The organism is Nonomuraea sp. NPDC003201, from assembly GCF_053590415.1.
Genome location: NZ_JBSFTC010000002.1, coordinates 112,336 through 167,138 on the forward strand (window position 1 = coordinate 112,336; position 54,803 = coordinate 167,138).

Annotated in this window: 52 protein-coding genes, 1 tRNA gene, 1 other RNA gene and 1 pseudogene (2 of these 55 only partly in view); 29 read left to right on the forward strand and 26 right to left on the reverse strand. The window is 70.7% G+C overall.

What is annotated here, in order from left to right:
* Nucleotides 1–85 carry the 5' portion of a hypothetical protein gene (locus tag ACWDX9_RS02155; RefSeq protein WP_449947950.1) on the reverse strand. It extends 482 nt beyond the left edge of the window, so only the first 85 of its 567 coding nucleotides appear in the window; it begins with the start codon at nt 83–85; its stop codon lies off the left edge, out of view.
* A 318-nt stretch (nt 86–403) separates the two neighbouring features.
* Nucleotides 404–488: transfer RNA gene (locus ACWDX9_RS02160), tRNA-Ser, on the reverse strand.
* 86 nt (nt 489–574) lie between these two features.
* Between ACWDX9_RS02160 and ffs the strand changes: the two genes are divergently transcribed.
* Both ffs and ACWDX9_RS02170 read left to right on the forward strand, forming a co-directional pair.
* Nucleotides 575–670: signal recognition particle sRNA small type (gene ffs / locus ACWDX9_RS02165), an RNA gene on the forward strand.
* A gap of 31 nt (nt 671–701) precedes the next feature.
* Nucleotides 702–3,167 (forward strand): DNA polymerase III subunit gamma and tau, encoded by a 2,466-nt coding sequence (locus ACWDX9_RS02170; protein WP_449947953.1) that lies wholly within the window; start codon nt 702–704, stop codon nt 3,165–3,167.
* 124 nt (nt 3,168–3,291) lie between these two features.
* Here the strand turns inward: ACWDX9_RS02170 and ACWDX9_RS02175 are convergent, their stop codons facing one another.
* Nucleotides 3,292–4,701 carry a GAF domain-containing protein gene (locus tag ACWDX9_RS02175; protein WP_449947955.1) on the reverse strand — a complete coding sequence of 470 codons (1,410 nt, stop codon included), beginning with the start codon at nt 4,699–4,701 and terminating at the stop codon, nt 3,292–3,294.
* 308 nt (nt 4,702–5,009) lie between these two features.
* Here ACWDX9_RS02175 and ACWDX9_RS02180 point away from each other — a divergent pair, with 308 nt between their 5' ends.
* From ACWDX9_RS02180 to ACWDX9_RS02200, 5 genes are all read left to right on the forward strand, one after another.
* The gene (locus ACWDX9_RS02180) at nt 5,010–5,360 is read left to right on the forward strand and encodes a YbaB/EbfC family nucleoid-associated protein (protein WP_350724084.1); all 351 of its coding nucleotides are present in this window, start codon (nt 5,010–5,012) and stop codon (nt 5,358–5,360) included.
* 2 nt (nt 5,361–5,362) lie between these two features.
* The gene (recR, locus tag ACWDX9_RS02185; protein ID WP_103957155.1) at nt 5,363–5,962 is read left to right on the forward strand and encodes a recombination mediator RecR; all 600 of its coding nucleotides are present in this window, start codon (nt 5,363–5,365) and stop codon (nt 5,960–5,962) included.
* A complete protein-coding gene (locus ACWDX9_RS02190; protein ID WP_350724082.1) occupies nt 5,955–6,482 on the forward strand; it encodes a DUF5063 domain-containing protein in 528 nt (175 codons plus the stop codon). The genes recR and ACWDX9_RS02190 overlap by 8 nt, the downstream gene beginning before the upstream one ends.
* Nucleotides 6,483–6,566: 84 nt before the next feature.
* The gene (locus ACWDX9_RS02195) at nt 6,567–7,841 is read left to right on the forward strand and encodes an aspartate kinase (protein WP_364251814.1); all 1,275 of its coding nucleotides are present in this window, start codon (nt 6,567–6,569) and stop codon (nt 7,839–7,841) included.
* A complete protein-coding gene (locus ACWDX9_RS02200; protein ID WP_449947960.1) occupies nt 7,838–8,896 on the forward strand; it encodes an aspartate-semialdehyde dehydrogenase in 1,059 nt (352 codons plus the stop codon). The genes ACWDX9_RS02195 and ACWDX9_RS02200 overlap by 4 nt, the downstream gene beginning before the upstream one ends.
* A gap of 113 nt (nt 8,897–9,009) precedes the next feature.
* Here the strand turns inward: ACWDX9_RS02200 and ACWDX9_RS02205 are convergent, their stop codons facing one another.
* Complete coding sequence (locus tag ACWDX9_RS02205; protein ID WP_449947963.1) at nt 9,010–9,684, reverse strand: hypothetical protein; 675 nt, start codon at nt 9,682–9,684, stop codon at nt 9,010–9,012.
* A gap of 451 nt (nt 9,685–10,135) precedes the next feature.
* On the opposite strand from ACWDX9_RS02205, the gene ACWDX9_RS02210 reads away from it, so the two are divergent.
* From ACWDX9_RS02210 to ACWDX9_RS02225, 4 genes are all read left to right on the forward strand, one after another.
* Nucleotides 10,136–10,804, forward strand: a complete 669-nt coding sequence (locus ACWDX9_RS02210; RefSeq protein WP_350724074.1) for a TetR/AcrR family transcriptional regulator — start codon at nt 10,136–10,138, stop codon at nt 10,802–10,804.
* Nucleotides 10,805–10,866: 62 nt separating this feature from the next.
* The gene (locus tag ACWDX9_RS02215; RefSeq protein ID WP_357746663.1) at nt 10,867–11,826 is read left to right on the forward strand and encodes an LLM class F420-dependent oxidoreductase; all 960 of its coding nucleotides are present in this window, start codon (nt 10,867–10,869) and stop codon (nt 11,824–11,826) included.
* Nucleotides 11,827–11,891: 65 nt separating this feature from the next.
* Nucleotides 11,892–12,110: a hypothetical protein gene (locus ACWDX9_RS02220; protein WP_449947968.1), complete on the forward strand. Its 219-nt coding sequence runs from the start codon at nt 11,892–11,894 to the stop codon at nt 12,108–12,110.
* Nucleotides 12,111–12,189: 79 nt separating this feature from the next.
* Nucleotides 12,190–12,543 (forward strand): YkvA family protein, encoded by a 354-nt coding sequence (locus tag ACWDX9_RS02225; protein WP_350724070.1) that lies wholly within the window; start codon nt 12,190–12,192, stop codon nt 12,541–12,543.
* Here the strand turns inward: ACWDX9_RS02225 and ACWDX9_RS02230 are convergent.
* From ACWDX9_RS02230 to ACWDX9_RS02245, 4 genes are all read right to left on the reverse strand, one after another.
* Nucleotides 12,540–13,736, reverse strand: coding sequence for an amidohydrolase family protein (locus tag ACWDX9_RS02230; RefSeq protein WP_449947970.1), 1,197 nt, complete (start codon nt 13,734–13,736; stop codon nt 12,540–12,542). The two genes, ACWDX9_RS02225 and ACWDX9_RS02230, sit on opposite strands and share 4 nt — an antisense overlap.
* A gap of 163 nt (nt 13,737–13,899) precedes the next feature.
* Entirely contained in the window at nt 13,900–14,643 is a 744-nt protein-coding gene (locus tag ACWDX9_RS02235) for a tyrosine-protein phosphatase (protein ID WP_449947973.1), read from the reverse strand.
* A gap of 10 nt (nt 14,644–14,653) precedes the next feature.
* Nucleotides 14,654–15,439, reverse strand: coding sequence for an SURF1 family cytochrome oxidase biogenesis protein (locus ACWDX9_RS02240; RefSeq protein ID WP_449947974.1), 786 nt, complete (start codon nt 15,437–15,439; stop codon nt 14,654–14,656).
* Between the two features lie 41 nt (nt 15,440–15,480).
* Entirely contained in the window at nt 15,481–15,948 is a 468-nt protein-coding gene (locus ACWDX9_RS02245) for a winged helix-turn-helix transcriptional regulator (RefSeq protein ID WP_364251793.1), read from the reverse strand.
* A 58-nt stretch (nt 15,949–16,006) separates the two neighbouring features.
* Between ACWDX9_RS02245 and ACWDX9_RS02250 the strand changes: the two genes are divergently transcribed.
* The 3 genes from ACWDX9_RS02250 to ACWDX9_RS02260 all read left to right on the forward strand — a co-directional run bounded on the left by ACWDX9_RS02250 (nt 16,007) and on the right by ACWDX9_RS02260 (nt 18,143).
* A complete protein-coding gene (locus ACWDX9_RS02250) occupies nt 16,007–16,522 on the forward strand; it encodes an N-acetyltransferase family protein (RefSeq protein ID WP_449947977.1) in 516 nt (171 codons plus the stop codon).
* On the forward strand, nt 16,519–17,109 hold the full coding sequence (locus ACWDX9_RS02255; protein ID WP_363978970.1) for a TetR/AcrR family transcriptional regulator: 591 nt from the start codon (nt 16,519–16,521) through the stop codon (nt 17,107–17,109). Before ACWDX9_RS02250 ends, ACWDX9_RS02255 begins: the two co-directional genes overlap by 4 nt.
* A gap of 74 nt (nt 17,110–17,183) precedes the next feature.
* Nucleotides 17,184–18,143, forward strand: coding sequence for an NAD(P)-dependent oxidoreductase (locus tag ACWDX9_RS02260; protein ID WP_449947981.1), 960 nt, complete (start codon nt 17,184–17,186; stop codon nt 18,141–18,143).
* Nucleotides 18,144–18,156: 13 nt separating this feature from the next.
* Here ACWDX9_RS02260 and ACWDX9_RS02265 read toward each other — a convergent pair whose 3' ends face one another.
* The gene (locus ACWDX9_RS02265) at nt 18,157–18,459 is read right to left on the reverse strand and encodes a hypothetical protein (RefSeq protein WP_192788942.1); all 303 of its coding nucleotides are present in this window, start codon (nt 18,457–18,459) and stop codon (nt 18,157–18,159) included.
* 179 nt (nt 18,460–18,638) lie between these two features.
* Here ACWDX9_RS02265 and ACWDX9_RS02270 point away from each other — a divergent pair, with 179 nt between their 5' ends.
* Nucleotides 18,639–20,030, forward strand: coding sequence for a DUF7059 domain-containing protein (locus tag ACWDX9_RS02270; RefSeq protein ID WP_449947985.1), 1,392 nt, complete (start codon nt 18,639–18,641; stop codon nt 20,028–20,030).
* 267 nt (nt 20,031–20,297) lie between these two features.
* On the opposite strand, the gene ACWDX9_RS02275 is transcribed toward ACWDX9_RS02270, so the two are convergent.
* From ACWDX9_RS02275 to ACWDX9_RS02285, 3 genes are all read right to left on the reverse strand, one after another.
* On the reverse strand, nt 20,298–23,297 hold the full coding sequence (locus tag ACWDX9_RS02275; protein WP_449947988.1) for an AfsR/SARP family transcriptional regulator: 3,000 nt from the start codon (nt 23,295–23,297) through the stop codon (nt 20,298–20,300).
* Nucleotides 23,298–23,553: 256 nt separating this feature from the next.
* Nucleotides 23,554–24,198, reverse strand: a complete 645-nt coding sequence (locus ACWDX9_RS02280; protein WP_350724051.1) for a GNAT family N-acetyltransferase — start codon at nt 24,196–24,198, stop codon at nt 23,554–23,556.
* A 141-nt stretch (nt 24,199–24,339) separates the two neighbouring features.
* Nucleotides 24,340–25,626, reverse strand: coding sequence for a pyridoxal phosphate-dependent aminotransferase (locus ACWDX9_RS02285; RefSeq protein WP_449947991.1), 1,287 nt, complete (start codon nt 25,624–25,626; stop codon nt 24,340–24,342).
* Nucleotides 25,627–25,705: 79 nt separating this feature from the next.
* Between ACWDX9_RS02285 and ACWDX9_RS02290 the strand changes: the two genes are divergently transcribed.
* The 3 genes and pseudogenes from ACWDX9_RS02290 to ACWDX9_RS02300 all read left to right on the forward strand — a co-directional run bounded on the left by ACWDX9_RS02290 (nt 25,706) and on the right by ACWDX9_RS02300 (nt 28,420).
* The gene (locus tag ACWDX9_RS02290) at nt 25,706–26,683 is read left to right on the forward strand and encodes a LysR family transcriptional regulator (protein WP_350724049.1); all 978 of its coding nucleotides are present in this window, start codon (nt 25,706–25,708) and stop codon (nt 26,681–26,683) included.
* A 54-nt stretch (nt 26,684–26,737) separates the two neighbouring features.
* Nucleotides 26,738–27,408 (forward strand): annotated as a pseudogene (locus ACWDX9_RS02295) (ribonuclease HII).
* A gap of 28 nt (nt 27,409–27,436) precedes the next feature.
* Nucleotides 27,437–28,420 (forward strand): LLM class flavin-dependent oxidoreductase, encoded by a 984-nt coding sequence (locus ACWDX9_RS02300; RefSeq protein WP_449947993.1) that lies wholly within the window; start codon nt 27,437–27,439, stop codon nt 28,418–28,420.
* A gap of 96 nt (nt 28,421–28,516) precedes the next feature.
* On the opposite strand, the gene ACWDX9_RS02305 is transcribed toward ACWDX9_RS02300, so the two are convergent.
* The 3 genes from ACWDX9_RS02305 to ACWDX9_RS02315 form a co-directional block, all read right to left on the reverse strand.
* On the reverse strand, nt 28,517–28,903 hold the full coding sequence (locus tag ACWDX9_RS02305; protein WP_449947996.1) for an SCO5389 family protein: 387 nt from the start codon (nt 28,901–28,903) through the stop codon (nt 28,517–28,519).
* Nucleotides 28,904–28,980: 77 nt separating this feature from the next.
* Nucleotides 28,981–29,910 carry an ATP-binding protein gene (locus tag ACWDX9_RS02310; RefSeq protein ID WP_449947999.1) on the reverse strand — a complete coding sequence of 310 codons (930 nt, stop codon included), beginning with the start codon at nt 29,908–29,910 and terminating at the stop codon, nt 28,981–28,983.
* A gap of 127 nt (nt 29,911–30,037) precedes the next feature.
* Nucleotides 30,038–31,405 carry an LCP family protein gene (locus ACWDX9_RS02315; protein WP_449948001.1) on the reverse strand — a complete coding sequence of 456 codons (1,368 nt, stop codon included), beginning with the start codon at nt 31,403–31,405 and terminating at the stop codon, nt 30,038–30,040.
* Nucleotides 31,406–31,532: 127 nt separating this feature from the next.
* On the opposite strand from ACWDX9_RS02315, the gene ACWDX9_RS02320 reads away from it, so the two are divergent.
* From ACWDX9_RS02320 to ACWDX9_RS02335, 4 genes are all read left to right on the forward strand, one after another.
* Nucleotides 31,533–32,261 (forward strand): class I SAM-dependent methyltransferase, encoded by a 729-nt coding sequence (locus tag ACWDX9_RS02320; RefSeq protein WP_449948004.1) that lies wholly within the window; start codon nt 31,533–31,535, stop codon nt 32,259–32,261.
* A 78-nt stretch (nt 32,262–32,339) separates the two neighbouring features.
* A complete protein-coding gene (argG, locus tag ACWDX9_RS02325) occupies nt 32,340–33,797 on the forward strand; it encodes an argininosuccinate synthase (protein WP_350724035.1) in 1,458 nt (485 codons plus the stop codon).
* A gap of 61 nt (nt 33,798–33,858) precedes the next feature.
* Nucleotides 33,859–34,386: a flavoprotein gene (locus ACWDX9_RS02330; RefSeq protein WP_350724033.1), complete on the forward strand. Its 528-nt coding sequence runs from the start codon at nt 33,859–33,861 to the stop codon at nt 34,384–34,386.
* Nucleotides 34,387–34,456: 70 nt separating this feature from the next.
* Complete coding sequence (locus tag ACWDX9_RS02335; RefSeq protein ID WP_449948006.1) at nt 34,457–35,401, forward strand: serine hydrolase domain-containing protein; 945 nt, start codon at nt 34,457–34,459, stop codon at nt 35,399–35,401.
* A gap of 7 nt (nt 35,402–35,408) precedes the next feature.
* Here ACWDX9_RS02335 and ACWDX9_RS02340 read toward each other — a convergent pair whose 3' ends face one another.
* A complete protein-coding gene (locus ACWDX9_RS02340) occupies nt 35,409–36,362 on the reverse strand; it encodes a quinone oxidoreductase family protein (RefSeq protein WP_449948009.1) in 954 nt (317 codons plus the stop codon).
* Between the two features lie 82 nt (nt 36,363–36,444).
* On the opposite strand from ACWDX9_RS02340, the gene ACWDX9_RS02345 reads away from it, so the two are divergent.
* On the forward strand, nt 36,445–37,029 hold the full coding sequence (locus ACWDX9_RS02345; RefSeq protein WP_449948012.1) for a TetR/AcrR family transcriptional regulator: 585 nt from the start codon (nt 36,445–36,447) through the stop codon (nt 37,027–37,029).
* Here the strand turns inward: ACWDX9_RS02345 and ACWDX9_RS02350 are convergent.
* Nucleotides 37,026–37,895 carry a LysR family transcriptional regulator gene (locus ACWDX9_RS02350; RefSeq protein WP_449948015.1) on the reverse strand — a complete coding sequence of 290 codons (870 nt, stop codon included), beginning with the start codon at nt 37,893–37,895 and terminating at the stop codon, nt 37,026–37,028. The two genes, ACWDX9_RS02345 and ACWDX9_RS02350, sit on opposite strands and share 4 nt — an antisense overlap.
* A 71-nt stretch (nt 37,896–37,966) precedes the next feature.
* Here ACWDX9_RS02350 and ACWDX9_RS02355 point away from each other — a divergent pair, with 71 nt between their 5' ends.
* Nucleotides 37,967–38,845 (forward strand): 4-hydroxy-tetrahydrodipicolinate synthase family protein, encoded by an 879-nt coding sequence (locus ACWDX9_RS02355; RefSeq protein ID WP_449948018.1) that lies wholly within the window; start codon nt 37,967–37,969, stop codon nt 38,843–38,845.
* Here the strand turns inward: ACWDX9_RS02355 and ACWDX9_RS02360 are convergent.
* Nucleotides 38,807–40,102, reverse strand: a complete 1,296-nt coding sequence (locus tag ACWDX9_RS02360) for an FAD-dependent oxidoreductase (RefSeq protein WP_449948020.1) — start codon at nt 40,100–40,102, stop codon at nt 38,807–38,809. The two genes, ACWDX9_RS02355 and ACWDX9_RS02360, sit on opposite strands and share 39 nt — an antisense overlap.
* Before the next feature lie 50 nt (nt 40,103–40,152).
* Here ACWDX9_RS02360 and ACWDX9_RS02365 point away from each other — a divergent pair, with 50 nt between their 5' ends.
* Entirely contained in the window at nt 40,153–40,623 is a 471-nt protein-coding gene (locus tag ACWDX9_RS02365) for a MarR family transcriptional regulator (protein WP_350724022.1), read from the forward strand.
* 142 nt (nt 40,624–40,765) lie between these two features.
* Here ACWDX9_RS02365 and ACWDX9_RS02370 read toward each other — a convergent pair whose 3' ends face one another.
* Genes ACWDX9_RS02370 through ACWDX9_RS02380 form a run of 3 tightly spaced genes read right to left on the reverse strand, consistent with a single transcriptional unit; the run spans nt 40,766 to nt 48,419 of the window.
* Entirely contained in the window at nt 40,766–45,712 is a 4,947-nt protein-coding gene (locus ACWDX9_RS02370; protein WP_449948023.1) for a DNA repair ATPase, read from the reverse strand.
* 59 nt (nt 45,713–45,771) lie between these two features.
* On the reverse strand, nt 45,772–47,868 hold the full coding sequence (locus tag ACWDX9_RS02375) for a flotillin family protein (protein ID WP_449948025.1): 2,097 nt from the start codon (nt 47,866–47,868) through the stop codon (nt 45,772–45,774).
* Nucleotides 47,868–48,419, reverse strand: a complete 552-nt coding sequence (locus ACWDX9_RS02380) for a hypothetical protein (RefSeq protein ID WP_350724016.1) — start codon at nt 48,417–48,419, stop codon at nt 47,868–47,870. The genes ACWDX9_RS02375 and ACWDX9_RS02380 overlap by 1 nt, the downstream gene beginning before the upstream one ends.
* Before the next feature lie 153 nt (nt 48,420–48,572).
* Between ACWDX9_RS02380 and ACWDX9_RS02385 the strand changes: the two genes are divergently transcribed.
* Entirely contained in the window at nt 48,573–49,487 is a 915-nt protein-coding gene (locus ACWDX9_RS02385) for an NADP-dependent oxidoreductase (RefSeq protein ID WP_449948063.1), read from the forward strand.
* Here ACWDX9_RS02385 and ACWDX9_RS02390 read toward each other — a convergent pair.
* Genes ACWDX9_RS02390 through ACWDX9_RS02400 form a run of 3 tightly spaced genes read right to left on the reverse strand, consistent with a single transcriptional unit; the run spans nt 49,475 to nt 51,818 of the window.
* On the reverse strand, nt 49,475–50,389 hold the full coding sequence (locus tag ACWDX9_RS02390; protein WP_449948027.1) for an aminoglycoside phosphotransferase family protein: 915 nt from the start codon (nt 50,387–50,389) through the stop codon (nt 49,475–49,477). The two genes, ACWDX9_RS02385 and ACWDX9_RS02390, sit on opposite strands and share 13 nt — an antisense overlap.
* Before the next feature lie 27 nt (nt 50,390–50,416).
* Nucleotides 50,417–51,295, reverse strand: a complete 879-nt coding sequence (locus ACWDX9_RS02395) for a 1,4-dihydroxy-2-naphthoyl-CoA synthase (protein WP_449948030.1) — start codon at nt 51,293–51,295, stop codon at nt 50,417–50,419.
* A 10-nt stretch (nt 51,296–51,305) separates the two neighbouring features.
* The gene (locus ACWDX9_RS02400) at nt 51,306–51,818 is read right to left on the reverse strand and encodes a PadR family transcriptional regulator (RefSeq protein WP_449948033.1); all 513 of its coding nucleotides are present in this window, start codon (nt 51,816–51,818) and stop codon (nt 51,306–51,308) included.
* A gap of 77 nt (nt 51,819–51,895) precedes the next feature.
* Between ACWDX9_RS02400 and ACWDX9_RS02405 the strand changes: the two genes are divergently transcribed.
* The gene (locus ACWDX9_RS02405) at nt 51,896–52,450 is read left to right on the forward strand and encodes a hypothetical protein (RefSeq protein WP_449948036.1); all 555 of its coding nucleotides are present in this window, start codon (nt 51,896–51,898) and stop codon (nt 52,448–52,450) included.
* Here the strand turns inward: ACWDX9_RS02405 and ACWDX9_RS02410 are convergent.
* Nucleotides 52,443–52,775: an ArsR/SmtB family transcription factor gene (locus tag ACWDX9_RS02410; RefSeq protein ID WP_090938046.1), complete on the reverse strand. Its 333-nt coding sequence runs from the start codon at nt 52,773–52,775 to the stop codon at nt 52,443–52,445. The two genes, ACWDX9_RS02405 and ACWDX9_RS02410, sit on opposite strands and share 8 nt — an antisense overlap.
* Before the next feature lie 87 nt (nt 52,776–52,862).
* Here ACWDX9_RS02410 and ACWDX9_RS02415 point away from each other — a divergent pair, with 87 nt between their 5' ends.
* Complete coding sequence (locus ACWDX9_RS02415) at nt 52,863–53,033, forward strand: DUF3073 domain-containing protein (protein ID WP_363979036.1); 171 nt, start codon at nt 52,863–52,865, stop codon at nt 53,031–53,033.
* On the opposite strand, the gene ACWDX9_RS02420 is transcribed toward ACWDX9_RS02415, so the two are convergent.
* Nucleotides 52,996–54,264: a cytochrome P450 gene (locus ACWDX9_RS02420; protein WP_449948039.1), complete on the reverse strand. Its 1,269-nt coding sequence runs from the start codon at nt 54,262–54,264 to the stop codon at nt 52,996–52,998. The genes ACWDX9_RS02415 and ACWDX9_RS02420 overlap by 38 nt on opposite strands.
* 66 nt (nt 54,265–54,330) lie before the next feature.
* Between ACWDX9_RS02420 and ACWDX9_RS02425 the strand changes: the two genes are divergently transcribed.
* Nucleotides 54,331–54,803 carry the 5' portion of a TetR family transcriptional regulator C-terminal domain-containing protein gene (locus ACWDX9_RS02425; protein ID WP_350724003.1) on the forward strand. The gene runs 124 nt beyond the window's last position, so 473 of the gene's 597 nt are visible here — the first part of the coding sequence; its start codon is at nt 54,331–54,333; the stop codon falls past the right edge of the window.

Genomic DNA, 54,803 nt, shown 5'->3' on the forward strand with positions numbered 1-54,803 from the left:
GGTCGGAGTCCTGGACGAGCACCAGAAACGCGAGGCAGCCCGTGAGGAGCGAGGCGGCCAGCAGCACGAGCGAGCGAGTAGGCATCGCGGATCCCATCGGTGAGGCGCCCTTCCGAGATCATGACAGCGCCGCCATGTCGTCAACCGCTCAGTGCACAGAATCTCGACAAAATCGCCTCCAACGTCACACCTGATGACGACCGGCCGGCCTGTGAGTCCGTACACCGACCAGCACGAGTGGAAGGCCCTGCTCACGACACCCGTCACACCGCGGCCGACCAAGTCGGGGGTCTCAGCTGGGAGGCGGAAAGAGGCCCTGGCCAGGCCAACTGAGGCCCGGAATAGCGAAAGGGGCCGACTTGGATGGGGTCGGCCCCTTCGCGTTTACTGCCTCAACCAGGCGCGGAGGATAGGGGATTTGAACCCCTGATAGGTTGCCCTATACACGCTTTCCAAGCGTGCGCCCTCGGCCACTAGGCGAATCCTCCGCCGACGAGCTTACCGGACTTCTGGGCGTGTGCAGACCACCTTTTCCGGTGTGGAGCGAGCACTGCGTCATCCGGCTAGACTGTGCAGGGACCCCTCGCGCGGCGTCATCCTGTGAACCTCCCCAGGGCCGGAAGGCAGCAAGGATAAGCGGGCTCTGGCGGGTGTGCGAGGGGTCTCTTCGTTGAGAGCCCCCTCGCAGGCGGGATGGTCGCATGAGCCTTGCGCTTTACCGCAAGTACCGGCCCGGGACGTTCGCCGAGGTCAAGGGTCAGGAGCACGTCACAGACCCGCTGCGGCAGGCGTTGCGTACGGGGCGGATCAACCACGCCTACCTGTTCAGCGGCCCTCGCGGGTGTGGCAAGACCTCCAGCGCGCGCATCCTGGCGCGCTCTCTCAACTGCGAGCAGGGGCCGACGCCTGACCCGTGCGGTGTCTGCGAGTCGTGTGTCGCGCTCGCCCCCACCGGTCCTGGCCATCTCGACGTCATCGAGATCGACGCCGCCTCGCACGGTGGCGTGGACGACGCGCGCGACCTGCGTGAGCGGGCGTTCTTCGCCCCCGTCTCCGCGCGCTACAAGATCTACATCATCGACGAGGCGCACATGGTGACCCGGGAGGGTTTCAACGCGCTGCTCAAGCTCGTCGAGGAGCCCCCGCCGCACCTGAAGTTCATCTTCGCGACGACCGAGCCGGAAAAGGTCATCGGCACGATCAAGTCGCGTACCCACCACTACCCGTTCAGGCTGATGCCGCCCGCGACGCTCCGCGGGCTGCTGGAGGAGATCCTCACCTCCGAGAGCGTGCCCTTCGAGCCCACCGCGCTGCCCCTCGTCGTACGGGCGGGCGCGGGCTCGGCGCGTGACTCGCTGTCGATCCTCGACCAGCTCCTCGCCGGGGCCGAGGAGGACGGCATCACCTATGCCAAGGCCGTCTCCCTGCTCGGCTACACCGACGGCGACCTGCTCGACGAGGTCGTCAACGCGTTCGCGGCGCGTGCCGGCGGGCAGGTGTTCCACGCGGTCAACCGGGTGATCGAGGGCGGCCACGACCCCCGTCGCTTCGCCTCCGACCTGCTCGAACGCTTCCGTGACCTGGTCATCCTGGCGAACGTCCCCGAGGCGGCGTCGAGCGGGCTGCTCGACCGGCCCGCCGACGAGTTGGAGCGCCTGGTTCAGCAGGCCGCTTCGATGGGCCCGGCGGAGCTCACGCGCGCGGCCGAGGTCTTCAACGCCGGTCTCACCGAGATGCGCGGGGCCACCTCGCCTCGGCTGCTGCTGGAGCTGATGTGCGCGCGCGTCCTGCTTCCGGGGGCCGCGCAGGGTGAGGAGGCGTTGCTCGCCCGTATCGAGCGGCTGGAGCGTGGTGGGGCTGTCGCTCAGATGGCCGCCGCCAGGGTCGCCGCCCCACCCGTCCCTTCCGTGACTTCTGTCCCGCCTGTCTCCGCCGTTTCTGGCCCAGCCGGCACGGCCGATCCCGGTTCGGTGTCCATCCCCCGACCGGGTGTCTCGTCCGGGCAGGGCGGCGCGCCGGCCCCGGCGAGTGCTGGGAGCGCGGGTGAAGCGGCGGTGGGTGGCCAGGGTCCGGCTGCCGCCGGTTCCGGTACGGCAGGGGGTGACGACTGGCCTGAGCCGGCTCGTCCCGGTTCGCCTTCCGTGCCACAGGCGGCCCCAGCGGCAGGCGGCGCGCCCCAGGCGGCAAGCGGCGGACAGCCCAGTGGCGGCGCTCCCACCGGGAGCGGGGCGGGGGCCCTACAGGCGCAGTGGGCCGCCGTGCTGGCCTCGCTCAAGCAGCGCAGCATCGTCGTCTGGGCGAACGTGAGCACCAACGCCCAGGTGGTGGGCGTGGAAGGCAACCTCGTCACACTGGGCTTCACCCAGGTCGGCGCGATGAAGAACTTCACGGGCGGTGGCAAGGACGCCGTCGTGGCCGGTGCGCTCGGCGACGTGCTCGGCGGCACGTGGCGCGTCGAGGCGGTCGTCGGCGGCTCCCCGGCCCCCGGCGGCGGCTCCGCGTCCCGGGGCGCTCCCCGCCCGCCCGCGCACGGCGGCCCGGCGGGCGGCCATGGCGCGGCGGGAGGTTCGGCCGGCTCGCACGCCGCCGCCTCCGGCTCGACCGGTCCGCACGCCGCCTCTGGCTCGGCCGGTCCGCCTTCCGCCCCCTCCGGCGTGCCCGGACCCGCCGGCGCCTCCGGTGCCCAGCCGGGGGCTCACGTTTCCCAGGGGCGTACGGCCTCCCACGGCGGGTCCCACGAGGACGGGGACGCCCAGGAGGCCGGCCCAGGCCACCCCGCGGCCGGGTCCACCGGACGTCAGACCACGGACGAGTCCTGGCCCGACGCCCCCGACGACCTCAGCCCCGGCTCACCGCCGGCCCCCGACCCCACGAACACCGTCTCCGTCGTCGCGGTCGGCAGCGGGATGGCCGCCGCGAAGTCGGCGGCGCGGGCCGCGGCCCAGGCGGGTCCGCGCGTTCCGGCCGCCCGTGGCAGCGCCGCGGCCTGGCCGGAGAGCGTCCCCAGCCGCAACCCGGAGAGCGTCCCCAGCCGCAACAAGGGCCCGGAGTCGGACGACGTCGACCCCCTGAACGACGTCGACGCCGACGTGGACGCGGTCTCCGGCATGGCTTTGCTGGAGCGCGAGCTCGGCGCCCGGGTGATCGGCGAGATCGACCACAGCTGAGACCGCACCGAAGGCCGCGCCTGAGACCACACTGAAGACCGCGCCGGAGACCGTGCCTGAGATCGCACCTGAGACCACGCCGAAGGCCGCGCTGGAAGACCGCGCCGGAGACCGTGCCTGAGCGTCAGGGGCAGAGTCGGGAGCGGGCGGCCGCGGAGCGGGGGTCGGTGGAGGGAAGGGCGGCCAGGCGCTCCAGGACCTCGTAGTCGTCCCGGCCGCTGCAGGTCTGCGCGTACGTCCACAGCTCGTCCGGCGACCCGTGCCGCAGCAGGCACACGCGTACCTGCGCCTCCAGCTCGTCCCGCTCGCGGCGGATCTCCGGCGACTCCGATCGGAGCAGCAGCGGGCCCCGGTACGCGGGGGCCAGCGCGCGGGAGTCGTTGGCCGACAGGTGGCGGCGTACCTCCAGGAAGTCGGCCTCCAGCGGGCAGGTCAGCCGGTACGGCTTGGCCGCGATGGCCTCCCCGAGCTGGGCCCGCAGCCGGTGGATCTCCGCCCTGATGGTCACCGGGTTGCCGTCGTCGCCGTAGAGGTGGAACGAGAGCTGCTCGGCCGTCAGCCCGTGCGGATGCAGCGCGAGCAGGGCCAGGATCTCGGCGTGCCGGAGCGAGAGCGGCCGGTCGAGCTCGCCGAACGTGGCCACCGGCTGCCCCTCGCCGAGGAAGGACAGGACGAGCGTGGGAGGCGCCGCGGACGGCGTGAGACGCAGGAGGAAGCCGCCGGAGAACGACTCCAGCACGGCGGCGGAACCGTCCTGGAGTATCACCCGCCGGCCGGACAGGCGGATGCGCTCGCCCAGCGAGCCGGCCGGGTCGCCGGAGAGCACGCGGCCGGTGGCCGACAGCAGGACCCCGGGCCGCCCGCGCAGGGACTCGAAGCGGCGGCGCAGGCGCTCGTCGCGTTCGTGCATGCGCAGCGCGAGCTGGGTCTCGGTGAGCTTGGCCGTGGCCGCGACCAGCGCGACGGTCGCGGGGTGCAGGCTGCGCGAGGTGCCGCTGACATCGACGCAGCCGACGATCTGGCCCGAGTCCGGGTCGGTGATCGGGGCGGCGCTGCACGACCAGATGTGCAGCACCCGCATGAGGTGCTCCTCCGAGTAGACGTGCACGGGCCGGCCCGCTTCGAGCGCGGTGCCGATGCCGTTGGTGCCGACCGTGCCCTCGGCCCACTGGTGCCCGTCGGCCAGACCGATCTGGTCTGCCCGGCGCATGATCGCGTGGTTGCCCTCGCGCCACAGCACCCGTCCGCCGCCGTCGGTGACGATCAGGACCTCGTCGGCCAGGCTGGACAGCGTCTGGGCGATGAGGGGCAGCAACGGCCGCAACGGGTGCGCCTGGCGGACGTCCTTGATGTGGGAAAGGTCGTAGACCAGGGGCGCGCTCTTGCCCTCCGGGTCGATCCCGGCCTCCAGCGACCGCTCCCAGGAGGCGGTGATCAGGCGGCGGGGCAGCTCCGGGGGAACGCGGCCGGCCGCCGCCGCTTCGTGCGCTCCGCGTAGCAGGCGCGAGTACGCGTCGAGGTCTGCGTAACTCATCGGTCACTCCAAGTAGTCAACAAAGAGCATCCGTCCTGCGGGCGGTCGGCGCAACCCCTAAGGGGGGATTGCACAGGGTGATTGAATGAACGCAACGTGTGTGCAACGTCAGGGTCGCTAACTTCTTGTGGCAACGCGTCGGCGTGGTGCGGCCGCTCCGCCGACGTGGTGGCCGGGTCTCGGACGCTGGAGGGGGGCCGAGATCCGGCCAAAAAACATCCCAGGTAGGGCTGCACCAGTACAGGACGACGCCCAAACCCCGTAGGCTCGTGGCAGTCAAGAACCGGAGCCACGAGGAGCGCACGACGGTGAACCCAGGGGATGTCAACCTGCAGCAGCTGCTGGAGCAGGCCCAGCTCATGCAGCAGCAGCTTGTGAGCGCCCAGCAGGAGCTCAACGACGCGCAGATCGAGGGCTCATCGGGCGGTGGCCTTGTCACGGCCGTGGTCAACGGCTCAGGGGAGCTGCTGGAGCTCAGGATCGACCCGAGCGTGATCGACGCCGGGGACGCGCAGGACACCGCGGACACGATCGCCGACCTGGTGATCGCGGCCGTCCGCGACGCCGTCCGCGCCGCGGCCGATCTGCAGCAGGAGAAGCTCGGCCCGCTGGCCCAGGGTCTGGGTGGCGGCGGTCTCGGACAGTTGCCAGGGTTCTAGGCATGTACGAGGGGGTCGTCCAGAACCTGATCGACGAGCTGGGCCTGCTGCCCGGCGTCGGTCCCAAGAGCGCGCAGCGGATCGCGTTCCACCTGCTGGCGGCCGATCCGGCCGACGTCAAGCGGCTCGCGCACGCGCTGCTGGAGGTCAAGGAGAAGGTCCGTTTCTGCCGCGTCTGCGGAAACGTGGCCTCCGAAGAGGAGTGTCGGATCTGTCGTGACCCGCGCCGCGACACCCACGTGATATGTGTGGTGGAGGAGTCGAAGGACGTCGTCGCGATCGAGAAGACGCGCGAGTTCCGTGGCACGTACCACGTGCTCGGCGGCGCGATCAGCCCGATCGACGGCGTCGGCCCCGACGACCTGCGCATCCGCGAGCTCATGACACGTCTGGCGGATGGTCGGGTCACCGAGCTCATCCTCGCCACCGATCCCAACCTCGAGGGCGAGGCGACGGCTACCTACCTCGCCCGTCTGGTCAAGCCGATGGGCATCAAAGTGACACGACTGGCCAGCGGTCTGCCTGTGGGCGGTGACCTCGAATACGCCGACGAGGTGACCTTGGGCCGCGCTTTCGAAGGACGGAGGCTGCTGGATGTCTGACCAGTGGAACGCGCTGGCCGAAGAGATCTCCGGGCACGCGCAGGACTACGTCGACGGCCTGACCAGGGTCGCCGGCGGCGAGGGCGGCGACGCCATCTGGTCGCTGCTGCTGGTGGAGGTCGCGCAGGTCAGCCTGGCGGGCGCCAAGCTCGGGGCCAACCGCGACGTGATCCTCGCGGGCAACTACGAGCCGGCCATGAGCGAGGACCCCGACATCGACGGCGTCCGCACCGCGCTGGCCGAGCGGCTGCGGCCGGTCGACGACTACGCCGAGGTGTTCGACCCGTACAAGGACACCGGCGTCACGCCCTACCGGCTCTCGGACGACCTGACCGCGGTCGCCGCCGATCTCATCCACGGCCTGCGCCACTACCACGCGGGGCGGCCCCACGAGGCGCTCTGGTGGTGGCAGTACTCCTACTTCAACACCTGGGGCAACCACGCGGGCGCCGCGATGCGCGCCCTCCAGGCTCTGGCCGCGCACTCGCGTCTGGACGTCGCCGAGGAGACCACCGTCTGATCGTCCAGATAGTGGTACGGCTCATCGGGTTCATGAGAAGCCCCCAGTAGACTGGCACCTCACAGTCCAAACCGGGAGACTCTCGTGGCGCTCGTTGTGCAAAAGTACGGTGGTTCGTCCGTCGCCGACGCGTCCTGCATCAAGCGGGTCGCGCAGCGGATCGTCGCGACGAAAAAAGCCGGCAACGACGTGGTCGTGATCGTCTCCGCGATGGGCGACACGACGGACGAGCTGCTCGACCTGGCCGAGCAGGTGTCGCCGCTGCCCCCGGGCCGCGAGCTCGACATGCTGCTGACCTCGGGCGAGCGCATCTCGATGGCCCTGCTGGCGATGGCGATCGCCAACCTCGGCCACGAGGCCCGTTCGTTCACCGGCTCGCAGGCAGGTGTGATCACCGACTCCATCCACGGCAAGGCGCGCATCATCGACGTGACGCCCAGCCGCATCCGTGAGGCGATCGACCTGGGCAACATCGCGATCGTGGCCGGCTTCCAGGGCGTCTCGCAGGACACCAAGGACATCACCACGCTGGGCCGCGGCGGGTCCGACACCACGGCGGTGGCGCTGGCGGCGGCCCTGCAGGCCGACGTGTGCGAGATCTACACCGACGTCGACGGCGTGTTCACCGCCGACCCCCGCATCGTGCCGGCGGCGCGGCAGATCCCCAGGATCTCGTACGACGAGATGATGGAGATGGCCGCGTGCGGCGCGAAGATCCTGCATCTGCGCTGCGTCGAATACGCTCGCCGGTTCGACCTGCCGATTCACGTACGCAGCTCGTTCAGCACCAAGGAAGGCACCTGGGTCGTCTCCGACCCTTACACCGAAGGAACCGAGATGGAGCAGCCGATCATCTCCGGCGTCGCACACGACCGGAGCGAGGCCAAGATCACAGTTGTCGGGGTCCCCGACAAGGTCGGAGAGGCTGCCTCGATCTTCAAAACGCTGGCCGACGCCGAGATCAACATCGACATGATCGTGCAGAACGTCTCGGCCGCGGCCACGGGCCGCACGGACATCTCCTTCACACTGCCGACGGCCGACGCCCAGACGGCGCTGTCGTCGCTGAAGAAGATCCAGGGTCAGATCGGTTACGAGTCGCTGCTCTTCGACGACCAGATCGGGAAGGTGTCGCTGATCGGCGCGGGCATGCGCTCGCACCCCGGCGTCACGGCGACGTTCTTCGCGGCCCTCGCCGACGCGGGGGTCAACATCGAGATGATCTCCACCTCGGAGATCCGCATCTCGGTGGTCGTCGAGCAGGACGGTGTCGACACGGCCGTGCAGGCCGCCCACCGCGCGTTCTCGCTCGACGCCGACCAGGTCGAAGCCACGGTGTACGGAGGTAGTGGACGATGAGCAGGCCTACTCTCGCCCTGATCGGAGCCACCGGCGCCGTGGGCACCGTGATGCGCGACATCGTGTCGTCGCGTGAGGACATCTGGGGCGAGATCCGTCTCGTCGCCTCGCCGCGTTCGGCGGGCAAGGTGCTCCAGGTGCGCGGCGAGGACGTCGTGGTGCAGGCCCTCGCGCCCGAGGTGTTCGACGGCATCGACATCGCGATCTTCGACGTGCCGGACGAGGTGTCGGCGGTCTGGGTGCCGATCGCGGCCGAGCGCGGCGCGATCGTGATCGACAAGTCGGGGACGTTCCGGATGGAGCCGGACGTGCCGCTGGTCGTGCCCGAGGTCAACCCGCTCGACGCGCGCAACCGGCCGCGCAACATCATCTCGACCCCCAACTGCACGACGCTGTCGATGATGGCGGCCATGGGGGCGCTGCACGCCGAGTTCACGCTCACGGAGCTGGTCGTCGCCTCCTACCAGGCGGTGTCGGGCGCCGGCGTGGCGGGCTCGGCGCGGCTCTACGACGAGGTCGAGGCGCTGGCGGGCGACCGCACGATCGGCCAGGCGGCCGGTGACGTACGCAAGGTGCTGGCCAACAAGCTGCCCGACGACTCGCCGTTCCCCGCGCCGATCGCGTTCAACGTGGTGCCGTGGGCCGGCTCCTACAAGGACGGCGGCTGGGCCTCCGAGGAGCTCAAGCTCCGCAACGAGTCCCGCAAGATCCTCGGCATCCCCGACCTCAAGGTCTCCTCGACCTGCGTGCGCGTGCCGGTGATCACGACTCACTCGCTGGCCGTGCACGCGCGGTTCGAGCGTGAGATCACGGTCGCCGACGCGCACCGCGTCCTGGAGGCGGCGCCGACGGTGGTCCTCATGGACGACCCGGCCAACGGGGTCTACCCGACGCCTCTCGACGTGGTGGGCAACGACCCGACCTACGTGGGCCGCATCCGTCAGGCGATCGACTTCCCCAACACGCTCGACCTGTTCGTGTGCGGTGACAACCTGCGCAAGGGCGCGGCGCTCAACGCGGCGGAGATCGCCGAGCTGGTCGCGGGCGAGCTGTAACCTCATCCGGATGGTGTGACGCCGTGCGTTCCGCACGGCGTCCGCCGTCCGGTGCCGTCCAGGTGGTGTGACGCCGTGCGCTCCCCGCACGGCGTACCCTCACCCGGGCTCTGTCACCGGAAGAGGATGTCCCAGTGGTCGCTCTCGTCGGCGAAGACGGTGCCTGAGCCGGAACGGTAGAGCCGGGCCCCGTCGCTGCGCACGCCGGCCTTCGCGTGGTAACGCGTGATGTGCCGGTCGATGCAGGTGTTGTGAGAGATGTCGAGCTTGTAGCCGTTGCCGTGGCTGTACTGCCCGGGCGCGTGGCCCGCTTCCGTGCCACCCGTCACCATGATCGGGCAGCCGCTCTCGCGCTTCAGCTCGATCATCCGGGCGATGGTCCCGGTCCGCACCGAGTCGAGCGACGTGCAGTGGTGCACGTGCTTGCTGGAGCAGTTGCCGGTCGACTTCATCCGCACGCCCCCGCTCCTCAGCCAGCCGGTGGCCAGGCCGTGGGACATGTGCATGGCCCCGAAGCGCGGCAGGACACGCGTCAGATCGACTTCAGAGCGCCTGAGCGCCGCGCGCGGCCGTACCCGGGGCATTCGGGCCACTCTGGTACGTACGCGGCTCTTGGCGGATCTGGTGGCCGGAGATCGCGGTGCCATCGCCGGCGGGTCGATGACCGTCAGCTGCGCGGGCCCGTGCAGGCGGGGCGGCGTCCAGTCGTCGGGCGGTCCCTCCTGTTCGTCGGTCGAGTCGCTGAAGGGCCAGCCCGGGGTGGCGGTGATGTCCTCACCGGCCGCCATGAGCCGATCGAACGCCCAGGTCCGGCCCGGGTCCGACCCGGACTCCTGCTCCGAGCCCTCGGACTCGGCCGATTTTTGGCTGTCCGGCGCAGCCGACCCTTCGGGGTGGGTGGCGGCTGAAGCGGCCGAGGCCAGCGCGATTATGGTTATCTCAATGCCGAGGAGTGCGACTACTGCGAGGCGCACTGTTCCACGTATCCACATGTCGATGCCTTTTCGCGGAAATAGCCCTTCCGCCTGAAACGACAATCCCACCTTTCGCAGGAGATAACTCATGCCGCAGGTGCAACTTTGCCTTGTGGCGGTGATCACCGTGCGGCTACATGACCTTGGACTGCAAAACCTGCTAGGTTGGACTGCTGCTATGGCCCTGACCAGACACAACAGAGGGACAGCAGCCTGATGAGCGGGTTTTCTGCCCGACGCCCGATCACGACGTAAAGTGACGAACGTGTCCGAAGCCCGAAACCGAGGATCGGAGAGCACCCGAGACGTCATCGTCGAGACGGCATTGCGGTTGTTCAGGGAGCGCGGTTTCGACGCGACCACGATGCGTGCCATCGCCGCCGAGGCTGGGGTGTCCGTGGGTAACGCCTACTACTACTTCGAGAGCAAGGAGGCGTTGATCCAGGCGTACTACGACCGCGCCCAGGCCGAGCACGAGGAGGCATGCAGGGAGTTCCTGGCCACCGAGACGTCGTTCGCGGCCAGGTTGAGCGGGGTGCTACGCGAGTGGGTACGCGTCTCCGAGCCTTACCACGAGTTCGCCGTGAAGTTCTTCAAGCACGCGGCCGAGCCCACCAACCCGCTGAGCCCGTTCAGCAAGCAGTCGTCCCCGGCCCGTGAGGCCTCCATCGAGATCTACCGCCAGGTCGTCGAGGGGTCGCGGGACCGCATGAACGCCGAGCTGCGTGAGGAGCTGCCCGAGCTGCTCTGGCTGCTGTCCATGGGCATGGTGCTGTTCTGGGTGCACGACACCTCGCCGGGCTGCGCGCGTACGTACCGGCTGATCGAGGTGACGGTGCCGCTGGTGGACCGGCTGGTCGGGTTGTCACATCTGCCCGGGTTGAGGGGGATCACGAAGGACTTCATCGCGGCGGTCCACGAGTTGCGAGCCTAGGACGCCATACCGGTCGGTTGGTAGGGTGGAGCGGCCGCTGCGGACGCGCTTGGAGGCCGTGAATGAGTCGCAACTGGGGCATGACCATCCCCTTCTACGATCGCCCGCTGTCGAAGTCGCAGGAGCTGATCGCGGAGCTGCCCGAGCTGGGCTACACCGACGCGTGGTCCGCCGAGGTCAACGGGGCCGACGGGTTCGTGCCGCTGGCGATGGCCGCGCAGTGGGCGCCGGGGATCAGGCTGGGCAGCGCCATCGTGCCCGTCTCGACACGCGGCCCGGGGCTGCTGGCCATGTCCGCGGCCACGCTGGCCGACCTGGCGCCTGAGCGGTTCGTGCTGGGCATCGGCGCCTCGTCGCCGGCGATCGTCGAGCGGTGGAACGCCGGGCGGTTCGACAAGCCGTACGCGCGCACGCGCGACACGCTGCGCTTCCTGAAGAAGGCGCTGGCCGGGGAGAAGGTCTCGGAGACGTACGAGACGTTCGAGATCAAGGGGTTCAAGCTGGAGCGGGCCCCCGAGCTCCCGCCGAAGATCGTGCTGGCCGCGCTGCGGCCCAGGATGCTCCACCTGGCCGCGGCGGAGGCCGACGGCGCGATCACCAACTGGCTCTCGCCCGACGACGTGCGCAAGGTGCGCGCCGAGATCGGGGAGGGCACCGAGCTGATCGCCCGCCTGTTCGTCTGCGTCAGCGAGGACGTCGACCGCGTGCGCGAGATGGCCAGGTGGATGCTGGCCACCTACCTGACCGTCCCGGTGTACGCCGCCTTCCACGACTGGCTGGGGCGGGGCGAGGTGCTGCGGCCCATGCACGAGGCATGGCAGGCCGGCGACCGCCAGGCGGCGCTCAAGGCGATCCCCGACGAGGTGGTCGACGCCCTGATCGTGCACGGCGACGCGGCCACCTGCCGGGCCAGGATCCAGGAGTACGTGGACAACGGCCTCGACACCCCCGTCCTCGCCCCCGTCCCGGGCGGTGAGATCTCCATAGAGCAGGCCGTGCGAGCCCTGGCCCCACGAGGGTAGTAGGGGGCCCTGCACGACGTGCTGAGGCTGGACGCGGTCGGACAGCGCAGGCGGTCAAGGACGACGTGCTGAGGCTGGACGCGGTCGGACAGGCGCAGGCGGTCAAGGACGGCCGGGTCTCGCCGCGGGAGCTGGCCGAGGCCGGTGGCGTTCGGGTTCACGCGCAACCCCTACGACCCGGCGGCTCCGCGGTGGCGGTGGCGGCCGGGAGGGAGGACCTGCCCGTCCGGGTGGCCGCGCAGATCGAGCGGGCCAGGCCGTTCGAGCACGCGGCGCTGCGCTGACCCCTACCGGGAGCAGGCCAGGAACTCGTGGCGGTCCCGACGCGTTATGTCGTGAGAAGCCGGGGGTAGGGGGTTCCTCATGATGGCGAAGGCAGCACGGGCAGCGGCGGCCTGGCGGACTTACCGCGACGTGACCAAGCCGGGGTCGCCCGGCCTGATGACCAGGGTCCGGGCGATCCCGCGGATGGTCGGCGCGGTCATGCGCGGACAGTACGCGGGCATGGGCAAGAGCAAGCTGGCCATGCTCGGACTCGGCGTGGTCTACATCCTGTCACCCGTCGACGTGGTGCCCGACTTCCTGGTGATGGTCGGCGTGGTCGACGACTTCGGCGTGTTCCTGTGGCTCGCCGCCACGCTGCTCGGCGAGAGCGGCCGCTACGTCGAGCACGAGCGCAACGTCATCCAGGCCAGGCTGGTCGAGGAAGAGGGCTAGATCTCCTCCATCCGCAGCCAGGCGCGTGAGGGCAGCGGGTGGCCGAAGAGGCGGGCGGCGTTGCCGTAGGCGACCCTGGCGATGTCGGCGGGCGGGAGCGTTCCGAGATTGCGCGCCACGGACTTCTGCGTGTCGGGCCAGGTCGAGTCGGAGTGCGGGTAGCCGCTCTCCTGCAGCACGTGGTCGAGCCCGACCGCGAGCCGCACGCCGGACAGCGCGTGGTCGTCGAGCGTGCCGAAGAAGAAGTTGCGGCGCAGCACCTCGCTGGGCTTGAGCCCGCCCTCCCACGATGCCTCGCCCGCGACCGGGTGGTCGAGGGCGTAGTCGGCGCGCTCGGCCAGCATGGGCAGCCAGCCCACGCCGCCCTCGACGATGAGGAGGCGCAGCGAGGGGAAGCGCAGCGGCACGCCCGACCAGAGCCAGTCGGCGCAGGCGAACATCGCGCTGGTCGGCATCAGCGTGGTGATGGCCTCGATGGGCGTGTCGGGCGAGGGCACCGGGGACCATGACGAGGCGCCCGTGTGCAGGGCGACCACCGTGCCGGTCTCCTCGCAGGCGGCGAAGAACGGGTCCCAGTGGCCGGAGTGGATCGACGGCAGCCGCAGCCGGGTCGGGAACTCGGGGAAGACCACGGCCTTGAAGCCGCGGGCGGCGTTGGCGCGGATCTCCTTGGCGGCCACGTCGGGATCGGGCAGCCACGGGAGCTGCAGGCCGATGATGCGCTCGGGATAGGTGCCGGCCCAGACGTCGATGTGCCAGTCGTTCCACGCCTTGACCAGGGCCAGACCGAGCTCCTGGTCGCGGGTCCTGGCGAACGGCATGCCGGACTGCCCGGCCAGCATGCCGGGGAAGCACAGCGCGGCCCAGATGCCCGCCACGTCCATGTCCTGGACGCGGGCCTCGATGTCGTGGCAGCCGGGGCGCATGTTCTCGAACCTGATGGGGTCGAGCGTGCGCTGCTCGCGGGGGAGCCCGGCGCCCACGTCGATGCCGGCGCACGGGTATGTCGCCCCGCCGTAGCGCCAGACCTGGTGGCCCGCCTCCGTATCCACGACCTTGGGCGCGACCTCGGCATATTTCTCCGGCAGCCGCCCTTCGAACAGGTCGGGAGGCTCGATCAGGTGATCGTCGGCGGAGATGATCACGTAGTCGCGCCGCCTCGGGTCAGGGTCGGGGAGCAGCGGCGTAGTCACGCAGGTAACCGTACGACGGCGGGATAACGTCGAACAAGCTGCGACGTATCCGTTGGGTATCCGAGATCTTCGACCCGGGACCGCCGGGAGGGGGGCCGACAGGCGATCCCAGGCCAGGGATGGGCCGCTCACCTGGACGCAGCAGGTGGGACCCGGCCTGCCACTACCCCTCGGAGCCCGGTTCAGTCAGCAGGTGGCCGCGTAAGTCGGAAATGGTGGCCGGGGAAATGTTCAGGACTTGTGTGACATACGTCTCGATCGAGCCGTGCCGCGCCGTCAGGTCGCCGAGGAAGAGGCGCATGGCCTCCGCGGGCGCCAGGCCGAACCCCGGCCACGTGGACGCGTCGGGGTGCCTGCTGCGCCAGCTGGCGACGAACCGCTCGGTGGCCAGCCCGGTGAGCGCGTAGTCCGCCACGATGTCGTCCTCGCCCACGCCCACCAGTGACAGGACGAGCGCGGCGAGCACCCCGGTGCGGTCCTTGCCGGCCGCGCAGTGGATCACCACAGGGGCGTTGTCGGCCCGCGCGATCGTCTCCAGGGCCGTCCTGAGGTTCTCGACGCCGTCCTCGGTCGTCTCCAGGTAGCGGTCGGCGAGGTATCGCCCGACCCCGCTCTTCTCGTCGTAGACCGTGACGTCCCAGCGGCGCCCCTCGATGGGCAGGTTCTGGTAGTTCTGCCCCTCGGCGTCCGGGACGCGGCCCCCCTTCTCGATCTCGTACGCATGCCGCAGGTCGATGACCGTACGCACGCGCAGCTCGCGGAAGGTCCTGAGATCGTCTCCGGCCAGCCAGCCGAGCGCGTCGGCCCGGTAGAGCCGCTGCCATTGGACGGTGCGCCCGTCATGGGCGGCATATCCACCTACGTCGCGGAAGTTGAAGATGTTGGCGAACTCAATGTGGCGGATCACGCTCAACACCTTAATTGGCGGCGGTGACAGACTCCTTGGACGAATCGCCGGCCTTCCGCTCGGCCACCTCGCGGCGGATCAGCAGGACCCAGCCGGCCAGGGCGATGCCGATGAACAGCCACCACTGGACCCCGTAGGCCAGGTTGAGGCCGCCGCCCGCGCCCACGTCAGGCTCGGGCACCGGGGCCGGCGCCGTGGCGGGCGGGGGCGTCTGCTCGGTCAGCTCCACGTAGCCGCCCACCAGCCGGTACGGCAGCCCCTTGCCGATCTTGTCGGCGTTGATCAGCAGCACCTGCCCGGCCTGCAGCCCGGAGCGCTCCCGGATGCCGCTGGAGTCCTCGGTCTCGCTGAGCCGTAGCCGCCCGGTGACATTTACCTGTCCTGTGGGCGGAGCGGGCACCTCGGGCGTGGCGTCGGCGGTGGCGCCCGCCTTGACCCAGCCCCTGTTGACGATCACCGCCGTGCCGTTGCCGGTGACGAGGGGCGTCAGGACGTAGAAGCCGTTCTGGCCCTCCTGGGGACGCCGGCGTACGAGGAGGGCGTGGGACGGGTCGTACGTGCCCGAGACCGTGACCTTCCTGTACCGGTCGTCCGCGCGGACCTGCCGCCCCGGGACCGCCAGCCGCTCCAGCGGCACCGGCGCGGCCTCGATGTTGGCCGTGACCCGCTCGCTGTTGGCCGAGCGCTCCTCGAAGCGCCCGAACTGCCACCGCCCGAGGAACACGAAGGCGGGGATGACCAGCAGCACCACCACGTGGAGCGCGAGCCATCGGGGCGTCAGCAGGAACCGGTACACGCTTCAAGGGTAGGCACCGGAGGGGGTGCCCCCTCACGCGCCTAGGCGCTTCTGAGCTGGGCCCCCGAACCCGGCACCGGGGTCACCTCGCGCGGCCCGCTCACGTCGTGGCCGTCCGCGCACCGGAAATGCTGCTCGATGGGGGCCCCGCAGTCGCGGTGGGTCAGCAGGACCGCCGGCCCGTCCTCGTCCGCCAGGTATTTGTCACCCCAGTGCATGAGCGCGACCAGGAGGGGATAGAGGTCGCGGCCCTTGTCCGTGAGCCGGTATTCGTCGCGCTGCCGCTGGCCGGGCTCGCGGTAGGGCTCCTTGCGCAGCAGGCCCTCGTCGACCAGCCGGGCCAGCCGGGCGCTGAGCACCTGGCGGGGGGCGCCGGTGATCGCCTGCATGTCGGCGAACCTCCGCACGCCGTTGAACGCCTCGCGCAGCACCAGGAAGGTCCACTTCTCCCCGACGATGTCCAGGGTGCGCTCGATCGAGCAGTTGTCCACCCGGAAGGGAACGTTCATTGCCCCATTATATCTGAGTTCATTTGACAGACTCAGCGCTCGCGGGCAGGCTGAGTCTATGCAGGGAACCCAGATCCGCCCCGCGCGCCCGGACGACGAGGAACGGATCAGACGCTTCCTGGCGGGGCTGTCGCTCCACACGCAGACGCTCCGCTTCTTCACCGGCGTCAGCACCCCCGCCGCGGGGCTGGTGCGCACGCTGCTCGCGCTGGACGAGCGCCGCGACGCGCTCGTCGCGATCGCGGAGAGCGGTGAGATCGTCGGCCACGCCATGAGCTTCAGGGGCGGCTGCACTGACGTGGAGGTCGCCGTGGTCGTGGCCGACCAGTGGCAGGGCCGGGGGATCGGGCCCAGGCTGATCGACGTGCTGCTGCTCAGGGCCTCCGTACGAGGTGCGCGGACCGTGGGCATGGACGTGCTGGGGGAGAACCGGCGCGTCCTGAGACTCGTCCGCCGGCTCTGGCCGGACGCCGAGATGAAGGTGACTTCCGGATCGGTGGAGGTGACCGCTATGATCGATCCACTCGGCCTATTTGCGGAACAAGGTTCTGTTGGCACACCATTGACAGCGTGAAGAGTGCCAAGAACGGACGCGACGGCCGTACCCGCATCATCGAGGGTGCCCTCCGCCGCTTCAGTCAGGACGGGGTCTCGGCCACCACGCTGGCCAGCCTCCGCGAGGAGAGCGGCGTCAGCGTCGGCAGCTTCTACCACCACTTCGCCAGCAAAGAGCATGTCTTCGGCGTGCTGTACGCGGAGATCCTGACCGCCTACCAGGCCGCTTTCCTCGCCGAGCTGGTCAGCCACGAGGAGGCCCGCGACGGCATCGAGGCCGTCGTGGCCTTCCACATGCGGTGGGCCGGCGAGCACCCGGAGAGGGCCAGGCTGCTGGTCAGCGAGCGACCGCCGCGCAAGCACGAGCCGGGCGGCGCGGAGGTGGCCGAGGCCCGGCGCGGGTTCTTCCGCCAGGTCTCCGACTGGTGGCGGCCGCACATGAAGAACGGCCTGCTCCAGCCCGTCCACCCGACCATGTGCTACGTGCTGTGGCTGGGGCCCGCGCAGGAGATGTGCCGCCTGTGGTTCGCGGGCGCCCACACGCCCACGGAAGAGGAGATCAAGGGGCTGGGCGCCGCCGCCTGGCAGAGCCTCCGCCAGCAATGACAGGCCCCCGCAAGGGGCCTGACCAGCGCGGGGAGCGATGATCCGGGCACCGTCTGTGGTGTTATTGTCCACTTGTGACTCGACCTCGGGCGCTGGCACTGCCCGCTATGCCGGAGAGCGCGCTCGCCCGCTTGGGCGAGGTAGCCGACCTGGCCGAGGTTCCCGCGCGTCCCAGCCTCGGCTTCACCGACGAGCAGCTCGCCGACCTGGTCATCGAGACCGGCGCGACCGTGCTCATCACCGACGGCGACCAGGTTCGCACGTCGGTGCTCGCCCTGCCCCTCGACGTGGTGGCCGTCATGGGCCCGACCACCAGCGTGGACCTGGCGCTGGCCGCCGAGTACGGGGTGACTGTCCTGCACGCCGCCGACCGCGACCCCGAGTCGGTGGCCGAGCTCACGCTCGCGCTGATGTTCGCCGTCAGCCGGAACATCGTGGCCGCGGACCGGGAGGTGCGCCAGGGGCGCGTCGGCAAGGTGCCGCCTGCCCAGCGCCACCGCGGCAGGCGGCTGAGCGGCAGGACGCTCGGCATCGTGGGCCTGGGCCGCGTCGGCAGGGCCGTGCGCTGGCGCTGCGAGGGCCTGGGCCTGCGGGTGATCACCTGCGATCCGTTCGTCCCCGAGGCCACCCACACCCTGCCCGGCCTGCTGGCGGAGGCGGACGTGGTGTCGCTGCACGTGCCGCTGACCGGGGAGACGCGGGGCTTCTTCGGCTACCCCGAGTTCGGCGCGATGCGGCCGGGCTCCATCTACCTCAACACCTCGCGCGGCGCGCTGCACGACCTGACGGCGCTGGTCGACGCGCTGCGCCAGGGCCAGGTGGGCGGCGCGGGGCTCGACCACTTCGAGGGCGAGTGGCTCGATCCGGCCCACCCCCTGACGCGCCTGCCGAACGTGGTGCTGACGCCCCGCCTCGGCGAGGCCACGGGGGAGAGCCGGGAGGAGCTGGCCGGGATGCTGGTGGAGGACATCGCCCGGTTGCTGCGCGGCGAGCGGCCCGCCCACGCCTGCGTGCCCGCCCTGCCGTTCGCCTGATCCGCCCGGGCCGTTATGCGGGCTGGCGGAGGCGGGTGTGGACGCGCCAGCTCGCCCGGTCGAGCGAGATGTCCAGCCGCAGGTCGCCGCGGTGCCTGCGCAGGCCGGGCACGCGGACCCGGTCGTGCACGTCGAACCTGCCCCGATGCGGATAGCCGAACCCCAGCTCGCCGGGCAGCACCCGCAGATCGTCGCGGTTGCCGCAGCGCGGGCACGTCCAGGACACCAGGTCCATGCCGCGGTTGTAGTCGGAGCAGGCGCGGAAGTATTCGTCAGGTCCGAACCGGGACTCGCAGGCCAAGCAAGGGATCAGCATGGGTCCGCTCCTCGGGGCGACGTGGCGACATCCCTAGAGATACCGCTCACTACTTGTCCGCCGCTTGCAGAACGCTTGGGTGTCTAAGTAACAGTATGAGCACTGTCAGTGTCGGCAAACCGGGTGAGCACCGTCGGTATCGGGCCATGCGGGAGTGTCCGTGGTGAAAGGATGGGCTTGTGGAACGACTGCGCCATCACCTCCTGGAGACCGACTACACGATCGACGGCGTACGCGAGCGGCTGGGCAGCATGGCGGCCTCGGCCCTGGCCAGGGAGGAGCTGGTGCCGGCCCTGCGCGCCACCGCCGACCTCGATCCGCTGGCGGCGTCGATCAGGCTGTGGTGGCTAGGCGTTCCCGTCCCCGCCGCGTCCCTCGCCCCGGAGGTCCTCGACTCGGGGCTGGTCAGGGCCGACGGCGACCAGGTGAGCGCGACCGTGCACCTGCAGCCCTGGGAGACCGGCGGCTACCTCGTCTCCGACCGCAAGGTGCGCCCCGGCGACCCGGCGCTGCGTCCTGACCACGTGGTCGGCGCCGGCGGCGCCTCGGCCAACCTGGCGCAGCTCGCCACCCGCCGTCCGGTGGGGCGCGCGCTCGACCTCGGCACCGGCTGCGGCGTGCAGGTGCTGCACCTGGCCGGGCGGGCCGAGCACATCGTGGCCACCGACGTGAACCCGCGGGCCGTCGAGCTGGCCAGGCTGAGCTGGGAGCTGTCCGGCGTCTCCGGCGTGGAGGCACGTACGGGGTCGATGTTCGAGCCGGTCGAGGACGAGCTGTTCGACCTGATCGTGAGCAACCCCCCGTTCGTCATCGGTCCCGGGGGCGGCCTGACCTACCGCGAGGCCGGTGGCGACGGCTTCTGCCGCGACCTCGTACGCCGCACGCCCGGCCGCCTCAACCCCGGCGGCCAGGCCCACTTCCTGGCCAACTGGCTGCACGTCGAGGGCGAGGACTGGCACGACCGCGTGGGCGGCTGGCTGCGCGAGACCGGCTGCGACGCCTGGGTGGTCCAGCGCGACGTGCAGGACCCGGCCGAGTACGTCGAGCTCTGGCTCAGGGACGCCGCCGAGCAGGGCACGGAGGCGTACGCCGAGCACTACGACCGCTGGCTGGCCTGGTTCGACGAGCGGAAGGTCGAGGGCATCGGGTTCGGCTGGATCACCATGCGCAACTCTGGCACGCTCGACCCGGTCGTCCGCGTCGAGCACCTGGACCACCTGGTCTCGCTCCCGGTCGGCGACTACGTGGACTCCGTGCTCGACGCCATCGCCACCGCGCACCGCGCCAAGGAGCTGGACACGGCGCTCCTGCGCACCGCCGACGGCCTGCTCGACGAGCGCACCGGCCTGCCGGGCGCGGAGGACCCCATCCGCATCGTGCTGCGCCAGACGCAGGGCCTGCGCCGCAGCAGGGAGGTCGGCACGGTGGAGGCCGCGCTGGCCGGGGTCTGCGACGGCGAGCTGGCCCTCGGCCCCCTGCTCAACGTGATCGCCGAGCTGGTCGGCGACGGTGAGATCCTCGACTCCGACGCGGTCAGGCCGCTGATCGCGGAGGGTTACTTCCTGCTTTAATCGCCCGTCAATTGGACGTTGAGCGCTCGGGTGGAGGCTCATGGCCAAGACACGGACCCCGGGGGGTTCGAGGGCCGTGTCAGGTCCGGCCGGTCGTCTAAGGTGAGGCGGCTAGCCACTACGCGGAGCATCCGGATAACCGGGCCCCCTAGCGACGCGTGGTGGCGACAGATGACCGGCCGGGCTGCATCACGACATATTCGTGACGGCCTAAGGACAGCCTTGATCAACCATGTGTGGATGACACGTCTGGACGATGAGCTGTACTCAGGACTCGACGACGGCCCCTTCGGCGGGGATGGCCTCGATCAGGGCCTTGAGGTCCCCGGCCTCGGGGGCGCCGAGCCGGGAGAAGATCTCGAACGCCTGCCGTAGGCATTCCAGGCTCCTGGTCGTGCTGCCCAGACCGCGCAGCGCCTTGCCGAGCACCGTGAGCGACAGCGCCTCGCCGTACGGGTGGCCGATCTCGCGGGAGACCACCAGCGCCTGCTCCGCGTGGCGCACGGCCTCGGGGTGGCGTCCGGCGGCGATGAACGTCTCGGCCAGCCGGGAGCAGACCCGCTGCTCCCAGACGCGCTGCTTGCTGGCCCGGAAGAAGGCCAGGCACTCGGCGTGGTGGTGGACGGCCTCGGTGAGCCGGCCGACCCGGGACAGCACGATGCCGAGGTGGTAGCGGGCGCGGGCGGTCCCGGCGCCGCTGCCGATCTCGGTGAACAGGGCCAGGCCCTTCTCCGCCGCCGCGATCGCGTCCGCGGGGCGGCCGAGCCCCAGGTGGTCGCGGGCCGAGTAGCTGAGCACCAGCGCCTCGCCGGCCGGCACGTCGTTGGCCCGGTAGAACCGCATCGCCGCGTCGAACAGCTCCAGCGCCTCGATGTGGCGGCGCTGCCTGCCGACGACGACGGCCAGGGCGTTCAGCACCTCACCGGTGACGATCTTCTCGCCGCGGGCCGTGGAGAGCTCGTGGACGACCCTGAAGTGGCCCTCGGCCGCCTTCAGCTGGTTGTCGGCGAACAGCACCCGGCCGAGCACGTACCGGCTGCGCAGCTCGCTGCCCTGGTCGCCGAGCCGTTGCGCGGCGCTCAGCACGGCGCGCGTGCCCTGGGCGAACTCGCGCGTGTGCGTGCCCGCCTCCAGCAGCGGCTCCATCGCCACCAGCAGGTCTCCGGCGGGCAGCAGCTGCTCGCCGGCGACGGCCGACGCGGCGGCCTGGTTGATGGCCGCGAACAGCGAGTCGCCCTCGGCGATCAGCCAGGCCACGGCCTCGTCCACGCTGGTGAACGACAGCCCCTCGCTGATCGTCACGATGTTGGCCGGGATCATGCTGCCCTCGTAGGCCAGGCTGTGCGCGGACTGGGCCGAGGCCAGGTAGAAGCCGAGCAGCCGGTGCAGGGCCCGCGCCTTGGCCTCGGGCGGCTCGGTCTTGTCCAGCTGGCGCCTGGCGAACAGCTTGAGCAGGTCGTGGAAGCGGTAGCGGCCGGGCGCGGGCGCCTCGAGCAGGCTCGCGTCCACAAGGGACTCCAGTACGGACTCCGCCTCGAACTGGCTCACCGACAGCACGGCCGCCGCCGCCCCCGTGGAGATGTCGGGCCCCTTTGACAGCGAGAGCAGGCGGAAGGCACGCGCCTGGGCCGGCGCGAGCTGGCCGTACCCGAGCGCGAACGTGGCCTCGACGGCCAGGTTGCCCACGCGCAGCTCGTCGAGGCGGCGCTGCTCGTCGGCCAGCCTGGGCACGAGCGAGGCGACCGTCCAGGAGGGGCGCGCGGCCAGCCTGGCGGCCACGATGCGCACCGCCAGCGGCAGGAACCCGCAGGCGGCCACCACGTCCATGGCCGCGCCGTGCTCGGCCGACACGCGCTCGGCCCCGGCCACCGACGCGAACAGCGACAGCGCCTCGCCCGGTTCCATCACGTCGAGGTCGATGAGCCGCGCGGAGGGCAGGTCGGCCAGCTTGCCGCGGCTCGTCACGATGGCCGCGCACCCGGGCGAGCCCGGCAGCAGCTGGCTGACCTGTTCGGCGTCGCGGGCGTTGTCGAGCAGCACGAGGATGCGGCGGTCGGCGAGGATCGACCGGTAGAGCGCGGCGCGCTCCGGCAGCCCGTCCGGGACGATGTCCGGGGGGATGCCGAGGGCTCGCAGGAACCCGCCGAGCGCCGACTCGGGCACGGTCGCCTCGTCGGTGTAGCCGCGCAGGTCGGCATAGAGCTGGCCGTCGGGGAACAGGTCCTCGGCCAGGTGCGCGACGTGAACGGCCAGCGCGGTCTTGCCCACGCCGCCGATGCCGGAGACCGCGATCACGGGCATGCCCTCGGCCGACGACTGCGCCGACGACTGGGCCGACAGCAGCGTGCGGAGCCGTACGGCGACCTCTTTGCGGCCGGTGAAGTCGTTGACGGCGGCGGGGAGCTGCGCGGGGCGCGGCAACTGCGGGGCCTGGCGCTGCTCCGGCTCCTCCACCGGCTCCTCGGCGGGCACCTCGGCGGCGGCCAGCGTGGGGTCGGCGGCCAGGATGCGCTGGTGCAGCGCGGCCAGCTCGGGGCCCGGCTCGATGCCGAGCTCCTCGACGAGGGCCTCGCGCGTCTCGGTGAACACGTTGAGGGCGTCGCCCTGCCGCCCGCACCGGTAGTAGGCCAGCATCAGCTGGGCGCGCAGCTTCTCGCGCAGCGGGTGGTCGGCGGTCAGCGCGATCAGCTCGGAGACGACCTTCGCGTGGTCGCCCAGCTCCAGGTCCACGTCCATGAGCGTCTCGACGACGCTGATGCGGCGCTCGACCAGCCGGTCGCGCTGGTGCTCGGAGTAGGGGCCCACGGTCCCGGCCAGCGGCTCGCCCTCGAAGAGCGACAGCGCCTCGCGCAGCCCCTCGGCGGCCTCGCGCAGCCGGCCGCCCTTGCGCGCGCTCTCGGAGTCCTGGACGCCGCGTTCGAAGCGGACCAGGTCGAGCGAGCCGTCGGGCAGCCGCAGCGCGTAGCCCCTCCCGATGGACGTCAGCAGCTCCGGGCGGGAACGGGCGGGCCGGTCCGGCTCCAGCACCGTACGCAGGCGGGAGACGTAGGTGCGCAGGGCGCCCAGGGCCCGCGGGGGCGCGTCCTCGCCCCAGACCGCGTCGATCATCTCGTTGGGGGTGACCGCATGGCCTTCACGCAGCAGCAGCATGCCCAGGATGGAACGCTGCAGCGGAGTGCCCAGATCGAGCTCCTGGCCGTCACGCCAGGCGCGGACAGGACCGAGCACGGCGAACCTCAGCCCGCCCTCGACGCTCTGACCAGCCATGCCGAATGTCTCCCAGCCAATGGATCGTTTTGTTACCAAATGATAGATCCAACGTCCTTTGTCACCTAGACTCCGGACTGATCGTTAAATGTGCCGTTGATCCGTCTTTGATCCGGTGTTGAGCGCGCCCCTGGATGCTGATGGTCGGCTAGGCATGATTCACACCGCGGGGGCGTGTCATGTAGAGCACGCGTAGGCAGGAAAAAATACGGCCCCGCCCGAACTTTCTTGGGGCGGGGCCGTGGTGGACAGGTTCTCAGGCCGCCTCGACCAGTCCGAGCCGCAGGGCGAGCCGCTCGCGTACGAGCGGCCATTCGGAGCTCAGGATCGAGTAGAACGCGGTATCTCGGACCGTGTTGTCGGCGCCTCGGCTATCCGCTCGCCGCACCCCGTCGAAGTGTGCGCCGAGGGCCTCGATGGCGGCCCGGGACTTGGTGTTGCGTACATCTGCTTTGAGGGTGATGCGGTGGACGTTCCATGTCTCGAAGGCGAGCGAGAGCATCAGGAACTTGCTCTCACGGTTGACACCCGTGCCCTGGGCACTGGCGGCCAGCCAGGTGTAACCGATGTCCGCCACGGACGGGATCTCGCCCACCGCACCCCGTGTACCCGGAGGCCAGGGCATGGGGCCCTGCCAGTACTCCAGGTGCATGAGACGGGTGGCACCGACCACGCGGTCGGTGTTCAGCCACCGGATGGCGAAGGGCATGGAGCGGCCCTCCGCCTGCTCAGCCATGGCGGCCTCCACATAGGAGACCATCTCGTCCCGGCTTTCCGGGACGCGAGTGAAGGCGTAAGTGCAACGGTCTTCACTCGCCGCGGCGACGAGGTCGTCGATCGCCGCGAGGCTGAGAGGTTCCAGGCGCACGGAGCGCCCGGACAAGGTGACAAGAGCGGGCATGAGCACATGATGAGGGGAAGCGGGGGCGCACGTAACCATGCAGTTAGGAAGATCTTTTGCAGCTTTCTGCAGACAGGGTGTTCCTGCAGGTCAGCGGCCCCTTTTGGGCGATGGTAAACCCGCTCTTGGGGAAAGATTCGCCTAACTGTGACATGGCGTCGGGACGAACGCGGGACGCCGTTCACGCACCGCTTCGTGCCGCACCGAGGCCAGCTCGTTCAGACCCCTCGAAAGATAGTCCAGATTGTCGGCGATCCAGGGGAGTTGGAGGGGGTTCGGGCTGTTCAGAGCGGTCAGTCGCTCTTCGGCGGTCTCGCCGTAGAGGAGGCTCACCGCGACCCGCACCCTCGCCGCCGCCGGGTCGTCGCCGAAGGCGTGTCCGGGCAGGACGCCGATGCCGTGTTCCTCCAGCAGGATCTTGGTGATCTCGGCGGAGCCGCCGAGCCGGAGGTGGCTCAGATCGGGATAGAGGTAGAAGCCGCCCTGCGGGGCGGGCACGTCGGCCCCGATCTCGGTGAACCTCTCGTGCACGGCCCTGGCGACCGTGCCGTGCAACCGCCGGGCGAGCTCGATGCGGGCCAGCAGCTCCTGGGGCTCCTCGAAGGCGTACGCCGCCGCCTCCTGCACCGGGGCCGCGGGCGCCGACCAGATCTCGCTGGCCACCGCGAGCAGGCTCCTGTGCAGCGCGTGGCTGCCCGCGGGCAGCCGGGCCACGCCGATCCGCCAGCCGCCCAGCGCCAGGCTCTTGCTCAGCCCGGTGGTGATGATCGTGCGCTCGGGGGCGAGGTCGGCGGGGGAGGTGAACGGCAGGGCCGGGTCGTGCACGACGTCGCGGTAGATCTCGTCCGAGATGATCATCAGATCGAGCTCGCGGGCGATCTCCACCAGCCGCGCGATGGTCTCCGGACCGGCCAGGCGGCCCGTCGGGTTGTCGGGCAGCGTCACCAGCAGCGAGTTGACCGTCCGGCCCTGGGCCCTGGCCTGGAGCACCGCGCCGGCCACGAGGTCGGGGTCGGGCACTCCGCCCCCTCCTGGCGGTGCGGGCACCAGGAGGGGGCGGGAGCCGACCAGCTCTGCCTGGGCGGCGTAGCTGACCCAGCTGGGCATGGGCAGGACGATGTCCCCGCCGATCGCCAGGAGGAGGCCGTACAGGAGGGACTTGCTGCCAGGTCCGCAGACGACGAGCCCGGGGTCGGTGGGGAGCCCGCGTCGTGCCCAGTAGCCCGCCGCCGCCGTCCGGAGCTCGGACGCCCCCGCGACCGGCCCGTAGCCGTTACGCTCGGCCGCGCCGGCGAGCCTGTCGCGCAGTGCCGGGTGGACGGGCAGCCCCGCCTCGCCGAAGGCCAGGTGAAGCACTCGCTCCCCGGCGTGCCGTCTTCGGTCGATGTCCTCGTTTGCCGCCAAAGTGGCGGACAACGTCACGGTCATGTTTGTCACGTTCCCAGGGTGGTTTGATGAAGGCATCAGCACAAGCGAGGCTTTTCGTGGGTAGGCATAAGGAAGACTGATGCTTGAATTGCGGCGTTTGGTCCTGATCTGCGAGTTCGCTCGTCGCGGAAGTATCGCTGCGACAGCAGCATCGCTGGGGTACAGTCCTTCGGCTGTGTCGCAGCAACTGGTCGCGCTCGAACGTGAGACCGGAACGGTCCTCATCGACAGGACCGCACGCAGCGCCGAGCTGACCGACGCGGGGCGGCGGCTGGTGGCGCACGCGGAGCGCATCCTGTCCATGGTCGAGGAGGCGGAGTCGGACCTGTCCGCCCATGCGGGGACTCCCGCGGGGCGGGTCGTGGTCACCGCCTTCCCGACGGCCGCGGTCGCGTTCGCCCCGGCGCTCGCCCGCTCGCTGCGCCGCCACACCGAGCTGACGCTCCGGCTGGGGCAGAGCAGGTCGGGCCGGGGCATGCGCGAGGTGCAGTCGGGGGAGGTGGACATCGCGCTCGTGGACGACTGGTACGGGCGGGTGCGCGACAACGAGAGCCTGCGGGTGTTCCCGCTGCTGCGCGACCCCCTGGTGCTGGTGGTGCCGCGCAAGCACCGTCTGGCCGACCCCGACGTGCCGGTGGACCTGCGGGAGCTGCGCGACGAGCCGTGGATGGCGACGCCCGACGGGGAGCCGTCCCGGCTGGCGGTGGACCGGCTCCTGGTGGACGTGGGCGGGACCCGGCCCACGCCGTGGGAGTTCGAGGGGCTGGGAACGATCCTTTCTCTGGTGGCGAAGGGGATCGGCATCGCCGCCGTGCCCGCGCTCGCGCTGGCGGCAGGGGTGCGGGGGCTGGCGGTGCGCCAGTTCCCGGGAAACCCGGTGGGGCGCGATGTGCACGCGGTCGCCCGCAACTCGAGCGTCAACCGGCCGTCGGTGTCGGTGACGCTCCGCGCGATCCACGTGGCCGCCCGCTATCTGGCCGCCGACCTGGATCCGGTACGCCCGGCGGACCGCCGCCCGCCCGGCGATCCGCTGGAAGATGACGAGGCGGCCCAGTGAACGGCCCAGTGAACGGCCCAGTGAACGGCCCGTGAGGCGATAGCGTCTGCCGTTATGGCGCCGACGTACGACATCGAGCACCTCCTGCTCTCCCAGCCGAGCACCCGCACGGTCGCGGGCATCGACGAGGTGGGCCGTGGCGCGTGGGCGGGGCCGGTCACGTCTGCGCCGTCGTCACCGACCTGTCCGAGCCGCCGTCCGGCCTCACGGACTCCAAGCAGGTTTCGGCGGCCAGGCGCACCCCGCTCGCCGAGGAGCTGACCGCGTGGGCGGCCGGCATCGGCTTCGGCGAGGCCACCCACACGGAGATCGACGAGCTGGGCATGACCGAGGCCCTGCGCCGGGCCGCCAGGCGGGCGCTGGAGGCGCTGCCGGTGCGCCCGGACGCGGTGATCCTCGACGGCAAGCACGACTACATCGGCCCGCCCTGGCCGGTACGCCTGGAGATCAAGGGCGACGCGGCCAGCATCTCGGTCGCGGCGGCGTCCGTCCTGGCCAAGGTCCGGCGCGACGCGTACATGGGGACGATCGGCTGCGAGGAGTACGGCTTCGCCGACAACGCCGGCTATCCCTCACCCCTCCACCAGGAGACCCTGGCCCGGCTCGGTCCCACGCCCCACCACCGGCTCTCGTGGTCCTACCTGGACGACCTCCCTCGATGGCGGCACCTCAAGCACCACCGGGACCCGCTCGTGGGAGAGGGCCAGGCCAGCCTGTTCGGCTGAACGGGGGCCATCGGGCATCATCGGGTGGGTGCGAATCGGCGTCTTCGTCATCGCGGCGCAGTTCCCCGGCCAGGAGGCCGGGCAGGTGCTGGCCGATGCCGTCGAAGTGATCGTGGCCGCCGAGCAGGCGGGGTTCGACGACGCGTGGGTCGCCGAGCATCACTTCATGTCCTACGGCGTGTGCCCCTCTGCGACCACCCTGGCGGCGGTCGCCCTCGGCAGGACCTCGCGGATCGGGCTCGGCACGGCCGTCAGCGTGCTGTCCACGCAGCATCCCGTGGCGCTGGCCGAGCAGGCGGCCATGCTGCACCACCTGTCCGGCGGGCGGTTCACGCTGGGGGTCGGCAGGGGCGGGCCGTGGGTGGACCTGGAGGTGTTCGGGACGGGGGCCGAGCGGTTCGAGCGGGGGTTCGGGGAGTCGCTCGACCTCCTGCTCGACGGGCTCTCCGGCGGTCCCGTCGCCGGTGACGGGGAGTTCTTCCGGTTCAGGGAGGTCCGGGTGGTGCCGGGCGCGAGCATGCGGCCGGTGGTCGCGTGCACCTCCGAGGCGACCGTGGGGGTGGCGGCGGAGCGGGGGCTGCCGATGCTGCTGGGGATGCACATCGGGGACGCCGAGAAGGCCGCCCTGGTCGAGGACTACGTCGCCCGGGGCGGGACCGCCACCGATCACGTGGCGGCGGGGGTGGCCTACGTGGCCGACTCCACGGCGGAGGCGGTGCGGGAGATCAAGGAGTCGCTGCCACGGTGGCTGGGGCCGGGGCTGGCGGGGTACGTGCCGGTGGACGATCGTCCCCGACCTATGCGAAATATCCCGGCATATGTGGATTTGTTGGCCCGGATTCATCCGGTCGGGTCGGCCGAGCATTGTGCCGCGACGATCCTGCGTACCGCCGAGAACACCGGGATCGAGCGGTTCATCCTGCTGGTCGAAGGGCTGGGCGAGCATCGGCGGACGGTGGAGAACGTGCGGCGGTTCGGGGCGGAGGTGCTGCCGCTGCTGCGGGCCCGGTGACCCGGGCAGTGCCGGATCACCGGGCCGGATCACTGCGCCGGGTCACTGCGCCGGGTCACTGGGCCGGGTCACTGCGCCGGGTCACGGGCCGGCCGGTCAGCAGTCGACCAGCTCCGGCTTCTGGTTGAGGATCTGGGCCCTCGGGGTGACGAACTCGTGCAGGGCCTTGGTCGCCGTCGGGTCGAAGACGGCGACCCGGTGGCAGTTCTGGAAGGCCAGCCGTACTCCGAAGTGGCGCTCCAGCGCTCCGCGCATCGCGTCGCTCGCCAGGCAGCGCAGGAGCTGGCCGCGGGCTTCCTCGGACGGCGGTGGCACCTGGTTGTCGGCGAACTCGGCTCCGGTATGCTCGCGCTGTTCGGCCAGCCCGCTGATCAGCGACCACGCGTACGGCAGCGAGTCGCGGACGCACGCGATGAAGGCCGCGTCGTCCACGTCACCGGCTCTTGCCTGGTCGAGCAGTTCGTTCGGAACGGTCAGCGACATGCTGTCTCCTCTCGAATGGGATCAATCTGACGCTAGGTGGGGATTCGTGATCGCTCCAGATGCCTGGAGGGGGGCACTCAGGGGCCGAACACGAAATCCGGGTCTATCTGTGAGGCCAGGTCGGACCCGGTCCGGTCGTTGCCCCACGCGTGGGCGTTGCGCAGGTGGAAGTCCACGGTCTGGCGGCCGAAGCGCGCCCAGTCCTTCTCCTGCTCGTCGAGGGTCTTGCGGAGCACGGCCAGCGCGTCGGCGTTGACCGGCTCCAGGTCGTCGAGCGTGAAGTGGCGGCCCTGCTCCATGGCGCGGACGGCGGCGGAGTGCTCCATCCAGGTGAGCAGGTCGTCGCCCACGTGCTCGCGCAGGAAGTCGACGTCGGACGGGCCGTGGACCTTGTTGCCGACCACGGCCAGCGCGACGTCGTACGCGGCGGCGTACTCGCGGTACTGCCGGTAGACGCTCACGCCCTGCCTGGTCGGCTCCGCGACGAGGAACGTCAGGTCGAACCGGGTGAACAGCCCCGAGGCGAAGGAGTCGGCGCCCGCGGTCATGTCCACCACGACGTACTCGCCGGGGCCGTCGATGAGGTGGTTGAGCAGCAGCTCCACCGCGCCGACCTTCGAGTGGTAGCAGGCCACGCCGAGGTCGTCCTCGCTGAACGGGCCGGTCGCGAGGAGGCGCAGCCCGTCGGGGCTGGTCAGCGCGTACGGGTCGGCGGCCAGGTCCTCGAAGCTCAGCAGCCGGGAGCCGCGGCCGGGCGGGGTGGTCTTGACCATGGCTTCGGCGGAGGGGATGCGGGGGTTGTCGCCGCGCAGCCGCTCCTTGATCTCGGTCAGGTGGGCGCCGAGCGGCTCGGGCTGCCGGTCGAGGCCGAGCACCATGGCCAGGTGCTGGTTGATGTCGGCGTCCACGGCCACCACCGGCCCGCCCTGGCTCGCCACATGTCTGGCGAACAGCGCGGACATCGTCGTCTTGCCACTGCCGCCCTTTCCGACGAACGCCACTCTCACGGCCACCTCCAGGTGGATATGAAAACCGTTTCCGTTGTCATCATGCCACACTCCGTGCCGGGCGTGTGCGGGCAACGCGAAAAGGCCACGTGGCCGGGTTTCCACGTGGCCTTTCCGGACGGGCGATTCAGGTGCAGGTGGCGTCGAGGTTGACCGGGGTCTCCGGGTCAGGTGTCCGCTCGGCGGCGGTGCCGGCCCTGGTCGGGCCGGCATCCAGGGTCTCGGCGACCTTGCGGCGGATGAACGACCAGTCGGGGTAGGCCGTGTTGATCAGCGGCGGCACGAAGCTGAGGCTGCGGATCTTGGCGTCCTTGACCCGCTGCGCCAGGTCGATGACGGCCGGCAGCAGGTCCTGCGGGAGGTCGGTGGAGATGGCCCGCTTGGTCGCCACGGCCAGCCGCTCGAAGCTGTTGATCACGGTTATCGGGTCGGCCTGCTTGGCGAGCGCGTTGAGCAGGCACTTCTGGCGTCCCATGCGGACGTAGTCGTCGCTGTCGGTGCGCGAGCGGCCGTACCAGAGCGCCTCCTCGCCGGACAGCCTGCGGGTGCCGGCCGGCAGCAGGCCCTCGCGGTACTTGCCGTACACGATGGGCTCCTTGATGGTGACCTTCACGCCGCCCATGGCGTCGATGATCTCCGCGAACCCCTTCATGTCCACCAGGGCGTAGTAGTCCACGTTGAGGCCGAGGATGTCGCCGATCGTCTGCTTGATCAGGGCCGGCCCGCGCTGGCGCCGCTCCACGCCCGGCACCACCTCGGGGTGCTCCTCGGCGTACTGGAAGATCTCGTTGAGCAGGCCGGGCGTGTCGGGGCCGGTGCCGGTGAACCCGTAGGGGAACTGGTCCCGGGCCGGGCCCGCGCGAAATTCGACGCGCTGGAGGTTGCGCGGCAGGCCGAACAGGGTGGTCGCGCCGGTCTCGGTGTCCACGCTGGCCACGGTCATGCTGTCGGTACGCACGCCGGGCCGGTTCGGCGCGGCGTCGCCGCCCAGGAGCAGGAAGTTGACCCGGCGGGCGCCGTTCCACGGGTCCTGGGCCATGATGGGCGCGGTCGCGGTGGTGCTGGGGAACAGGGTGTTCACGACGTCGCGTGACAGGTACGCGAGCCTGGTGGCGTACACCGTCGGGGTCATGATGAGCGCGCAGAGCGCGAGCGTCAGCGCCGTGGTCAGGAAGCGGCCGATCCTGTCGGAGCTCGGCGGGCGCACCAGGACGAAGGACCAGACGACCACGCCGGTCCAGGCGATGGCGATCGCCACCAGCACCACGGTGAACCCGACGAGCCAGCGGGGCTGCACCGCCAGCGACAGCAGGTGAGTGCTGTACGCCGTGAACACCATGAGGATGCCGGCCAGCATCACGACATATCCGAACATGAGCGCCAAGCCCGTCTTACGGCGCTCTGCGGCCAGATGTGCCACTCCCCACAACAAGGACGATGCCAGCGTCAGGGCCATGCTCGCCCCCAGGCCGAATCCCCGCTCTTTCTCCGTCATGCCTGGTCAAACCCCCATTTGCGCGCCCATCCACGCCACCTTAGTAATGCGCTGTGCGGGAAAGACGGTAGGAAGGGACGGGTCAGGTCAATTCCATGTCAAGACCACCTTGAGATATAACGTGAGTGTGCGCAAGCGACACGGAAGCTACGGATTCGACGCCCCCTGGGCACTGGTCGGCTTAGTGTTCGGAGCGCTCGTGCTCCTGGCCCTGGCGTCGGTCTCGTTCCTGCTCGACATCCCCCTGGCGGGCATCGCGTTCCTGCTCGGCGGGCTGTACACGCTGGCCAGCGCGGCCAGCTACCTCTACACGACGCGGCGCGGCAAGTTCGCGGTCTGGGCCGGTGAGCTCGAGCGGCTGAACGGCGACGAGCTCCTGCTCGACCTCGGCTGCGGCCGGGGCGCGGTGCTGCTGATGGCGGCCCAGCGGCTGGAACACGGCAAGGCGACCGGCATCGACCTGTGGCAGTCGAAGGACCAGTCGGGCAACCGGGAGACCAGGACCAGGGCGAACGCAGCCGCCGAGGGCGTCGCCGACCGCGTCGAGCTGGTGACGGGCGACATGCGCGACCTGCCGTTCGGCGACGGCGCGTTCGACGCGATCGTGTCGAGCCTGGCCATCCACAACATCCCCGACGCCGACGGGCGCGCGCAGGCCGTGCGCGAGGCGCACCGGGTGCTGCGGCCCGGCGGGTTGATGCTGATCGCCGACTTCCAGCACACCGCCGCGTACGAGGACACGCTGCGCTCGCTCGGCGTGGTCGACGTGCGGCGACGCGACGCGGGCTGGCGGTTCTGGTACGGCGGACCGTGGTTCAGCACCGGCATCCTGGAGGTCAGGAAACCCACCGCCTGAGCCGGCGATGCACATCGCGGCGGAAATCCGGCGAGGGGGTTTGCATGGTCATGCATAGGTGTGTATATACTTCGACTCGTGTCTAAGATGCTCACCTCTCTGCCTGTCGGTGAACGTGTCGGGATCGCCTTCTCCGGTGGCCTCGACACCTCGGTCGCGGTCGCGTGGATGCGCGAGAAGGGCGCGGTGCCGTGCACCTACACCGCCGACATCGGCCAGTACGACGAGCCTGACATCGCCTCGGTGCCCGGCCGAGCCACGGCGTACGGCGCCGAGGTCGCCCGGCTGGTCGACTGCCGGGCGGCGCTCGTGGAGGAGGGGCTCGCGGCCCTGGCCTGCGGGGCGTTCCACATCCGCTCCGGCGGACGCACCTACTTCAACACCACGCCTCTCGGGCGGGCCGTCACGGGCACCCTGCTCGTCCGCGCGATGCTCGACGACAACGTGCTGATCTGGGGAGACGGCTCCACCTTCAAGGGCAACGACATCGAGCGGTTCTACCGCTACGGCCTGCTCGCCAACCCCTCCCTGCGGATCTACAAGCCGTGGCTGGACGCCGACTTCGTCACCGAGCTCGGCGGCCGCAAGGAGATGTCCGAGTGGCTGCTCGCCAACGGGCTGCCCTACCGGGACAGCACGGAGAAGGCGTACTCCACCGACGCGAACATCTGGGGCGCGACCCACGAGGCCAAGGCGCTGGAGCACCTCGACGCGGGCATCGAGATCGTCGAGCCGATCATGGGCGTGCGGTTCTGGGACCCCGACGTCGAGATCGCCGCCGAGGACGTCACGATCGGCTTCGACCAGGGCCGGCCGGTGACCATCAACGGCAAGGAGTTCCCCTCCGCCGTCGACCTGGTCCTGGAGGCCAACGCCATCGGCGGCCGGCACGGCATGGGCATGTCCGACCAGATCGAGAACCGGATCATCGAGGCCAAGAGCCGGGGCATCTACGAGGCGCCGGGCATGGCGTTGCTGCACGCCGCCTACGAGCGGCTGGTCAACGCGATCCACAACGAGGACACTCTGGCCAACTACCACGCCGAGGGGCGGCGGCTGGGCCGGCTGCTGTACGAGGGCCGCTGGCTGGACCCGCAGGCGCTGATGCTGCGCGAGTCGCTGCAGCGCTGGGTCGGCACGGCGGTCACCGGCGAGGTGACCCTGCGGCTGCGGCGCGGCGAGGACTACTCCATCCTGGACACGTCCGGGCCGGCGTTCAGCTACCACCCGGACAAGCTGTCCATGGAGCGCACCGAGGACTCCGCCTTCGGGCCGGTCGACCGCATCGGCCAGCTGACCATGCGCAACCTCGACATCGCCGACACCCGCGCCAAGCTGGAGCAGTACGCCGGGCTCGGCATCGTCGGCCCCCAGCACCCGATGCTGACCGACGTGCCCCAGACGGCCTCGACCGAGCTGATCGGCGAGATGCCCGAGGGCGGCGCCGAGGCGATCGCCAACCGTGGCGAGCGCGGCGAGATCCCCGGCGACGACGAGCTGCTCGACCACGCCGCGATGGAGTCCGGCACCGACTGACGAGGAGACGGCCGCGGCTGCCCGGCAGCCGCGGCGCCGCCGAACCCCCCGGGAGCCACGCGTGGCGGAACCACAGGGCGACGAGCTCTACATCATCGTGTGCGCCGCCGGGCCGGCCCCGGACGTCGGCCGGCTGGTCGCCATGGCGCAGGAGCGGGGCTGGGCCGTCCAGGTCGTCGCCACTCCGTCGGCTCTCGACTTCATCGACGTGGCCGCCCTGGAGGCCCAGACCGGCCGGCCCGTCCGCAGCCGCTATCGCAAGCCGCACGAGCCCAAACCCCCTCGACCGGGCGCGATCATCGTCGCGCCGGCCACGTACAACACGGTCAACAAGTTCGCCGGGGGCATCGCCGACACCTATGCCCTGGGCCTGCTGGCCGAGGCGCCCGGGCTCGGCATCCCCGTCGTCGTGCTGCCCTTCGTCAACAGCGCCCTGGCCGCCCGCCGGCCCTTCCTGCGCAGCATCGACGAGCTGCGCGCCGAGGGCGTCCGGGTCGTGTTCGGCCTGCCACGGCAGGTCGCCACGGACGAGCCGGACGCCGGCGCCCACCGATTCCCCTGGGAACGCGCGCTGTCGGAGCTGTCTTGAGGGCTTGCGCCTAACACCGTGTGAGGCGGTATGCCAGGATGTGCCGACTTTCAGGAGGAACATCGTGGCAATGGCTGAGCGGGTCGACGAGATCCTGGGCACGGGCAAGGCGCCGAACTTCCACGGGCTCGTGGTGATGCGGGGCGGGGAGATCGTGCTGGAGCGTTACGGCGCGGGGCCGGACCACCGGCTGGGCGACTCGCTCGGGCACGTCGAGTTCGACCGGGACACACTGCACGACCTGCGCTCCGTGTCCAAGAGCATGGTGGCGCTGCTGTACGGCATCGCGCTGGGCGAAGGGCTCGTGCCGGAGCCGCGTGCGCCCTTGGTAGCCCAATTTCCGGAATATCAGGATCTGGTGGCGGATCCGGAGCGCGCTCATCTGACCGTCGAGCACGCGCTGACCATGACCCTCGGCCTCGAATGGGACGAGAGCGCCCCCTACACCAGCCCGGCCAACAGCGAGATCGCGATGGAGCTGGCGCCCGACCGGTACCGGTACCTGCTGGAGCGGCCCGTCGTCGGGGAGGCGGGAAAGCTCTGGCACTACTGCGGCGGAGCCAGCGCCCTGCTCGGCGGCCTGATCGCCCGCGGGGCCGGCAGGCCGCTGGAGGAGTACGCCGCGACCGCGCTCTTCCGCCCGCTCGGGATCGACACGTTCGAGTGGTCCAAGGGATTCCACGACACGGTGAGCGCCGCGGCCGGCCTGCGGCTGCGGCCGGTCGACCTGGCCGCCGTCGGGCAGCTGGTGCTCGACGGCGGCCGGGGCATCGTGCCCGCCGAGTGGCTCCGGGAGCTGGTGCGGTCGCGGGTGGTGATCGAGGACGGGTTCGAGTACGGCTACCAGTGGTACGTGAACACCAAGGACCGCCACTGGGTCGGCGGCCTCGGGAACGGCGGTCAGCAGCTGCTCGTCCTGCCCGAGGAGGAGCTGGTCGTGGCATTGACGGCCGGCGATTACGACCAGAGCGGGGACAGCTCCAAGGCCGTGCTCGAAGCGGTCCTCGCCTCCTGAGGATTCCTTATGGAATGAGCAGGATCCGGCCGGTGACCGCGCGGCTCTCCAGGAGGCGGTGGGCCTGCGCGGCCTCCTCCAGCGGCAGCGTACGGTCGATGTAGGCGACGCTGCGCCCGGAGGCGAGCCGGTCGAGCATCGCCGGATAGTGCGTCCCGAACACCTCCCCGGCCCAGCCGGGGCCGCTGCACCCGGTGAGCGTCACCCCGCGTTCCATGAGGTCGGCGGCCGTGACGGCGGCGGGTTCCCCGGTCAGCAGCCCGTAATAGAGCATCCGGCCGGTGCCGGGAGTGAGGTGGTCGAGCACCCGCCTGGCCACCGTGCCGCCGATGGACTCGAACACCACGTCCACCTCGGGCAGCTCGTCGGGCCAGTCGGCCGGGCCGTGGTCGAGCACGAGGTCGGCGCCCATCCCGGCGGTCCGGTCCCGCTTGGCGGCCGAGCCGGCGGTGGCGATCACCCGCGCGGCCCCGAACTCCTTCGCGTGCCGCACCAGGTACGTCCCCACCGAGCTGCTGCCCGCCTCGACCAGCACGGTCTCCCCGCCGCCGAGGCGCGCCTTGTGCAGCAGGGCGAGGGCTATCGCGCCCGGCGCCCCCGCGGCCAGCGCCTCGGCCGGGGTGACGCCGTCCGGCACCGGGACCGTCATGGCGGCCGGGAGCACGGCGTACTCCGCGTACGAGCCGAGGCCGCCGGTGACCCCCACGATCGTGCTCCCGAGCAGCTTCGCGTCCACCCCCTCGCCCACTTCGACCACCTCGCCGGCCGCCTCCGCGCCGATCACGGCGGGCAGCGGCAGCGGGAACGGCAGCGTCCCCGCCCGGATCTGCGTCTCGGCGTAGCTGACGCCGATGGCCTGGGTGCGGATGAGGACCTGGCCCTCGCCAGGGCCGGGGCGCGGCAGGTCCGCGACTTCGAGCCGTTCGGGGCCGCCCTTTTCCGACAGGACGATCGCGCGCATGCGTGAGCTCCTTTAACTGAACCGATGGTCCAGTTAATATATGGACCACTGGTCAAGTTTGTCCATGGGAAAGAATGACCGGATGGAACGTCGAGAGCGGGCCGACGCCGCGCGCAACCGCAAGGCCATCCTGCGGGCGGCCGAGGAGCTGCTGCGGCGGCACCCGCCCGAGCAGGTCTCGGTCGAGCGGGTGGCGGTCGCCGCCGGCGTGGGCAAGGGGACGGTGTTCCACCGGTTCGGGAGCCGTACGGGGCTCATGCTGGAGCTGATGAGCGAGCGGGCGCGCGAGTTCGAGCAGGCGTTCACCGAGGGGCCGCCGCCGCTGGGGCCGGGCGCGGAGCCGGTCGAGCGGCTGGTCGCCTTCTTCGCGGACGTGGCCGTGCTGGCGGCGCGCAACGGGAACCTCGTCAGCGCCATCGAACACGCCAGGGTCACCACGAAGGCCCACGGCGAGCAGCGCAGGGAGGAGAACCCGATCTACCGGTCCTGGCACCGGCACGTGTCCCGGCTGATCGCCGAAGGGCGGTCCGACGTGGACGCCGAGCAGATCGCCCACATGCTGCTTGGCACGCTGCACATGGAGCCGATCGCGAGCCAGCTGCGGGCCGGGCAGCACGAACGGCTCGCCGCCGGCTTCGCCGACCTGGTCAGAGGGCTGCTGCGTTAGAGGGGCAGGTGGGGGATCGCCGCGTGGAAGGCGGCGACGGCCGCCCTGATCGCCGGGTGCCCGCCGTTCCCCTTCCTGAACGCCGCGAGCGTGCGGCGGCTCAGCGGCAGGCGGGTGAGCGTCACCCCGGCCGGCGGGTCGATCGCCGCCAGGTGCGGTACGAGCGCGACCCCCTGCCCGGCGGCGACGAAGGCGAGCACGGTGTCGAAGTCGTCGATGTGGTGCCGTACGAGCGGCTCGAACCCCGCCGCCTGGCACGCCCGGATCGCCATGGTGTGGCAGAGGGTGCCCGGCCTGTCGGTGATCCACGCGTCGGCGCTGGCGTCGGCCACGGAGGGCCGGTCGGTCAGGTACATGGGCTCGCTGTACAGCGGCTCCGTCTCGATGGACGCGTCCGTCACGGGCGGCACGAAGTCGTACTCGTGCACGAGCGCCACGTCCAGCTCACCCGCCCGCAGCGCGGCCGAGACGTCGGCGGGGTCGATCTCGGAGACCATCGGCACCAGCCCGGGATGCGCCCCGGTCAGCTCGACGAGCGCCGGGGGCAGGAGCACGCGGGCCGCCGTCGGGAACGCGCCGATCCGCAGCGGCCCCGACGGCCCGCCACGCGCGGCGGCGAGCGCCGCCGACGCGCGTTCGAGCTGCTCCAGCACGGCGTGCGCGTGCTCGACCAGCAGGTGCCCGGCGGGCGTCAGCGCCACGGTACGGCCGGTGCGCTCCAGCAGCGGCACGCCCGCCTCCCGCTCCAGCGCGCTGAGCTGCTGGGAGACGGCCGAAGGCGTGAACGTCACCGCCTCCGCGACCGCGGCGATGGTGCCGCGCCGGGCCAGTTCGCGGAGCAGGTGGAGCTTGCGCGGGTCGAGCATAAGCTGAGCTTAATCTCAAACGAAGAAATCCGCGCTGGACCTAACGGGTCCGGGCAGGACAGGCTCGAACCATGCTGAGAGGACTACACGTACCGCTGGTCACCCCGTTCACCTCGTCGGGAGAGGTGGCCGTGGACGCGATCGAGAAGCTCGCCTCGGACTACCTCGACCAGGGCGCCGCCGGGCTGGTCGCGCTGGGCACGACGGGCGAGGTGGCCGCGCTCGACCCCGGCGAGCGGGAGATGGTGATCGAGGTGTGCGCGCGGGTCTGCGCGGAGCGGCAGGCGCTGCTGACGGTGGGGGTGACGGGGAACGACACGCGTTCGACGGCCCGGGCCCTGCAGGGCCTGCCCTCGGGGGTCGGCGCCGCGCTGGTGACGGTGCCGTACTTCCTGCGGCCGGGCGAGCGCGGCGTGATCGCGCACTTCGAGGCCCTGGCGGAGGCGACGCCGGTGCCGCTGGTGATCTACCACATCCCGTACCGGACGGGTCAGGCGGTCGGCGCCGCGACCTTCCGGCACCTGGGCGCGCACCCGATGATCGCGGGCATGAAGTACGCGGCGGGCGGGATCGACCAGGACGCGGTGGACCTGCTGGGGGATCTGCCCGAGGGGTTCGAGGTGGTGGGGGGCGACGACGCGTTCATCTCTCCGCTGCTCGCGCTGGGCGCCGTCGGCGGGATCCTCGCCTCGGCGCATCTGCAGACCCGCGGCTACGTCGAGCTGGTGGAGGCCTGGAACGCGGGCGACGCGGCCCGGGCGAGGGCGCTCGGGCACCGGCTGGCCAGGCTCTCGGCCGCGCTCTTCGCCGAGCCGAGCCCCACCGTGATCAAGGGAGTGCTGCACGCCCAGGGCCTGATCCCGACCCCGGACGTGCGGTTGCCGCTGGTCCCGGCCGGGGAGGCGGCGGTCTCACAGGCTCGCCTGGTAGCGGTACATCCAGGCGAGTGACTCCTGGCTCGCGCTCTTCTTCAGGAAGAACGGCAGCATCAGGTCGCGGAAGACCCGGGCGACCGGGCTCGCGGCCTTGCTGTTGCTGATCGTCCGCGAGTACGCCACCACCCGCTCCGCCCTGGGCCGCCGTTCGGCCTCGAAGCGCTCGAACGCCTTCGTGTGGCTCCCGCTGTCGCGCAGGCACCTGGCCAGCACGACCGCGTCCTCGATGGCCAGCGAGGCGCCCTGGCCGGAGCTGGGTGAGGTGGCGTGCGCGGCGTCCCCGATCAGCAGGACCCGGCCGCGGTGCCAGACGGGCACGGGCGGCAGGTCGTAGATCGGCGACCCCGGCCCGACGTCGCTGCGCCGGATGAGCTCGGCGGAGAAGTTCGCGTCGTCCTGGAACGCCCTGACCAGCACCGGCTTCCAGTCCTTCGGAACGTCGCCGAGCCGCCTGGGCAGGTTCGCGAACCACCAGGTCTCGCCCGACTCGGGCACCGTGCCTGTGGTCGCGCTCGCACGGGGCTCCGCTGGTGACGCAGGCTGCCGCTCTCCGCCCCAGGCTCGCCGCTCCGTGCCTATGGTCGCGCTCGCACGGGGCTCCGCTGGTGACGCAGGCTGCCGCTCTCCGCCCCAGGCTCGCCGCTCCGTGTAGCCGAAGAACGCGCGCTTGCCGAAGACCATGTTGTAGACGCCCGGCTCGCCGGGGAAGCCGGAGTCCTTGACGATCCCGCCGAAGCTGTAGAGGCCGCTGTAGCGGGCGGCGGGAGCCTGCGGGTCGAGGATCGTGCGGGTGCTCGAGTGCACGCCGTCGCACGCGATCAGCAGGTCGCCCGTCGCCTCCGTGCCGTCCGCGAACCTCGCCGTCACCTGCCTTGCGCTTTCGTCGTACGAGACCAGGCGCTTGCCGTACGTGACCTCGATGCCGCGCCGGGCGGCCTCGTCACGCATGGTCCGGTAGAGGTCGGAGCGCAGGACGGTGTGGCTCACCGTGCCGTCGTCGAGCCGCAGCCCGTTGGCCACCTCGCCCAGCCGCTTGCCCGATCCGCTCCACATGACCATGCGCGGGGTGGGGATGGCCTGGGACAATACCTTGTGGTGCGCGCCCAGCACCCGGAGCGCGGCCAGGCCGTTGGAGGCGACGTTCAGGAACGAGCCCACGTCCTCCGCACCCTGCCCGTACGCCTCGAAGATCTCGGCGTCCACACCCACCTCGCGCAGGGCCATCGCCGTGACGGGTCCGGCGATGCCGCAGCCTATGATCAGAGCCTTCATAGTGATAACCTTTCGTTCGGTCGAACGAAATATATGCGGAGGCTTTACCTGTGTCCAGAGATATTTCGGAGCGGCGAAAGAATTTGCTGGAGGCCCTCGGCATGGCGGGGCGGGACAACAGCAACGCCGCCGTGATGTACCACACCGCCATGGGCGAGCGACTGGGGCTCGGCATGACCGAGGAGAAGACGCTCGACCTGCTGCAGCGCATGGGGCCGCTGACGGCGGGGGAGATCGGCCAGCACGCGGGGCTGGCGCCGGCCACCGTCAGCGGGCTGATCGACCGGCTGGAGTCGAAGTGGCTGGTGCGGCGGGTGCGCGACACGCGGGACCGGCGGCGGGTCATCGTGGAGATCAACTACGAGCGGCTGGCCGGGTTCAGCGAGCTGTTCGAGCCGTTCGTGGCGGCATTGGGGGAGCTGTACGCGCGGTACACGGATGACGAGCTGGAGCTGATCCTCGACTACGTCACCCGCGCCACGGCCCTCCAGCGCGCGGCCACCCGCGACCTGACGACCTAGCCCGCTGTCCTGGGGGGTGGGCACAACCCACCCCTTTGCGCCATCACACCCTGCACACGGCGCACCGGGGTCGGCGGGATGGGGCCCCGGTGTGGCGGCCGGTGGGTGGGATCACGGGCCGCCGTACCCCGGGGCCGGTGGCCTAGCGGTCGGCTTCGCGGACGGTCGTACCGGCCTCGCCCAGGCGGTCGGCTTCGCGGATGACGGTGCCGACCTCGCTCACGCGGTCGGCTTCGCGGATGGCCGTTCCGACCTCGCTCACGCGGTCGGCCAGCAGGCCGAGGGCGCCGACGGCCCGGGCCATCGGGTCGTCGTCGGCGCCGCCCAGAGCCTTGGCCTTGAGGTAGGCGGTCTTGATCTCCGCCCAGCGTCCGGCCTGGGCCGGGGTGAGGCGGCCGCGCAGTTCGGCCAGCTTGAGCAGGTTGGCCTCGGCGTCCGTGGTCAGGGTCTGGGCCTCTCCCAGGTAGTGGTCGTCGATCACCGCTTCCAGCTCGGCGTCGTTCATAGCGGGGACGATGCGCTCGGCCAGCTTGTTCATGTTGCGGTACGAGCCCTGCAGCCGGTACGGGGGCTCAGCGCGGGCCGCGTCGGATTGGGCGGCCGAGGCGATGTAGGCCTGGTTGTTGGCCAGCACGACCTCCTGGACGCGTACGAGCTTGGCCAGCACGCTGAGGATCTGGTCCAGCTCCGGCTTGCTGTACGGGTGACGGAGCTGGTCGGGCTGGACGGTCGTGTCGCCCCTGGCGAGCCGTACGAGGAGCTCGACGTCCGCGCGGTCGCGGCCGGAGAGCGGCGCGAGCACCGGGTTGGAGGTCAGCGCGTTGTCCACGTAGCTCAGCGCGAAGAGGTCGTCCCTGCCCGACAGGACGTCGCCCAGGTTCCAGACGTCGGCGCGGTTGGCCAGCATGTCGGGGATGCGGAAACGCTGCCCGGACTCGGTGTACGGGTTGCCCGCCATGCACACCGCGAACCGCTTGCCGCGCAGGTCGTACGTGCGGGTGCGGCCGTTCCACACGCCCTCGATGCGCCGCTGGGCGTCACAGAGCGAGATGAACTTCTGCAGCAGCTCCGGCGAGGTGTGCTGGATGTCGTCGAGGTAGAGCAGCGTGTTGTTGCCCGTCTCCAGCGCGAACGAGATCTTCTCCACCTCCTGCCTGGCCGTCGCGTCGGGCGCGTCCGCCGGGTCCAGCGAGGTCACCTCGTGGCCCAGGGCCGGGCCGTTCACCTTGACGAACACCAGGCCCAGGCGGCTGGCCACGTACTCCATCAGGGTCGTCTTGCCGTAGCCGGGCGGTGAGATGAGCAGGAGGAGGCCCATCTGGTCGGTACGCTTGCCCGCGCCCGCCGCGCCGAGCTGCTTGGCCAGGTTGTCGCCGATCAGCGGCAGGTACACCTCGTCGAGCAGGCGGTTGCGCACGAAGGCGCTCATGACCTTGGGCTTGTACTCGTCCAGGCGCAGGCGGTGGCGCTCGGCCTCGACCAGCTCGCTCCTGCGCCGCTGGTAGGCCCGGTACGCCGGGACGCGCTCCTGGCGGAAGCGGCGGGTCCTGGTGAGGAGCTCGTCCAGCCGGATGTCGAGTTTGCGGTCCTTGATACGGGGGTGGGCGCCCAGGAGGCCGTCCACGGTCTCCTGGACGGCGGCGCTGGAGTCGTGGCGGGGGACGTCGCACAGCTGCACCGCGATGGCCTCCGCCACCTCGGGGCCCTGGTGGTAGGCGGCCATCCAGGCGTGGGCCAGTTGCAGGCGCTCGGGGAGCGGAACGCTCTTGAGCTCGTCCTCGAACTCCCGCAGCTTGGCCGGGCCTAGGGCCTGCCGGAAACCGTCGAGGAGGTCGCGCGCCGCCTTGCCGGTCACGAACCCGAACGGGCTGCTGCCCAGCTCCTCGACGAGATACTCCCCTGCCAGCCCGGCCCCCGTGACGGTAGGGTCGGGCGCCGGCGTGCGGAGGCCGCCGACGAAGTCCGCGATCAACGTCTCCAGCTCGGCCGCCAGCGAGTCCAGGGCAGGGGTGGGGCCGAAGACGGCGCGGGCGCGGACGAGCGACACGGCGCGTGTGGTGAATGTTTTACGTGAAACCTCGTCCAACCCGAAGGCCCAGAACAGCTGCGCCGCCGCCCGCACCTCGGCCGGGTACCGCAGCAGCCCCGCCCCCGACCGCAGCCGTACCAGCACGTCCAGGATGGCGGCGGCGTCGTGGTCGTGGACCCCGCGCTCGTACCCCTCGTCATAGCGCGACTCCACCGCCTGCCGCACCGCGTCCTCAAGAGCGGTCCCGGGGGAGAGGGAGTCCAGGAGCGAGGCGGCCAGGTGCTCGCCCCGGTACACCTCAGCCGTCTCCGACACCAGCAGCTGGTCCCAGAAGGGCCGGGTGTCGGCGAAGGAGGCGGGCACCGGCGAGCGGTAGTCGGTCCCGGTGATCGCGAAGTGCATGGACACGCGCTCATGGTCGCCGCCGCTTCCGGGCCCGTTGGCTCGTCCCCCGCTCTCGTGCGGCACCAGCGTCAGGTCGATGGGCTGGGTGTTGACGGCGAAGCGGTGGCGGCCGAGCCGGAGCGTCTCCCCGCCGTCGGAGAAGAGGTCGAGGCGATCCCGGAGGGCCCGGCCGGCCTCCTGCTGGGCGGACTTGACGCGCCCGTCCAGCTCCTCGGCCCGTACGGCGTCCCCGAGCGAGCGCAGCTCGACGGCGGCCGAGCGGACCTTGGCCACCATCGGGTCGGTGGCGAAGTACGTGTTGACATCGTCCAGGGAGACGAGGGCGCCGAGGCGACGGGTGATGCTGCCCAGGATGCGTTCGGCGGAGGTGAAGACGCGGTCGGCGCGCCGGGCGAGGTCGTCGAGCTGGGTCTGCTTGCGGGCCGAGAACGCCTCGTAGACGTCCTCCCGCTTGGCCGACAGCTGCGCCGCGAAGTCGTCGAACTCGCCGAAGCGCGACTCCAGGGTCTCCAGCTGCAGCATCAGCCGCCCGAGCTGTTCGTCGCACTTGGCCGGGGTGTCCGCCATCGCCAGCGCGCCCGTGATGGCCTGGCCGAGCAGGGCGAACTCGGCGGCGAACGCGGCCCGCCCCTCCGTCCCGAGCAGCTCGCGCCGGCGCCCGTCCAGGATGGCGCGCGCCCGGTTCACGCCGCCGAGGACCTCGGCGATCCGGCCCAGGATGGAGGTGCGTACGGTCGCGTCGGCGATGTCCAGCGAGCCGACGACCTCCGTCACCACCTCCAGCCCCTCCGCCTGCGCGGCCAGCCGGTCCGCCACGGGGGCGGCCTCCGCGACCGTGCCGATCGCGGCCGCCCCGGCGGCGAGCTCCTCGACGGCCGCGTGGTAGGCGGTGAACGCGTCCGCACCCTGCAGGAAGTCGACCGCCCGCCTGCCGACGGACGCCAGCTCCTCTGTCACGGAGGAGGACAGCGCGTCCAGGCCGGCCAGGTCGATGTAGCGGGTCTCGCGCAACGTCACCAGGCGGCCCTGGGCCCGCCGCAGCGTGGCCAGCGTGTCGACCCAGGCGTCCGCGGTGACCGGACTGTCCGCCCGCGCCTCGCGTACCAGGTGGGTGGTCTCCTCGGAGGCGGCGGTGAGCGCCTCCGCGGCCTGGCGGGTGAGCTGCTCGACGTTCTCGTACTCGTCCAGCACCTGCTCGGCCGTGGCCCGCACGTCGGCGAGCGGCCCGCTCAGGCCGTGCTCCTCGAGCCAGTGGTAGGAGTCGAACGTCCGCGTGCAGGCCGCGATCAGCCCCTCGAACGTCCCCGCGGACGCCGCCATCTCCTCGACCATCCGCGACACGGACAGGCAGTCGGAGATGCCACGCACCAGCTCCGCGTTGCCGATGCGCTCCAGGGGCCCCGTCCCGGCGGGCTGGGCGGCGGCGTACGTGTCGGAGACGTACGGCGTCTGCCAGACCTGCATCGGGTGCACCCGGGTGGGCTCGTCGGAGGTCGCGCGGAAGACCACCATCGTGCCGTCGTCGAACAGCGAGTAGCCGTGACAGACGATGGGGTTGGCGACCTCCTTCCTGATCACGTTGTACGGCAGCAGCAGCGAGCGCCCGTCACCCCTGGCGTGGAAGACGTACAGGACGTCCTCGCCGTTGGGCGAGCGGACCACCCGCTCGAACTCCAGGTCCGTCACGTCCGTGTCGAACGTCTTGCTGGCCCCGGTCGCCAGGTAGTAGCCGCCGGGGAAGATCAGCCCCTGGTCCTCGGGCAGGCGCTGGCACGCCTGGCCGAGGCCGTCGAGCCTGATGACGGCCTTGGTGCGGGTGTTGAAGACCAGGTGGCGCCGCTCGGTCTCCTTGTACGGCCTGATCCGCATGAGGACGAGCGGCCCGACCCTGGCGTACTCGACGTCGGCGTCCGCCAGGCTCTGCAGCTGTTCGGTGACCGGCTCGGCGTAGATGCCGGCGCCGGTCTCCGTGTTGTTCTCGATCTTGATGGTCAGGTCGCCGCCGACCGTCTCGACGAACACCTCTCCCTCGATCGAGATGTGCGGGTGCCGTCCGAGCACGTGGTCGTCGCGCGTGGTCGGTGTCCACTCGAAGTCGTGGGACGGGGGGAAGGTGTGGTCCCGCTCCCCCCGGTTGTCCACATATTTCGGGACTCCGCCGTTGTCGACCGTCCACCGCAGCACCCGCAGGTCCGCCGGCCCCGTCTGGAACACCGCCAGCAGCTTGCCCTCGACCCGCCGCAGCTGCTGCAGCCTGGTCTCCTTGTAGTACCGGTACAGCTCGGCGAAGTCCTTCTTGAACGCCGGATCGTCCAGCGTCTCCAGCTTGTCGGCGTCGAACCTGAACGCGTCACCGTCCCTGGAGAACCGGTGCACCGCGAACACGTCCGCCACCGCCGTCTCCGGCTTGAGCCCGATGAAGACGTTGTAGCCGAAGAGCATCACGTCGCCCAGGGAGACGATGTCCCTGGGGACGCAGTTGTTCTCCGTGCGGATCCGCTCGGTGCCCAGCAGGCGCAGCTCCGCGCCGCCGAACACCTTCAGCCGCGCCCCGTTGAGCGCCTCGGCCGCCGCCGTCAGGGTCTTGGCCTGGGCCTGGAGCCTGTTCCTGAGGACCTCGTAGGTCCCCGCCTCCAGTTGGGTCACCTCGGTCACAGGACCTTCGGCCCTGTGACCAGCGGTGCTGTGTTCATTGGTGCGCTCGCTTCGCTCGGTCACCGAGCGGCCCCGGCGAGCGCCGCCACGGGGGAGTCGGCCACGCCGAGCCTGCGGGCCGTCTCCAGCAGCTCGCCGAGCGCCGTCGCCTGCGGGCCGCCGTCCTGGATGAGCCGCATGAGGAGGGCGGAGACGGTCAGGTTCTTGATGTCCTCGGTACGCACGCCGCCGATCACGTTCGCCAGGTCGGTCGCCAGGCTGGCCGAGCCGTTCACGTACGGCGAGACCAGCGCGCCCGCGACCTCCGAGTGGTCCACGAACCCGTCGACCACCTTGCCCGCGGTGATGGACCCGACCACCTTGTCGAAGAACATCGTGTCGCCGCCGACGATGTCGATGTTCGCCTTGGCGAGACCGGCGGCCAGCACGCTGGCCTGCGACTCCGCCACCTGCCGCGACACGTCGATGTGCTTGAGCCGGATCTCCTTGTCGGCCTCCAGGCGCAGGCGGTACTCCTCGTGCGCCCTGCTGGCCTCGTCCAGCGCCGCCATCGCGGCCGCCTTCTGCGTGAGACCCTCGGCCTCGGCCTTGAGCTTCTCGCCCACCGCGGCCGCCCCGGCCAGCGCCATCGCCTGCTCACCCGCGGCCTGCGCCTTGAGCCGGTCGCCCTCGACCAGCGCCATGGACTTGGCGCCCTCGGCCTCGGCGGCCAGCCGCTCCTTCAGCACCAGCGCCTCCGCGCGGCCGACCTTCTCGATGGCCTCGGCGTCGCGCTCCTTGACCTGCACCTCCGCCAGCCCGGCCGCGGCCGACTCGGCCTGGATGCCCTCGGCCAGCCGGATCTTGGCCCTGGTCTCCAGCTCGGCCGCCTGCTGCCTGGCCTCGGCGAGCACCAGCTCCTCGCGCGCCCTGAACTTGGACGCGGCCTCCGCGGCCTCGGCCGCCTTGATGTCCTTGACCAGGTTCTCCTGGGCCTCGGCCTCGGCGGCGATGATCACGGTCTGGCGGGTGCGCTCGGCCTCCTCGACCACGCGCAGCCGCTTGATGCTCTCCTCCTGCTCGGCCACGGTCTTGTCGACGGCGATGCGCTCGCGGATGACCTCGGCGATGGTCCGCTTCTCGGTCTCGACCTCTTTGTCCTTGGCGATGCGCGACAGCTCGGTCTCCCGCTCGCGGGCGATGACCTCCAGCACGCGGTCCTTCTCGATCCGCTCGGACTCGATCGCGATCACGCGCTCGCGGTTCTTCTCGGCGACCGCGATCTCACGGGCGCGGTTCTCGTTCTGCACGCCGAGCTGCTCGTCGGCCTTGATGTTCGCGCTCTGGGCGCGCAGCCGCTCCTCGGCCTGCACGCGGGCGATCTCCGCCTCCTCGCGGGCCTTGACGGTCTCGATCTCCCGCCGCTGCTTGAGCTCGGCGTCGGCCTGGCGGCGCTGCAGCTCCAGGATGGCCTCGCGGGCGTCGACGTTCTGGCGGGTGATCTCTTTCTCCTCGTTGCGCTGGAACTCGTTCGTGCGCACGTGCTCGATCGCCGTGAGCTCGGTGATCTTGCGGATGCCCTGCGCGTCGAGGATGTTGCTCTTGTCGAGCTGCATGAGCGAGGTCTGCTCTAGGTAGTCGATGGCGGCGTCCTCGAGGCTGTAACCGTTCAGGTCCGTGCCGATGAGCCGGACGATCTGGTCCCTGAACTCGTCGCGCTTGGTGTAGAGGTCCACGAAGTCGAGCTGCTTGCCGGCCGTCTTGAGCGCCTCGGAGAACTTCGCGCTGAACAGCTCCTGCAACGTCGACTCGTCACTGGCGCGCACGGTGCCGATGGCCTGGGCGACCTTGATGACGTCCTCGGCGGTCTTGTTCACGCGGACGAAGAACGTGATCTTGATGTCGGCCCTGATGTTGTCCTGGCAGATGAGCCCTTCGCGGCCGGTCCGCTCGATCTCGATGGTCTTGACCGAGATGTCCATGGTCTCGGCCTTGTGGACGACCGGTAAGACGACGGCGCCGGTGAACGTGACGTCCACTTTGTTGACCTTGGAGATGATCAGTGCCTTGCCCTGATCCACCTTGCGGAAAAGGCGGCCGATGACGACGAGCAGGCCAATCACGATGACCAGGATGACGGCGAGAAATACGCCGAAGCCGGTGGAGATGACGTCCATCAGTGCTCACTTTCGTAGGGCATGACCCAGAAGAATTCGCCGTCTTTGTCGTATTCGAAGATGAGTGCGTCGTCGCCGCGGGCGAGGCGGTCCTCGCCGGTCGTGCGTACCTGCACGATCGCGGACGAGCCGTCGGCGGCCGTGACCTCGGCCTGGCCGAAGTCAGGGGTGGCCGCGCCGGTGCGGATCACACACATCTGGCCGACGAAGTCGCCACGCGAGTGCCGGTCCCCGGCGGGGAACAGCCTGCGTAGCGGACCCAGCAGGCCACGGATGGCCAGCCAGGCCCCGACCGGTGCGGCGAAGGGGACGGCGATCAGCAGGCCGCCACTCGCCACCACGCTGCCTATCAGGCAGAGCAACCAGGCCAGGGCAATCAACAGCGAAAGCACGATCCCGGCCGGAACTCCCCCGAGGCCCAGCCAGGTGGCGTCATCTTCCAGTTCGAACAGCCCGGTGATCACGGTCAGCCAATAGCCGATGACCACCACGAGAAGGAAAGTGAAAATGACAGTCGGAAAGCTCAGTACGGTGTCTAAGAACTCGATCATCCCGCCCCGTGTGCCCATCCCCCGTTGATGTCCTGACGGACTATATACAGATAAAGCGCGACTAAAGCGGATAGTTCCCGAAAAGTCTGGTGACTTTCCCTGCTTGACCTCCACTTAGGTTGAGGTTGCAGGGTTGGGCTCATGACTGACGTGATGAGAGCCGCGGCCTTCGCCGAACCCGGCGGCCCGGAGGTCCTGAAGGTGATGGAGCTGCCCGCGCCGCAGGCGGGTCCCGGCCAGGTCAGGGTGCGGGTGCGCGCGGCCGGCGTGCAGCCGTTCGACACGGCCGTACGGGCGGGGTGGTTGCCGCCGTACATGGGCCCTACCCCCTTCCCACGCATTCCGGGCAACGAGTTCGCGGGCGTGGTGGACCAAGTGGGCGACGGGGTGACCGGGGTGTCCGCGGGGGACGAGGTGCTCGGCTTCTCGGCGCTGTACGCCTATGCCGAGTACATCGTGGTGCCGGGGACGGACGTGGCGCCCAAGCCGGCGGAGGTGCCGTGGGAGGTGGCCGGCGGGCTGACCTCGGGCGTGCAGACCGCCGAGCTGGCGATCGACGGGCTCGGCCTCGCGGAGGGCGAGACGCTGCTCGTGCACGGCGCGGCCGGGTCCGTGGGCACGGCGGCCGTGCAGATCGCCCGGCGGCGCGGGGCCACCGTGATCGGCACGGCCCGCGAGGCCAACCACGACTACCTGCGTGGTCTCGGCGCCGTCCCGGTGGTCTACGGCGAAGGGCTCGCCGACCGGGTACGCGCGCTCGCCCCGGACGGTGTGGACGCCGCGCTCGACGGGGCCGGAGGTCACGCGCTGGAGGTCTCGATCGAGCTGGTCAAGGACCGCGCCCGGATCGTCACGCTGGTCGAGCACGGCAAGGCGGCCGAGCTGGGCGTCCGGGTGGTGCAGGGGCAGCGCTCCGCCGAGCGGCTCGGGCGCTACGCCCGCCTGTACGCCGAGGGCGCCTTCACGTTCCCGGTACGCAGGACGTACCCGCTGGAGGACGCGGCGGAGGCGCACCGGGAGATCGAGACCGGCCACGGCCAGGGCAAGATCGTCCTTCAGATCCGCTGACGTACGGCCTCGGCGACGGCGAGGCCGATCTCGTTGAGCTCGGTCCCCCCGTCCTTGACGTCCCACAGGGCGTTCTGCAGCACCCGGCCGAGCGTCCACCCGGCCGCCCGCCGGGGGTCGAGGCCGAGCCGGTCCACCATGAGGTCGAAGCGGCGCAGCACGGCCCGCCGCACGTCGCCGGTCGCGACCACGTCGTCCCAGCGGTTGTGCAGGGCGGGCAGCAGGTCGAACCCCGGGTCGCCCGCCAGCGGCTTGGGGTCGATGCTCAGCCACGGCTCCCGGTCGGCGGCCAGCACGTTGTCGTAGTGCAGGTCCCAGTGCAGCAGCCGGTCGCCAGGCTCGGAGACGAGCTCGCCGACGGCGCCCGCGCAGTAGCGCACCCAGTGGCGGTCGCTCTCGCGCGGCAGCTTCGCCACGGCCCCGTCCACGTCGTCCAGCATGGCCCGTGCGATATCGCCTAACCGGCGCATCCCCTCGGGCGCCGGGTAGGACACCAGGCGGGCCAGGAGGTCCGCGAGGATGCCCAGGGCCTTCATGTCGTCCGGCATGCCGGACAGGGACCGGTCGGCCCCCAGCCGTTCGAGCAGCAGAGTGCCGGTCCCGGGGTCGGAGTCGAGCAGCAGCACCGACGCGTCACCGGCCCAGGTGCGCAGGCCGGGGGCCTCGGTGGCGTTCTCGTCGTTGACGGGTTGGAGCTTGAGCGCCGCCTTCGTGCCGTCCTCGCGTACGACGGGCAGCACGAGGGACACCACCCCGTGCCTGGGCTCCCCGTCCAGCCGCAGCGCCCACTCCTCCAGGTAACGCTCGGCCAGCGCGGGCAGCCCCGCGGACCAGGCGCGACCGGCCTCCCCGTCCCATTTCACGTGAGATTCGGTCAACGCCGCCGGCACCCTGATCTTCATGCCGCCAGTCTGCCCCGGGGTGCCGGCTCAGAAGTGCCAGGGGTACGGCGACCAGTCGGGCTCGCGCTTCTGCAGGAAGGAGTCGCGCCCTTCGGCGGCCTCCTCCGTCATGTACGCCAGCCGCGTCGCCTCACCGGCGAACACCTGCTGCCCGACGAGCCCGTCGTCGATCGCGTTGAAGGCGAACTTGAGCATGCGCTGCGCCGTCGGCGACTTGCCGTTGATCTTGAGGCCCCACTCCAGGGCCGTGCGCTCCAGCTCCTCGTGCGGGACGACGGCGTTGACCATGCCCATGCGGTGCGCGTCGGCCGCCGTGTAGGTGTCGCCGAGGAAGAAGATCTCGCGGGCGAACTTCTGCCCGACCTGCCGAGCGAGATAGGCCGAGCCGAAGCCGCCGTCGAAGCTGGCCACGTCGGCGTCGGTCTGCTTGAAGCGGGCGTGCTCGGCGCTGGCCAGTGTGAGATCCGCCACGACGTGCAGGCTGTGGCCGCCGCCCGCGGCCCAGCCGGGCACCACGCAGATCACGATCTTGGGCATGAACCGGATGAGCCGCTGCACCTCCAGGATGTGCAGCCGGCCGGTGGCCGCCGAGCCGTCGGCGTACTGGTAGCCGTCCTTGCCCCGGATGCGCTGGTCGCCGCCGGAGCAGAAGGCCCACCCGCCGTCCTTGGGCGAGGGGCCGTTGCCGGTGAGCAGCACGCAGCCGACGTCGGTGGTCTGCCTGGCGTGGTCGAGCGCGCGGTAGAGCTCGTCCACGGTCTGGGGGCGGAACGCGTTGCGCACCTCGGGGCGGTTGAACGCGATCCGCACCGTGCCCTGGTCGACTGCCCGGTGGTAGGTGATGTCGGTGAAGTCGAATCCCTCGACCGCCTGCCACGCCTTGGGATCGAACAGCTCGGAGACCATGCGCCAGAGCCTAACGGATCTGACCTTCGGCCCATTCGGCCCACTCCTGCTGGGCCTTGCCCAGTCGCAGGCCGTATTCGAGGCTGATCCGGCCGTACGCCGAGAGGTTGTCCTCGCGGTTCTCGAGGAACTCGCGGAGGCCCTCCAGGTGCTCCACGTGCTTGCGGACGCGTTCGGCCTGGTGGCGGAGGTATCCGCGGGCCTGCTCGGGCGCGACCTGGGCCAGGAAGAACACCCGGAGCAGCATGTCGCTGCGCAGGACCCTGGTCGGCTCGACCTTGGTGATCCAGTGGCGCAGCTCGGCCAGGCCCGCCTCGGTGACCGCGTACTCCTTGCGGCCGCGCGGGCCCTCGGCCGACACGTCCACGAGACCCGCGTCGGCCAGTTTGCCCAGTTCCGCGTAGAGCTGGCTCTGTGTGGCGGGCCACACGTTCGACAGCGAGATGTCGAACATCTTCATCAGGTCGTATCCGCTCGCGGGTCCCTCGGAGAGCAGTCCCAGCACGGCGTGTCGAAGGCTCATATTCCTATGTTGACATATCAGCGCAGGAGGTTCTAGCTTCGACATGTCACTTTAGGAATGTGAAAGGACACCCCACCATGCGCGGCCTGCTCGGCTTCCTGCCCTGGATCGTCTACGCGGTCATCGCAACCAGCGACGAGTGGCGCTGGGGCGCCATCACCGGGCTCGTCATCGCCCTCGGCCTCGTCGTCATCGACCGCAGGGCGGGCAAGGCCTGGGACGAGATGGTGATCGAGAGCAGCGCGGCGCTGTTCTTCGCCTGCCTCACGGCGCTGTCGCTGGTGGCCCCGCACTCGCCGCTCACTCCGTACGGCCCCGCGCTGGTCAACGTCTGGCTGGCGGGCACCGCCTGGGGCTCGCTGGCCATCCGCAGGCCCTTCACGCTCGGCATCGCGCGCACGATGGCGCCGAAGGAGGTCTGGGAGACCCCGCGGTTCTACCGCGTCAACGCGTTGATCACCACGGTCTGGGCGGTGGCCTTCACCGTCGCCGCGGCCTCCCTGACGCTCGTGCTTTCCGTCTCACCTCACGCGACGACGCTGGTCATCGCCATCAAGGTGCTCACATTCGTTCTGCCCGCCGTCTTCACGGCCTGGTACCCCAAGCGCGTGCGGCAGGCGCCGGCTAAGTGACCTCCGCTCGCAGCTCCGCGAGCAGCTCACCCTGGTCGGCGAGCATGTCGGTGAGAATCCTGCGGGCAGCCCCGAGCAGGTCGGCCAGCTCGGGTGTGGCCAGCGTGTAGACGACGGTGCTGCCCTCGCGAATCGCGCTCACGATCCCTGCTCTGCGCAGGACGGCGAGCTGCTGGGAGAGGCTCGAGGCCTCGATGTCGATCTGGGCCAGCAGATCCCGGACGGGAAGCGGCCCTTCCTGGAGTAGCTCCAACACTCGGATGCGAGCGGGGTGGCCGAGCGTTCTGAAGAAGTCGGCCTTGGCCTGGTGGACCTCCACGTGCATATAGCCCAGACTAATCCAGCGCAGTTGCATAATTCTTCAAGTCGTAACGTTGTTGGATAGCATGACAGCGGGGACTAGGGAGTAGCCATGGGCCGAGGAAGAGCCAAGGCGAAGCAGACGAAGGTCGCTCGCCAGCTGAAGTACACCAACCACAACATCGACTATGACCGGCTTCGCGAGGAGTTGGGAGCCGATGCGCGTAGCGAGGAGATCTACCCGCCTACGGCGTCCGAGCAGGAGTCCGAGCGCGCGCAGTGACGCGGGTCAGGTTCGCGGGTGCGAGCGTGACGTTCTTCAGCCGCCTGGCCTCCGGTGCCTGATCGGGCGCCGTGAGCTCCAGGCGGTGCAGTACCTCGCGGATGATGACGCGCATCTCCAGCAGCGCCAGCTGCGCGCCGACGCAGAATCGCCGCCCGCCGCCGAACGGCATCCAGGCCCTGCTCTGGGGCCCGTCGAGGAAGCGCTCCGGGCGGAACTCGTCGGGTTCGGGGAAGGCGGCGGGGTCGTGGTGCACGAGCGGGATGAACGGTCCGGCGTACCATCCGGCGGGGATCTCGTACGCGCCGAGCCGTAGCGGGGCGTCGAGCATTCTCGGCGCCTCGTAGACGACCGGCCTGACCCGCAGCACCTCCTTGACCACCGCGTCGAGGTAGGTCTCGTCGTCGGGGAGCCGGTCGAGGATCTCGGGCATGCGCAGGAGCCGTTCGAAGGCCCAGGCGAGGCCGGTGGCGGTGGTCTCGTGCCCGGCGAGGAGCATGGTGATCAGTTCGTCGCGGATCTCATGGTCGCCCAGCTCGGTGTCCAGCAGGCGGCCGAGCACGTCGGTGCCTCCTGGCGTGGCCCGGCGGCGGCGGATCTCGTCGAACAGGATCGCGTCCACCTCGGCGCTCACCCGTACGAACCGGGGGTAGGGCCCGAACGGGATCCTGCGGAACTTCTCCGGGAGCAGGGGGATCAGCGGGGACCCGCCGGTCTCGATCAGGTGGGGCAGCAGCGCGCGGAGCCGGCTGACGCGCCCGGCGTCCCGGATGCCGAAGATCAACCGGATGATGATCTCCAGCGTGATGTCCTGCATGCGGTCGCGCAGCGCGAACGGCCTGCCCAGCGGCCAGGTCGCGATCCGCTCCGCCGCTATGGCCGCGATGTCGTCGCGGTAGCCGGCGACCTGCTTGGCGCGCAGCGGCGGGTTGAGCAGCTTGCGGTGCCGCCACCACGGGTCGCCGTCGAGCGTGAGGACGGAGTGCTCGCCCACCATGTGCGCGAGGAACTCCCGCCGCGCCTCGCCCGCGCGCCCGCCGCCGTGGTCGGTCCGGAAGACCTGCTCGGCCAGCTCTCCGGTGGTCACGTAGACCTCCGGCGGGATGCCGGTGAAGCGGACCGTGAAGATCGGCCCGTACCTGCGATGAAGCCTGGTGAGCATGCCGGGCGCGTCCCGGATGAACCACGCCGTCTGCACCGCCGAGGGAAGTCTCGGCCCTGGAGGAAGCATTTCCGACCTTTCCTTGTATACGTACGTCCGTCATAGACGCTTGTATATATCTGTAGCATGGATCACGTGGCACGAACAGAGGCCGGTGGATACCGGGAGAGACTGCTGGCGGGAGCGGTGAGCTGCCTGCAGGAGAAGGGCTATGCCCGTACGACGGCCCGGGACCTGGTAGCCGCCTCAGGCACCAACCTGGCCTCCATCGGCTACCACTTCGGCGGCAAGGACGCGCTGCTGAACGAGGCCCTCGCCGAGTTCTTCGACCAGTGGATCGCCCAGGTCGAGCGGGCGATGTTCAGCTCGGAGCCGGGCAGCGCGCGGGAGATGCTGGAGCGCGCCATGACGGAGCTGGTCGACAGGTTCGAGGAGCTGCGGCCGCAGCTCGTGGTCTTCGTCGAGGGCTACCCGGCGGCGCTGCGCGAGAGCGTGCTGCGGGAACGGCTGGCCGAGTCGTACGCCCGCTGCCGCCGTGCTGGCGCCGACATGGTGCGCCGGGCCGTCGCCCAGTTCGACATCGAGCTGCCGGTGGCGCCCGAGGTGCT

Coding starts and splice junctions, on each gene's coding strand:
- ACWDX9_RS02170 (WP_449947953.1), top strand. CDS start 702: ATGAGCCTTGCGCTTTACCGCAAGTACCGGCCCGGGACGTTCGCCGAG.
- ACWDX9_RS02175 (WP_449947955.1), bottom strand. CDS start 4,701: ATGAGTTACGCAGACCTCGACGCGTACTCGCGCCTGCTACGCGGAGCG.
- recR (WP_103957155.1), top strand. CDS start 5,363: ATGTACGAGGGGGTCGTCCAGAACCTGATCGACGAGCTGGGCCTGCTG.
- ACWDX9_RS02190 (WP_350724082.1), top strand. CDS start 5,955: ATGTCTGACCAGTGGAACGCGCTGGCCGAAGAGATCTCCGGGCACGCG.
- ACWDX9_RS02200 (WP_449947960.1), top strand. CDS start 7,838: ATGAGCAGGCCTACTCTCGCCCTGATCGGAGCCACCGGCGCCGTGGGC.
- ACWDX9_RS02205 (WP_449947963.1), bottom strand. CDS start 9,684: ATGGCGGCCGGTGAGGACATCACCGCCACCCCGGGCTGGCCCTTCAGC.
- ACWDX9_RS02215 (WP_357746663.1), top strand. CDS start 10,867: ATGAGTCGCAACTGGGGCATGACCATCCCCTTCTACGATCGCCCGCTG.
- ACWDX9_RS02225 (WP_350724070.1), top strand. CDS start 12,190: ATGATGGCGAAGGCAGCACGGGCAGCGGCGGCCTGGCGGACTTACCGC.
- ACWDX9_RS02245 (WP_364251793.1), bottom strand. CDS start 15,948: ATGAACGTTCCCTTCCGGGTGGACAACTGCTCGATCGAGCGCACCCTG.
- ACWDX9_RS02250 (WP_449947977.1), top strand. CDS start 16,007: ATGCAGGGAACCCAGATCCGCCCCGCGCGCCCGGACGACGAGGAACGG.
- ACWDX9_RS02265 (WP_192788942.1), bottom strand. CDS start 18,459: ATGCTGATCCCTTGCTTGGCCTGCGAGTCCCGGTTCGGACCTGACGAA.
- ACWDX9_RS02275 (WP_449947988.1), bottom strand. CDS start 23,297: ATGGCTGGTCAGAGCGTCGAGGGCGGGCTGAGGTTCGCCGTGCTCGGT.
- ACWDX9_RS02280 (WP_350724051.1), bottom strand. CDS start 24,198: ATGCCCGCTCTTGTCACCTTGTCCGGGCGCTCCGTGCGCCTGGAACCT.
- ACWDX9_RS02285 (WP_449947991.1), bottom strand. CDS start 25,626: ATGACCGTGACGTTGTCCGCCACTTTGGCGGCAAACGAGGACATCGAC.
- ACWDX9_RS02290 (WP_350724049.1), top strand. CDS start 25,706: ATGCTTGAATTGCGGCGTTTGGTCCTGATCTGCGAGTTCGCTCGTCGC.
- ACWDX9_RS02305 (WP_449947996.1), bottom strand. CDS start 28,903: ATGTCGCTGACCGTTCCGAACGAACTGCTCGACCAGGCAAGAGCCGGT.
- ACWDX9_RS02315 (WP_449948001.1), bottom strand. CDS start 31,405: ATGACGGAGAAAGAGCGGGGATTCGGCCTGGGGGCGAGCATGGCCCTG.
- ACWDX9_RS02335 (WP_449948006.1), top strand. CDS start 34,457: ATGGCTGAGCGGGTCGACGAGATCCTGGGCACGGGCAAGGCGCCGAAC.
- ACWDX9_RS02340 (WP_449948009.1), bottom strand. CDS start 36,362: ATGCGCGCGATCGTCCTGTCGGAAAAGGGCGGCCCCGAACGGCTCGAA.
- ACWDX9_RS02345 (WP_449948012.1), top strand. CDS start 36,445: ATGGAACGTCGAGAGCGGGCCGACGCCGCGCGCAACCGCAAGGCCATC.
- ACWDX9_RS02350 (WP_449948015.1), bottom strand. CDS start 37,895: ATGCTCGACCCGCGCAAGCTCCACCTGCTCCGCGAACTGGCCCGGCGC.
- ACWDX9_RS02355 (WP_449948018.1), top strand. CDS start 37,967: ATGCTGAGAGGACTACACGTACCGCTGGTCACCCCGTTCACCTCGTCG.
- ACWDX9_RS02360 (WP_449948020.1), bottom strand. CDS start 40,102: ATGAAGGCTCTGATCATAGGCTGCGGCATCGCCGGACCCGTCACGGCG.
- ACWDX9_RS02375 (WP_449948025.1), bottom strand. CDS start 47,868: ATGGACGTCATCTCCACCGGCTTCGGCGTATTTCTCGCCGTCATCCTG.
- ACWDX9_RS02380 (WP_350724016.1), bottom strand. CDS start 48,419: ATGATCGAGTTCTTAGACACCGTACTGAGCTTTCCGACTGTCATTTTC.
- ACWDX9_RS02385 (WP_449948063.1), top strand. CDS start 48,573: ATGAGAGCCGCGGCCTTCGCCGAACCCGGCGGCCCGGAGGTCCTGAAG.
- ACWDX9_RS02390 (WP_449948027.1), bottom strand. CDS start 50,389: ATGAAGATCAGGGTGCCGGCGGCGTTGACCGAATCTCACGTGAAATGG.
- ACWDX9_RS02395 (WP_449948030.1), bottom strand. CDS start 51,295: ATGGTCTCCGAGCTGTTCGATCCCAAGGCGTGGCAGGCGGTCGAGGGA.
- ACWDX9_RS02400 (WP_449948033.1), bottom strand. CDS start 51,818: ATGAGCCTTCGACACGCCGTGCTGGGACTGCTCTCCGAGGGACCCGCG.
- ACWDX9_RS02405 (WP_449948036.1), top strand. CDS start 51,896: ATGCGCGGCCTGCTCGGCTTCCTGCCCTGGATCGTCTACGCGGTCATC.
- ACWDX9_RS02410 (WP_090938046.1), bottom strand. CDS start 52,775: ATGCACGTGGAGGTCCACCAGGCCAAGGCCGACTTCTTCAGAACGCTC.
- ACWDX9_RS02415 (WP_363979036.1), top strand. CDS start 52,863: ATGGGCCGAGGAAGAGCCAAGGCGAAGCAGACGAAGGTCGCTCGCCAG.
- ACWDX9_RS02420 (WP_449948039.1), bottom strand. CDS start 54,264: ATGCTTCCTCCAGGGCCGAGACTTCCCTCGGCGGTGCAGACGGCGTGG.